Raw genomic sequence first — 52,780 nt, 5'->3', positions numbered from 1 at the left:
CTGGCTAGAGTCAGATTCGAATTTCCTGTCCTGCCCGCCCCATCAAGTCTAAACATACAAGCGAATTCATTCGCGAGCCGGCGGTATGGGCGAAAGAAATGCGTCGGATGTACTGACGTCTCGCGAATGAATTCGCTTCCACAGTTTTTGCGCACGGCCTGAAACAGGCGCTCGCATTACAGCGGGGTCAAACACTCCGGCGCATTGAGTTTCGGATCATTGACCATGTTCGCCAACGGCCGCTCGCGCAACTGCATTTGTGGTGCGGCGAGCAGCGCTTGCAGGGTGATCATGGGCATTTCGGGATCAAGCCACGCAGCTTGCCCTTCAGCATCGAGAATCAGCGGCCTGCGCTGATTCATTGCCGCCTGTGTCACCACCGCCACGCTCAGCCAGTCATGGCCGTCCACCGGATACGCCTCCCAGATCGCCGCAAAAAACAGCGCCGAGCCCTCCCCCGGTGTCAGCCAGAATGGCCGTTTGCGCACGGTTCCGCGCCATTCATAAAAGCCGTTGGCTGGCAGCAGGCAGCGCCGCTCGCGGAACGCCTGACGAAACATCGGCTGCTCGGCCAGGGTCTCTGCCCGCGCGTGAGCGGGGGTTTTTGACATGTCCGTCAGCCACGGCGGCGTCAGCCCCCAACGCGCCCGCGCGAGCGTCCGCCCGCCTTGCTCGTCCGGCGCTGCGCGCACCATCAGCACGGAGTCGGCCGGGGAAATGTTCCATTGCGCCTGCTGGTCCGCCGGAAACCCGGGCAAGGCCGCGAAAGCGGGCGTCCAACGAAACAGCGCATAACGTCCACACATGGGCTCAGGGCAACTCTTCTGTAAAGCGATTCAAATGACGCCGTGCCCGTTCAGCACAACAGCACGTCGGGGTAGCTGTCAGGCTCATCACCCGCCAGCGGAAAGGCGGCATTGTACTCAGTGATCAACTGTCGCGCCCGTTCCGCCTGCTCGTCCTCCACCGCGAGCCCCAACAAGCCGAACACCGGCAACTCGCCTATCCCGCCCAACAAATGACGCCCGGTGATGTGCGATTCGATGCCTTCACTGGCGAGCATCGACTGCAGCAACTCGCCCTCCATCATGTTTTCCGGCTCGTAGATTTTGCGCATCATTCGTTCTCGGCACGGACCTCAAGGTCCCATTGCTCACCGTCGGCTTCGAGATGAAACTCGATAGGCCGACAGCAAACGTGGCAATCCTCGATGAAGTTGTGATCGCCTTCAGACAGGTCCAGGACAGTCTCTCCCGGCTCGCCGCAATAAGGGCACTCATAAGGGGCCGCAGGTTGTATTTCGTGCATCACAGTCTCCGAGAGCAGTTTTGCGTATAATCGCCGACTTGTTTGCAGGTCGAGCTTTATTTCTCGACATCCGGGCGTCACGCCGGACTCGACCTACCTTTACCCTAGCCGTTTCCAACAAGAGAGCATGATGGGCGAATTCGATGCCATCCGACCGTACGACGACACCGAGGTAAAAGCCGTACTCAACCGCCTGCTGGGTGACAAGGCGTTCCTCGCGATCCTCACGCATTTCCGTTTTCCGCGTCTGGCCGGTTCACTCGGCTGGATCCTGCAGCCTGCCATCGCGCGCAAGCTGCGCCGCCAGTTCGCCGGTATCGAATCGGTGGCGGCGTTGCAGGACAAGGTCGAACATTACGTCGACCACACGATCGAGCGCGCCACCGATGGTGTGACCTACACCGGCGTCGAGCAGTTCAAGTCCGGCGTGGCCTACCTGTTTCTGGCCAACCACCGCGACATCGTGATGGACCCGGCCTTCGTCAACTACGCCGTGTACCACGCAGGCCTGCCAACGCCGCGCATTGCCATTGGCGACAACCTGCTGCAAAAACCTTTCGTCAGCGACCTGATGCGCCTGAACAAGAGCTTCATCGTTCATCGCTCGATCACCGGTCGTCGGGAAAAGATGGCGGCGTATCAGCTGCTGTCGGCGTACATCAATCATTCGATCCGCAATGACTGCGCCTCGATCTGGATCGCCCAGGCCGAAGGTCGTGCCAAAGACGGCGACGATCGCACCGAGTCGGCGATCCTCAAGATGTTCCACATGAGCCGCAAGGACGAGCCGTTCGGTGAAGTCATTCAGTCGCTGAACCTGACCCCGGTGTCGATCAGCTATGAATATGACCCCTGCGATCACGCCAAAGCCCGCGAGCTTTACATCCGCGCCACCACCGGCAGCTACACCAAGGCGCCGGGCGAAGATGATGTCAGCATCGCGCTGGGCATCACCGGGTATAAAGGTCGCGTGCACGTCAACTTTGCGCCGCCGATCACCGAGGTGTTCGAGGACACCAAGCAGCTGGCTGTCGAAATGGACAAGCAGATTCTCGGTGGCTATCGCTTGTTCCCGGTGCATTACCTGGCCTACGCGCAATGGGCCGACGCCGACCCGAGCCTGAACGTGCCGAGCGCTGCCCAGGTGTTTCCGGCGGACGAGCTTGAGCGCGCGCAAGAGGAATGGCAGCGTCGTCTGGACGGCTGCCCTGCTGAGCACCGGCCTTATCTGGTGCTGCAGTACGCGACGCCGGTACGCAATCAGTATCGGGTCAACGCGGGCTTGCCGCTGTAATCTGAAACACGCTTGCCCACAGTCATTTATGCCAAACCTGAGTCGGCAGCAGCCATCAGATCTTGGTACTCACCCACGACAACATCAGCGCAAACGCCAGACATCCGGCCCCGATCCGGTAGCTCTGGCGGATCATGCGCAAGGTCGGCACGTCCATCAAGTGCATCGGCTCGTCGATTGGCGCCTGTTCGGTGAGGTTGTTCAGATGCATGGTTTCGCGCTGTTCACGGCTGCGCGTGGTGTGCAGCAGCCATATGCCGGGGCCTGCGGCCAGCAACGCGAACAAATTGATGACCATCCCGGGGGAATGCTGGATGAGCGACATGGGGCCTCGATGGCGCCAAACCAGAGGGCGCCGCAGATTCGGTTGGATCTGCCGACTACGGTATCGCCAGCGACCTTAACGTCACCTGAACCGGTCCAGTGTGTCGCCCCTCGAACGCCCCGTGCACAATCCGCGGGAGCGAAGGCATGCATCCAACCATGAAAAAGCCCCGGCATCTCGCGATACCGGGGCTTTTTTCGTGACGCCCGTGCCGATTACTGGTTCAGGCTCTGACCAATCGTCTGATCCTGGAACAGGCGGGTCAATGCATCGCTGAGCACATCACCGATCAGCTTGGTGTTGGTCTCTTCGTTCGGCGCCATGCCGAAACGCTGATCCAGAGAGGCTGCATAGCGACCGCTGTAGCTGCGACCGTTGTTCTGCACGTCAGCGCGCAAGGTCGAGCTGATGTTGGCTTCGGTCACATACAAGCCTTCTTTTGGCGACTGGTACTTGAGGTCCGCCAGGGTGATGGTCAGCTGAGGACCGTTGCCACCTTGAACCGGGGTAAAGCCCAGCAGGCGCACGGCCGCTTCGGCCTGAGCCTGCAGTTGCGGCACAAGCTGCTGGCCGTTAACGGTGATGGAACTGGTTTCAGGGTACAGACCGCCACGGGTGCCGAGGGTCTGCGACTGACGGCCGTCGACCACGCGAACCACGACCTGCTGACCATGCCCGACAGGAGCCAGCTGGCTGTTGAGCTTGGGTTGCGGGTTAAGTGACTGCGGGCTATGGGCGCAACCCACCAGCGTCAGACTGCCGACGGCAAGCAAACCGAACAAAACGCGACGCAACATGCTCATCTCTCCATGGGCCAAGGCACAAATTGTGCCGCAGTATAACGACCTCCCGAGGCCGCTCACTAGCGTAAAGATCAGACAAAGTGCCACTTTGGCGGTTCCCCGCCTCCCCCGCTGTCCATACGCACCGCTTCGCCCCTAGACATCAACGAGCAACATCAGCGTCACGTCGATGTCATCGGCACACGACATACTTTTCACAACCAACCAACAAGGCGTCCTGATATGGACTTTCTCTTGTCGCTGCTCTCGCCCAAAAGCCGCTATCGCCACTACGCCCGCCTGGACCAGCACGGCATCTGCCTGTCGTTCAAGCACTGCGCGCGGCCGCCACAAGGCCACGGGTGGGTGGAAATCTGTGAACCCAAGTTCTGCTGGCTGCAACGTCCGTTGCCAACCTGCGCCCGTGTCACGCCGCGCGCACGTGCGATTACCGCCCGACAATTGCTCAGCATCTGACCGAGCGGCGAATAAAAGTCATTTTTACTGGATCAATTCTTCGCGTTTCATCGCTATAATCTCCCCCCGATTATAAGGACGTCTCCTGATCGGGCCTCGCAGCATCGCTGATCCACGAAATCAGCACCTCCGTATCGCCCACAGAGAGCCTTCCACCCAGACATGTGCAGCCAGCGTGCAGCCCTGCCGACGGGAAAGCTCGATCGAGTCGAACCTTTCCCGTCGACCAGTGCCCACACTGTGTATGAACCTGATCTGCAGGCTCTGCCATCGCGCAGGCCTTTTTTGAGGTTCGCGTCTCCAAAAGAGCGTGAAAAAAACGGGTTTTCACAACTTCACAAGAGTGTGGCGAGCAAATGAACAGTTACGCGTTTGTAAATGCACCATTAGCGTCTGACCCAGCCCCTTTGCACAGGACTGACTGCCCCGCAGTCTCCACAACCGGAGCCTGAAGCGTTCACGACTGATTGCTTGCATGACCGGACGTCTTGACGATAGTCGAATGGCTGTTCGGGCCGAAAAATGCGTTCATGCTCCTACAAAAGCATCAACCAGGCCCTACCAGTAGCGTCCGCTGAAGATGCAAAAAACTGCGAAGAATCGGACATGGAATTCCCGGCCGACCGGCATGAGGCACTGCGCGAAAACGCGCCGCCCGCCCTCGGCAACTGACCACGGGACCCATGCCGTCAATTTGGTGCTGCAGATTTTGGAGACGCGTTAATGGCGCATAACGAAGCAGTCGATGTAGTACTGGTCGGGGCCGGCATCATGAGTGCCACCCTCGCGGTACTGCTCAAGGAACTCGACCCGGCCCTCAAGATCGAGGTGGTCGAACTGATGGATTCAGGTGCCGCGGAGAGTTCCAACCCTTGGAACAATGCCGGTACAGGCCACGCAGGCCTGTGCGAGCTGAACTACACGCCGCAGGCGGCCGACGGCTCGATAGACACCAAAAAAGCAATTCAAATCAACACGCAATTCGAAGTGTCCAAGCAGTTCTGGGCCTATCTGGCGCGCAAAGGCACCTTCGGTTCTTCCCGCTCGTTCATCACGCCGGTTCCGCACCTGAGCTACGTGGAAGGCGAGAAAGGCGTGGACTTCCTGAAAAAACGCTACGAGGCGCTGCACAAGCATCACGCGTTTTCTTCCATGGAATACACCGAAGACAAGGCCAAGCTGGCCGAGTGGATGCCGCTGATGATGCCTGGCCGCCCTGCCGACCAGAAAATCGCGGCCACCCGGGTCATGCATGGCACCGACGTCAACTTCGGCAACCTGACCAACCAACTGCTCAAGCACCTGTCCAGCGCGCCCGATGCGCAGGTCAAGTACTGCAAGCGCGTCACCGGTCTTGCCCGCAAAGGCGACGGCTGGAGCGTGACCATCAAGGACGTCAACAGCGGTGGCACCCGTGAAATCGACGCCAAGTTCGTGTTCCTGGGCGCGGGCGGCGCGGCATTGCCGTTGCTGCAGATGTCCGGCATCGAAGAAGGCAAGGGTTTCGGCGGCTTCCCGGTGAGCGGCCAATGGCTGCGTTGCGACAACCCGGAAGTGGTCAAGCGCCACCAGGCCAAGGTTTACAGCCAGGCCGCAGTGGGTTCGCCACCGATGTCGGTGCCGCACCTGGACACCCGCGTCGTCGACGGCAAGACGTCCCTTCTGTTCGGCCCTTACGCCGGCTTCACCACCAAGTTCCTCAAGCACGGTTCGCTCATGGACCTGCCGCTTTCGATCCGCGCCGCCAACATCGCCCCGATGCTGGCCGTGGCCCGCGACAACATGGACCTGACCAAATACCTGATCAGCGAAGTGCGGCAGTCGATGGAACAGCGTCTGGATGCCCTGCGTCGCTTCTACCCGGAAGCAAAAGCCGAAGACTGGCGCCTGGAAGTGGCCGGTCAGCGGGTGCAGATCATCAAGAAAGACCCGAAGAAAGGCGGCGTTCTGCAATTCGGTACCGAACTGGTTTCGGCCAAGGACGGTACCCTGGCAGCGCTGCTGGGTGCGTCGCCAGGCGCCTCGGTAACGGTGTCGATCATGCTCGACCTGATCGAACGCTGCTTCCCCGACAAAGCCAGAACCGAATGGGCCGCCAAGCTCAACGAAATCTTCCCGGCTCGCGAAAAAGCCTTGGAGACCGACGCGCAGCTGTATCAACGCGTCAGTGCCCAGAGCGATGAGAGCCTGGACCTGGTTTCCAGCAGCCCGGCGGCAAGCTTCGCTTGATTCAGGGCTTGCCCTGAATCAGTGAGATCACTGAAGGCCCCGCCCACGCAGCGGGGCTTTCAGTTTTGGCGTCATGCGCCCTGCACGACACTCATATCACTTCATCGAGAACCTGACGCTGTAGCTTCTCAGCGACTCGGTACCTGCGGTGACCATCGCATTGCACTGCGCAACCGCCGTACCAACGGAATTTCCGGTGGCACTCTTGACGATGTTCGGCTTTATACCGAACCAGCTGAATTTCATTTCGTGGTCCATTATGAATTCGCAGACTTTCCCGTCGTCGCTGGCATAGCGAAAAGTCGCGGAATCATTGCGAGGGTTGTTCAACGTCACATTGAATCGACGCCCGACATCTTCAGCCCTCAACATGTACCCATCCCGTGTTGCCGAGTCCCGGATCCAGCTGGCGTGGGTCATGCTCAGGTTCTGATGCCCGTCGTTCCAGACTTCGACGACGACTTCCATGGTCTTGGCATACGCCGCGTGAACCGCAGGCAGAGTGGTAATTGCAGCCAGCGCCAGACAGCCGCCGATGACACGTGTGATTGCATTCATTTTGAATTCCTTTTCGGTTAAAGCGCCGAGCTTGATGCTCCGCAGCCCATGTGTCTCATGACACGAGCCCAGTATGAAGCGCTAGCTTTTTCGGAAAAGGAGCAAAGACGGAATCAAACTGTAGGAACTGGCGTCGCAGGTTGTAGCGCGCTGATACACATCAGTGACACAGACCGCAGCCCGGCGCGTGCCCGGCCGCGATGACGACGGGCGCCAGAGCGGCGCCCCCCTGACGGATCTGGCGGATCAGCCCCGCGCTTTCTCGATCAATTCGATGTAATCAGCGGCGTTGCGCTGATCCTTGATCAGAGCGACGAAGTCATTGCCGTGCTCATCCTTACCATCGACGTCGTAGCCCGCTTCCTTGAAGAAGCCCAGAAAACGCTCGAAATCGTCGATACGCAGGCCACGGTACGCCTTGATCAGCTTGTGCAGCGACGGCGAAGTGGCGTCGGCTGGCTCGAAGTCCAAGAACAATTTGATCTGGGCGTCGCCGATTTCATCGCCAATCACCTGCTTCTTATCTTTACGCATTGCTGACTCCAACTGACTTGCGGGACATTTCACGGGCGGGCAGTTTACCCCCCGCCCGGTCGCGGGCTCAACGCGCGCGTACGCTGCCGGTGTGCAGGTCGGCCCAGACGTGTCCGTTGGCGTAGCTGAGGAACTGGCAGTAGACCTTTTCATTGCGCAGCAGATCGACCAGCACGCGATACTGGCTGGCCGGGTAATACAGTGTCAGGGTGCGGCTGGACGCGTCGTAGGCGGGTTTTTTCAGGCTTTTGCTTTCGCCGTCGAAGTGGATCAGCACCTCGGCAATGGTCGCGCCCTTGTTCATCGGCTTGCCCTTGAGGCGCAGGCTCAACGGCGATGTGACCGGAATGGGCTGCTGATTGGACTGACGCTGGCTGCCGACAACGATGGAATAATCGGTGATTTGCAGCAATTGCTGCTGCTCGGGCTCGCCCTCGCGCACCGACAATTCGTCGGGCGGCAGGTATTGGGCGTGCATGGGTTCGGCAAGGGCGGGGAGTGGCAGGGTCAACAGCAACATCAACGCAGCTTGACTACGAAACGATAACGTCATGGGTGCCTCCCGAAAAAAAGTGGGAGGCACTCTAGCATGCACACGGGGGCTATCGGCTGAACTGCGCGCGCATCCAGGCCTGATATTCGGCCACACCCGCTTCACCCTCACGGGGTGCCCAACTGGCCAGCTCGCCACCACTGATTGCCCGATAAGGCCCGGCCTTGCACTCGAACATCATCGTGTCGGGCGCCAACACCACAAGCCCGTGGAACACGCCAGGGGGCAGATCGACGCCGATGCACTCGCCCCCCGCTTCGAGGACGCGCGTTTCCAGCAACTCGCCTTCATCGCCAAACACCAACAGCCCCAACTTACCCTTGAGCACCAGCAGGGCCTCGGCCTTGTCGGCACTCAAATGACGGTGAGGCGCAATGTAGGTATCAGGCTGCAGCCCCACCATCATGCGATGGCAGGGCTCTTCCATCTCGTGGAAATTGTGATGAGCCCGCCCGCGCGGACTGTCAGCGGCTTTAACGGCGAGGCTTTCGAACAGGGATTGGTCCATGTAGCGCGGGCGATTCATGGTCACATGCCCTTGACGGCGTAGATGCCGGCAGCGTTGCGCCAGTAACCCTTGTAGTCCATGCCGTAACCGAAGATGTAGCGGTCGATGCACGGCAGGCCGACGAAATCGGCTTTCAGGTCAGGGCGCGCCTTGCGGTTGTGATCCTTGTCGATCAGCACGGCGGTGTGCACGGCGCTGGCACCGGCGTGTTTGCAGAAGTCGATGATCGCGCCCAGGGTGTGACCTTCGTCGAGGATGTCGTCGATGATCAGCACGTCGCGGTCGATAAAGGAGACCTCAGGCTTGGCCTTCCAGAACAGCTCGCCGCCGCTGGTTTCGTTGCGGTAGCGGGTGGCGTGCAGGTAGGACGCTTCCAGCGGGAAGTTCAGGTGTGTCAGTAGCTTGCCAGCGAAGATCAGACCGCCGTTCATCACGCAGAACACGACCGGGTTGCGGTCGGCCAGCACGCTGTTGATTTGCTCACCGACACGGGCGATGGACGCCTCCACTTCATCGTTGGTGTACAGGCAGTCAGCCTCGCGCATGACTTGACGGATATGCTCGAGATCAGCGGACATGGTGCTCTCCAAAGGGGGCTGGGCAAGGAAAAGCGGGCAAAGGTACGCATCCGTCATCGTCAGAGCAAGTGTTTCTGGACTAACGTAGAACAGGCGTCCCATTAATGTAAGAACAGTGAACCTAACCGGTAGGACAAGTTACAGCTGAATAGATTAATCTAAGCCGTTTTTTTTGCCCGCCCGCTGGAGCCTTCTCTTTATGTCCATTCGTGAGATCCGCCATCCGCTGATCCGTCACAAGCTCGGCCTTATGCGCCGTGCCGATATCAGCACCAAGAACTTTCGTGAACTGGCTCAGGAAGTCGGCGCGCTGCTGACCTACGAAGCGACCAAGGACCTGCCGCTGGAAACCTATGATATCCAAGGCTGGGCCGGGACCGTTCAGGTCGAGAAGATCGCAGGCAAGAAGATTACCGTGGTGCCGATCCTGCGCGCCGGCATCGGCATGCTCGAAGGCGTGCTCAGTCTGATTCCGGGCGCCAAGGTCAGTGCCGTGGGCGTTGCGCGCAACGAAGAAACCCTCGAAGCGCACACCTATCTGGAAAAGCTCGCACCGGAAATCGACCAGCGTCTGGCGCTGATCATCGACCCGATGCTGGCCACCGGCGGCTCGATGGTCGCCACCATAGACCTGCTGAAAAAAGCCGGTTGCCGCGACATCCGCGCCATGGTCCTGGTCGCCGCGCCGGAAGGCATCGCCATCGTCGAGAAGGCTCACCCGGACGTGCAGCTGTACACCGCCTCCATCGACCAGCGCCTGAACGAACACGGTTACATCATTCCGGGCCTGGGCGATGCCGGTGACAAGATTTTCGGTACCAAGCAAAAGGACGCCTGATGAAACAGGATGAGTTCAACGATCCACTGTGGCGCACCGTACTCTCGGGCGCTCAAATGCTGTTCGTGGCCTTCGGCGCCTTGGTGCTGATGCCATTGATCACCGGGCTCGATCCCAACGTCGCGCTGTTCACCGCAGGCCTGGGCACCTTGTGCTTTCAGCTGGTGACAGGCCGTCAGGTGCCGGTTTTTCTGGCGTCCAGCTTCGCATTCATCACCCCGATCATCCTCGCCAAGGGCCAGTTCGGCCTGGCAGCGACCATGGGCGGCGTGATGGCAGCAGGCTTCGTCTACACCTTCCTCGGCCTTGCGGTGAAAATCAAAGGCACTGGTTTCATCGACCGTCTGCTGCCTCCGGTGGTGATTGGCCCGGTGATCATTTCCATCGGCCTTGCGATGGCACCCATTGCCGCCAACATGGCCATGGGCCGGACCGGCGACGGCGCTGCTGAGCTGATTGCGTATCACACCGCCATCGTGATTTCGATGGCCGCGCTGCTGACAACGCTGATCGTGGCGGTGTTCGGCAAAGGCATCTTCCGCCTGGTGCCGATCATCTCCGGCGTGCTGGTGGGCTTTGCCCTGTCGTTCTATTTCGGCGTGGTCGATGTGGCGAAGATCGCCGCAGCGCCATGGCTGGACATCCCGCATTTCACTGCACCCGAGTTCAACTGGCAGGCGATTCTGTTCATCGTGCCTGTGGCGCTGGCCCCGGCCATCGAGCACATCGGCGGCGTGATCGCGGTCGGCAGCGTGACCGGTCGCGACTACCTGAAGAAGCCCGGCCTGCACCGCACCCTGCTTGGCGACGGCATCGCGACCACCGTCGCTGGCGCTTTCGGCGGCCCTCCCAACACCACCTACGCCGAAGTGACGGGCGCGGTGATGCTGACCAAGAACTACAACCCGAAAATCATGACCTGGGCGGCGATCTTCGCCATCGCCCTGGCGTTCATCGGCAAGTTCGGCGCGCTGCTGCAAAGTATTCCGGTGCCAGTGATGGGCGGGATTCTGTGCCTGCTGTTCGGCTCGATCGCCGCGGTGGGCATGAACACCCTGATCCGGCACAAGGTCGACCTCGCCGAAGCGCGCAATCTGGTGATCGTTTCCGTGACCCTGGTGTTCGGCATCGGCGGCGTGCTGATCGGCACCGGCAACGGCCCCGATGATTTCGGCATGAAAGGCATTGCGCTGTGCGCGGTGACGGCGATCCTGCTGAACCTGATCCTGCCGGGCAATGACAGCTGGAAGAACAAGCATCTGGATGATCAGTTGCCGTAATGCCAAACCCGTATGAGTGAGCTTGCTCGCGATGAGGGACTTCAGTCACTATTGCAGTGTCCGACCTGACGTCATCGCGAGCAAGCTCACTCCTACCGTACCCAGAGGGTTCGACGGCCCTTTCGTGAGCAAGCTCACTCCCACGATTCAGATGGGTGTGATCGATCACACCATCGCTGGCGCACGCTCGCACAGAGTATTCAACGCCTTCGCCCAATGCGGATCGTCATTGAGGCAAGGGATCAGCACCAGCTCCTCGCCCCCCGCTTCCTTGAACTGCTCGGCGCCGCGATCGCCGATCTCTTCAAGCGTTTCGATGCAGTCCGCGACAAAGGCCGGGCACATGACCAAGAGTTTCTTCACGCCCTGTTCCGCCAGCTCGGCCAGATGCGCTTCGGTGTACGGCTCGATCCATTTGGCACGCCCGAGCCGGGACTGAAACGACACAGACCATTTGCCGTCCGGGATGCCCATGAGCTTGGCGAACTCGGCCGATGAGCGCATGCACTGCGCCCGGTAACAGACGGCCAGCACTTCAGGCGATGCCGTTTCGCAGCAGTTGCCATTCTTGAAGCAGTGGTTCCCGGTGGGGTCGAGCTTGTTGATGTGCCGCTCGGGCAAACCGTGAAAGCTCAGCAGCAGGTGATCGTAATCCTGCTCCAGATGCGGCTTGACGCTCTGCACCAGCGCATCGAGGTACTCGGGCTGGTTGAAGAACGGCGGCAGCAGCGCCAGCTCGAAACTCAGCTTTTTTTCGCGTATCACGCGCCTGGCTTCTTCGACGACCGTGGTCACGGTGCTGTCTGCAAACTGCGGGTACAACGGCGCCAGCGTAACTTTTTTGATGCCTTGCGCTGCCAGACGGGTCAGCACCGTTTCAATCGACGGCTCGCCGTAACGCATCGCCAGCTCGACCGGGCCTTGTGTCCATTCCTTGGTCATGGCCTGTTGCAAACGCTTGCTCAACACCACCAGCGGCGAGCCTTCGTCCCACCAGATCGAGGCATAGGCGTGGGCCGATTGCTCCGGGCGTTTGATCAGGATCAGCGACACCAGCAGACGGCGCACCGGCCACGGCAAATCAATAACGTAAGGGTCCATCAAAAACTGGTTGAGGTAGCGACGAACATCCGCAACTTCGGTGGAGGCTGGCGAACCGAGGTTTACCAGCAGCAACGCGTGATCGGTCATGCAACACCTTGATGTCAGTGGCGGCCTGTGATGTTTCCCAGCGCCGCGTGCAGATCGGTGAATCGAAAAGTGAATCCGGCGTCCAGCAACCGGGTCGGGCGGGCGCGCTGACCGCCCAGCAACAGAATAGACAGCTCGCCCATCAAAAGGCGCAACGCGAAGGCGGGCATGGGCATGAACGCCGGGCGATGAAGGATCGAGCCAAGGGTCTTGGCGAAGTCGCGATTGCGTACCGGTGAGGGCGCGCAGGTATTATAGGGACCCTCGGCGTCTTCCCGGTTTAACAGAAAATCAATCGCGGCGATTTGGTCTTCGATATGAACCCAGGGCATCCACTGGCGTCCGTTACCGATCGGCCCGCCCACGCCCAATTTGAAAGGCGGCAACAGGCGCTGCATCATCCCGCCCTCGGCGGCGAGCACCAGGCCGGTTCGCAGCAGCACGACACGTATGCCGAGCGCCTGAGCCCGCTGCGCGGTTTCTTCCCAGGCGATGCACAGGCGGCTGGCAAAATCTTCGCTGACCGGCTGGGAGGTCTCGTCGAGTTCACGCTCACCGCCATCGCCGTACCAGCCGACTGCCGAGCCTGAGATCAGCACGGATGGCTTTTGATCGCGCCGCTCGAGCCAGGTGATCAGTTGTTCGGTGAGGGTGATGCGGCTGTCCCAGAGCAGCATTTTGCGCTTGCGGGTCCAGGGGCGGTCAGCGATGGGGGCGCCGGCCAGATTGATCACGGCATCCACCTGCTGGGTGCCGAGATCGTCGGGGTGGGCCACGCCGCGAACACCAGCGCCGCATAAACGCGATACTTCATCAGGCTTGCGGCTCAGGACGGTCAGTCGATGACCCTGATCAAGCCAGTGTCGGCAAAGGCGGCGACCTATCAAGCCTGTACCGCCGGTCAGCAAGATGTGCATGTCGGTCTTCCTCACGTGGCGTTCATCGCAATTCAGTAGTCTATTTCTTCACAAACAATGTGCTTGTGAACGAAGCGAATAGTGCAACCTTAGGCCACGCTATAGAGAACAGCCCGAGCGCTGCGCGTTCGACTCATCCGTTCGAACAGTTGAACGATTCGGGTGAAACGTCAGACTCAAGCATGATCGCCTGAGCGGTCCGCGTCCTGAACGTCGAAGGACGATAAGTTATACCGAAAAACAGCATTGTACAGGTTTTGACGACGGCGTAGTCTGTGCAGACAAGGTAACGAGGCCCCTATGACTGTACCCATCGCAATCATTGGTACCGGTATCGCCGGACTCTCTGCTGCCCGCGCACTGCAAGCTGCCGGGCACAGCATTCACCTTTTCGACAAGAGCCTTGGCAGTGGCGGACGCATGTCAAGCAAGCGCAGCGATGCCGGTGCGCTGGACATGGGCGCGCAGTATTTCACCGCCCGCGATCGCCGCTTCGCCAACGTGGTCCAGCAGTGGCAGGCCGAAGGTCATGTCGCCGAGTGGAAACCGCTGCTCTATAACTTTCATGGCGGACAGCTGAGTCTGTCGCCGGACGAGCAAGTGCGCTGGGTCGGCAAGCCGCGCATGAGCGCGATCACCCGCGCCATGCTCGGCGACATGCCGGTCACGTTCTCCTGCCGCATCACCGAAGTCTTCCGAGGCGAAGAACACTGGAACCTGCTCGACGCCGATGGCCGCAGTCACGGGCCGTTCAGCCAGGTGGTGATCGCTATTCCCGCGCCCCAGGCAACCACCCTGCTGGCCGACGCGCCGAAGCTCGCCAGCGTCGTGGCCGGGGTGAAAATGGAGCCCACCTGGGCGGTCGCTCTCGCGTTCGACACCCCGCTGGACACCCCAATGGAGGGTTGCTTCGTACAGGACAGCCCCATCGACTGGCTGGCGCGAAACCGCAGAAAACCGGGGCGTGACAGTAAAATGGACACCTGGATTCTGCACGCGACCAGCCCCTGGAGCCGTCAGCATCTGGACATGCCCAAAGAGCAGGTCATCGACCATCTGCACGGCGCGTTCGCCGAACTGATCAACTGCGCAATGCCTGCTCCGGCCTTCACCCTGGCCCATCGCTGGCTGTACGCCCGCCCGGCAGGTGGACGTGAAGTCGGCGCGTTGTCCGATCCGGATCTGGGTCTGTACGTGTGTGGCGACTGGTGCCTGTCCGGGCGCGTCGAAGGCGCCTGGCTCAGCGGTCAGGAGGCAGCGCGTCGCCTGCTCGAACACCTCAAGTGAATCGCCTGACCCCGCGCAAACTGCTGCTGTCTAAATGGACAGCAGCCCATCCCCAGCATCGTGAAAAACACTTTCTGGTGACCGAATTCTTCTGCGATGAAGAAGGCACCGCGCTTGAGATCGAGCTGCAGGCGGTGCTGACCAAACGCAGCGAGCGCATGGCCTGGCAGGTATTGCGGGATGAGCAGAGTTGGTTGATGGGCTGGAAATAGAACCGCCTCCTGTAGCCCACTCCGGTCGAAATCTTGTACAAACCGTTTGACTTGTACAACCCAAAACCTAAGATGTACACAGGCTGTACAACCCATAAGGGGTGTACAAGAAGTTCGCCGAGGTTTTGTCATGCCCACGCCGCCGGAACTGTCACCGGATCGCACCCCGCAATCAAGTCCCAAACCCAAATTGGGCGTCAGCGCCTGCCTGATGGGTGTCGAAGTCAGGTACAACGGCGGGCACAAGGAATCTCACCTGCTGACCCGCGCGCTCAATGAACATTTCGATTTTGTCCCCGCGTGCCCCGAAGTGGCTATCGGCATGGGCATCCCCCGCGAAGCGATTCGCCTGGTGGGCGATCCCGAGCACCCTCAAGCCGTAGGCACTGTTCATCACGACCTCAACGTCACCCGCCCGCTGGCCGAATACGGCGAGCACATGGCCCGGGAAATGGACGACATCTGCGGTTACATCTTCATGCAGAAATCCCCGTCCTGCGGCCTGGAACGGGTCAAGGTCTATCGTGACAACGGCGCGCCGTTCGACGGCGGCGGACGCGGTATATATGCGCAATCGTTCTGCGCGCAGCACCCCGACCTGCCGGTCGAAGAAGACGGTCGCCTCAATGATCCGGTTCTGCGAGAGAACTTCATCACCCGCGTATTCGCCTACGCCGCCTGGCAGCAACTGCTCAAGGAGGGCATCACCCGTCGCGCGCTGACTGAATTCCACTCGCGCTACAAATACCAACTGATGGCCAATGATCCGGTGGGATACAAGGGATTGGGCGGCATGCTCGGCAAGATGGGCCGCAATGACCCCACCGAGGTTGCTGCGCAGTATTTCAGCGCCCTGATGAATGCCCTGAAGAAACCGGCCACCCGACGCACCCACACCAATGTCCTGCAACACATCTGCGGTTATCTGCGCGAGACCATCAGTACGTCGGACAAACAGGAAATTCAGGGCTTGATCAGTCAATACCGCCAAGGCATCGTGCCGCTGGTGGTTCCACTGACCCTGCTCAAACATCACTTTCGCCAACATCCGGATCCGTACATCGCTATTCAGGTGTATCTGCAGCCGCACCCGGAAAACCTAAGCCTGCGTAATGCCATCTGACCTATGAAAGACCTCAAGCACCAAGCACTGGATGATGATCCACAGGCCTACGCCGACGCCCTTGAAGAGGGCTGGCTGCCGATCCGTGAGATCGCCCGCCTGACCGGCGTCAACGCCGTTACCCTGCGCGCCTGGGAGCGACGCTACGGGCTGATCGTGCCCCATCGCACGCCCAAGGGCCATCGCCTGTACAGCACCGCTCATGTCGACCGGGTGCTGGCCATTCTGACCTGGCTCAACCGCGGGGTGTCGGTCAGCCAGGTCAAACAACTGCTCGACAATCAGCAAACGCCTGCGCCCAGCGTCGAGAGCGACTGGGACCCGTTGCGCCAGAACCTGCTGGATGCGATCACCACGCTGTCCGAACGGCGTCTGGACGACACCCTCAATCAGGCCATGTCGCTCTATCCGCCGCGCACCCTGTGCGAACAATTGCTGCTGCCACTGCTGACCGCCCTTGAACAACGCTGGCAGGGTCAGTTCGGCGCGCAGCTGGAGCGGGTGTTTTTCTACTCCTGGCTGCGCAGCAAATTCGGCGCGCGGCTGTATCACAACAACCGTCAGGTCAGCGGCGCTCCCTTGTTGCTGATCAATCAGTCCGACGCGCCGATGGAGCCACACCTGTGGCTGACGGCCTGGCTGGTGAGCAGCGCCGATTGCCCGGTGGAGGTTTTCGACTGGCCGCTGCCGGCAGGCGAGCTCAACCTGGCCTGTGAATACCTCAAGCCTCGCGCGGTGCTGCTGTATTCCAGCAAGTCACTGAACGTGAGCCAGTTGCCGCGCCTGCTGAACAACATCGACTGCCCGAAACTGATCATCGGACCGACCGTACGCATCCATTGGGCCGAGCTTTCCGTATCCGTCAGTGAGATCCCCGGCCTGACCCTCGCCGAAGACCCCCTGACCGCCCAGACCGCCCTGCAGCGCCTGGACCTTATCTAAGGAACGATCATGCAACTGATGTGGCTGCGCACCGACTTGCGCGTACACGACAACACGGCTCTGAGCGCTGCGATGAAGCAGGGCCCGACGGTGGCTGTGTACATGATCAGCCCTGCGCAGTGGCGCAGCCATGACGATGCGCCGAGCAAGGTCGACTTCTGGCTGCGCAATCTCCAAGCGTTGAAGGCCGAACTCAAGGCGCTGAACGTGCCGCTGTTGATCGTTCACGCCAACACTTGGGACAGCGCGCCCAAAGCGCTGCTGGAGTTGTGTCAGGCGCACAAGGTCGAGCATGTTCACGTCAACGAAGAGTACGGCGTCAACGAAGACAACCGTGACAAGGCCGTCGCGGCCTTGCTGGACAAACACGACATCGGCTTCACTCGCCATTTTGATCAGTTGTTCTTCACGCCGGGCAGCGTGCTGACCAAGAGCGGCGGTTATTTCAAGGTCTATACCCAGTTCCGCAAGGTCTGCTACGCACGGCTGCATTACTCGGTGCCCTCTGTCATCCGGCCGCCGAGCCAGCAAGCCCCCGTGCACATCAAAAGCGACGAGGTGCCGACCAGCGTGCAGGGTTTCGCGACGCCGTCCGAGGCGCTGCGCAAGCTATGGCCTGCGGGTGAGGATGAGGCGCGCAAGCGTCTGGAGCACTTCACCGATGATCAGGTGCACTACTACAACGACGAGCGCGACTTCCCGGCCAAGCCCGGCACCAGCCAGCTCTCGGCGTATCTGGCCGCCGGCGTGGTTTCCCCGCGACAGTGTCTGCACGCGGCCCTGCGCAGCAACAACGGCGAGTTCGAGACCGGCAACGTCGGCTCGGTGACCTGGATCAACGAGCTATTGTGGCGTGAGTTCTATAAACACGTGCTGGTGGGCTTCCCTCGCGTGTCGCGTCATCGCGCCTTCCGCCCGGAAACCGAAGCGCTGAGATGGCGTAATGCGCCCAAAGATCTGGAAGCCTGGCAGCAGGGCCGCACCGGCTTGCCGATCGTCGACGCGGCCATGCGTCAATTGCTGGAAACCGGGTGGATGCACAACCGTCTGCGGATGATCGTGGCGATGTTTTTGACCAAGAATTTGCTGATCGACTGGCGTGAGGGTGAGCGTTTTTTCATGCAGCACCTGATCGACGGCGATCTGGCGGCGAATAACGGCGGCTGGCAGTGGAGCTCGTCCACCGGCACCGACGCCTCGCCTTATTTCCGAATTTTCAATCCGCTGAACCAGTCCGAGCGTTTCGACCCCGAAGGCCTCTTCATCAAAAAGTGGGTGCCGGAGCTGGCCAATCTGAACAAGCGCGATGTGCACGACCCGTCATCACTGGGCGGTCTCTTCGGGATCGAGGGTTATCCCGCGCCCATCGTGGACTTGAAAGCCAGTCGCGAGCGCGCCCTGACTGCGTTCAAGTCCCTCCCCCACCGGCAAGCAGAGACTCAGGATCATGAGTGAATTCCTGCGCGATCATGCCCGGCGCTTCGCCGAACTCGACAAGGACAACCTGCACTTGCTCGGCGAGCTGTACAGCGATGACATCGCCTTCACCGACCCGCTGCACGAGGTGCACGGCCTCAGCAACTTGCGCAAGTACTTCGCCGAGCTGTACGCCAACGTGCGCCATCTGCAGTTCGAGTTTCATGCCTTCGATCAGGTTCGCGAGGGCAAAGGCTATCTGCGCTGGACCATGACCTACCGTCACCCACGCCTGAACCAGGGCGAGCAGATTGCCGTGCAGGGCTGCTCGCACCTTCTATGGACCGACAACAAAGTGTTTCAGCATCGGGACTTCTTCGACGCCGGGGCACTGCTGTATGAGCACCTGCCCGTGATGGGCAGGATGATCGGCTGGCTGAAGAGGCGACTGGCCTGAAACGACGCATTGGGTCGGCGCCCGGTTTCTGCCAGAACGTTTCGACGCTATCGTTTCGACCTGAAAGATTCGCCATGAGGGTTTCAGTGTGAGGGTCGCGGCGTAACGCCACGCCCGTCAGCCCATCTCCCTGCCGCCGCCGCACTGCTTTACACTGCCGCTCATGACCGCCATCCCTGTGCTCCAACTTCCTATCGCGCCCGCCGAACCTGCCATCACCTGTTCAACCTGCGCTGCCTGCTGCTGCCAACTGGAAGTGATGCTGATCACCGACACCGGCGTGCCCGAGCGTTTCATTGACACCGACGACTGGGGTGGCGAAGTGATGCTGCGCCTGGACGACGGCTGGTGCGCGGCGCTGGATCGCGACACGATGATGTGCACGATCTACGACAAGAGACCGTTGATCTGCAGGGAATTCGAGATGGGTGCGCCCGAATGCATTACCGAGCGGGAAGGGATTGCGACGGCGTATCTTTAAGAAGCCACACCTTTATGTAGACACAACAGGCCAATGTGGGAGCGAATCGCTCGCGGTTGGCACGTACATTCGACACCTTTGTATCGACTGTACGGACGTATCGCGAATGAATTTGCTCCCACAGGGGTTGCAACAGAGACTGTGTCAGAACGGCATCGTGTAATGAATCGCGTAGCTTTCAATACCGTCATTGGAGGTGGTCATGCCGCCGTTGGAGTAGTGAGTGGCGCGCAGGCCAACTTCATGCCCACCGGCAAAACGCAAACCAAAGCCCAGGCGGTCTTCAAACTGGAACGCGCTGCCCAGTTTGTTGCCTTCCACTTCCGTACGTTGGAAGACTGCTGCGCCGATACCGGCTTCAATGTAAGGCTTGACGCTGTCACCGGCGAATTCATAAACGAATACCGGAGAGAACGACAGGCTGTTATTGCTGGCGCTCTTGTCACCTTCCCAGTAGGTGTAGGCGCCACTCCAGTAGCCGGTCAGACGACCGACGCTGGTTTGCCACCAGCTTTTATCCCAATCAAATTGCGCGCCCAGACGATAGGTCATCGTCGATTCGCCGGTGTGCCCCACCGAGAACTCGACCCCATCGGCCTGTGCAATCGCACTTTGCCCCGACAACGCGGCCGCAATCGCAGCCAAACAAAACAGTCGCTTCATCTGAAACATCCTATTTTCGAATGCAGTTAGAAATTCTTTGTATCAACAGACGAGCTATAGAAGTCTTCGGACGAATGAAAGTTCATCCAAAAACAGCGCTCTTCACAGTTTTTTCACAAAGCGAAGCTTCGCACACTGTAAGAATTTTTCCAAAGTATAGGTAGGACGTTTCTGAAATTGTCCGGATCGCCGCTTGTCCAGAACTGCGCTGGTTGCGCTCGGCCGCCTGCCAGCAGCTCACGCTGACCGAGCAAACGCTGCAATTGGCGCGCAACCGCAGCCCCGGTGTCGATCAGGGCGATGGACGCCGGGATCATGTCCCGCAGCAGGGGTTTGAGGAAGGGATAGTGGGTGCAGCCCAGGATGATGGTGTCGCAGCCCGCCGCCAATAGCGGCTCGACGTAGCGTTGCAGCAACTGGCGAATGACAGGGCTGACCAGATCGCCGGTTTCAATCAATTCAACCAGCCCCGGGCAAGGCTGAGTGATGACCTGAACATCGGTGGCGAAGCGATCGAGCAACGCCGCAAATTTCGCGCTCTGCAGCGTACCGGTGGTGGCCAGCACCCCGACAACGCCGCTTTTGGTCGCTGCCGCCGCAGGCTTCACGGCGGGTTCCATGCCCACCAGCGGCCAGTCGGGATAACGTTCGCGCAGATCGGCCACGCCTGCAACAGTGGCGGTGTTGCAGGCGATCACCAAGGCCTTGGCGCCCTGATCGCGAAAGAATTCGGCAATGGTCACGCAGCGCTGGCGAATGAAGTCCGAGGTCTTTTCGCCATAGGGAATATGCCCGCAGTCCGCGACATAGAGCAGGGATTCGTTGGGCAGCAACTGATGAATCTCGCCCAGCACCGACAACCCGCCGACACCCGAATCAAACACGCCCACCGGCGCGTCACTGTCTCTAGCCATGCTCGACCGTTCTATTGATGGACCGCGCCGCAGACGCTGCAGCCCGGATCACGTTTGACTTTCAGCTCGCGAAATCGGCTGCCCAAGGCATCGATCAGCAGCAGTCGACCCACCATCGGCTCGCCGAACCCGGCCAGCAGTTTCAAGGCTTCCAGCGCCTGAAGGCTGCCCACCAGCCCCACCAGCGGGCCGATGACGCCCGCTTCGCTGCAGGTCAGCTCGCTTTCGCTGCCATGGCCATAAAGACAGTGGTAGCACGGGCTTTCGGCGCGACGGGGGTCGAACACCGACAACTGGCCTTCCAGACGAATCGCCGCGCCGCTGACCAGTGGTTTACCCACCTTAACGCAGGCCGCATTGACCGCTTCGCGGGTGGTGAAGTTATCCGAGCAATCGAGCACCAGGTCTACAGCCTCGACGGCGGCTGCGAGGGAATCCTCGTCCAGTGCGGCACGATGAGGGACCAGCTTGATTTCAGGGTTGATCGCCGTCAGCCGGGTGATCGCCGAATCGACCTTGCTCACGCCAACGCTGTGGCTGTCGTGAATGATCTGGCGTTGCAGGTTGGTCAGATCGACGGTGTCGAAGTCTGCCAAGTGCAACTCGCCAACGCCGGCTGCCGCCAGGTACAACGCCACCGGCGAGCCCAGCCCGCCCATCCCGATGATCAAGGCGCGGCTTTGTTTGAGGCGCAGCTGGCCGTCGATGTCGACCTGCTGCAAGAGAATCTGCCGACTGTAGCGCAGCAGTTCTTCGTCGGTCAGCACGGCACGCGCCCGAAGGTAATACGCTCGTGGTCACCCAGGTCGCGGCGGGTCTGGATCTGTTCGAAGCCCTGCTGGTTGAGCAGATCACGCACCGCCGCACCCTGATCGTAGCCGTGTTCCAGCAGCAGCCAGCCGCCCGGCTCCAGATGTGCAGGCGCCTGGGAAACGATCAGACGCAGGTCGTCCAGACCGTCCTTGCCGGATGTCAGCGCACTGCTGGGCTCGAAGCGCACATCGCCTTGAACCAGATGCGGATCGCTGTCAGCAATATAAGGCGGGTTGCTCAGGATCAGGTCGAAACGCTGACCTTCCACGGCGCTGAACCAGTGGCTGTGCAGCACGCGGGCGTTATCCAGGTGCAGGCGCTGACGATTGCGCTCAGCCAGGGCAACCGCCTCCTCGACACGATCCACCGCCGTGACCGTCCACTGCGCGCGATCCTTGGCCAGCGACAGCGCAATCGCGCCGGTGCCGGTGCCCAGGTCAAGCAATCGATGAGGAATCGGCCCCGGCAGCAACTCCAAGGCGGTTTCCACCAGCATTTCGGTTTCCGGACGCGGGATCAGCGTGTGGGTCGCGACTTCCAGGTCGATGTTCCAGAAGCCCTGCTGCCCGAGGATGTAAGCCACCGGCTCACCGGTACGCCGACGCTGCAAATAGCCGTCGAACGCCTGAGCGGCTTCGGTGCTGACGATACGCTCGGGCCAGGTGTGCAAAAAGCTGCGGGGCTTGCCCAGGGCAGCGGCCAACAGCAGTTCGGCATCCAGACGCGCTGTCGGAGAATCCGGCAGTTCGGCGCTTCTTAACAAGCTGGCGATAATGGTCATTTACTCACCCAGTGCCGCAAGTTGATCTGCCTGATACTCGGCAAGCAACGGTTCTATCACTGCATCGACCCCACCCGCCAAAACTTCATCCAGCGAATAAAGCGTCAGATTCACGCGGTGGTCCGTCACTCGCCCTTGAGGAAAGTTGTAGGTGCGGATGCGTTCGGAGCGATCCCCCGAACCCACCAGCAATTTACGTTCGCTGGCGATCGCGTTGGCGGCCGCAGCGGTTTGCTGATCGTTGAGCTTGGCCGCAAGCCACGCCATGGCACGGGCGCGGTTCTTGTGCTGGGAACGTTCTTCCTGGCACTCAACGACGGTCCCGGTTGGCAAGTGCGTGATACGAATTGCCGAGTCGGTGGTGTTGACGTGCTGACCACCGGCGCCCGATGAGCGGAAGGTGTCTACGCGCAAATCCGCCGGGTTGATCTCGATCGCCTGCTTCTCGTCCGGCTCAGGCAACACCGCGACTGTGCAGGCCGAGGTGTGAATGCGCCCCTGGGATTCGGTCTCGGGCACTCGCTGCACGCGGTGCGCACCCGACTCGAATTTCAGTTTGCCGTAGACGTTCTCGCCTTCGACGCGAGCGATCACTTCCTTGAAGCCGCCGTGCTCGCCTTCGTTTTCCGAGAGGATTTCCACGCGCCAGCCACGCCGCTCGGCATAGCGCGAATACATACGGAACAGATCGCCGGAGAAAATCGCCGCTTCGTCGCCGCCCGTGCCTGCGCGAATCTCGAGAAACACGTTACGGCCGTCGTTGGGGTCCTTGGGCAGCAGCATCTTCTGCAGATCGCCTTCCAGCACCGCCAGACGTTCCTTGGCTTCGCGCGCTTCCTCGACAGCCATTTCACGCATGTCAGGATCGCTGTCCTTGAGCAGCGCCTGGGCGCTTTCCAGGTCACCTTGCACGTTGAGCAGGCGCTTGTAGACCTGGATAACGGGCTCGACCTCCGCGTACTCCCGGGAGTAGGCGCGGAACTGGGTCTGATCGGAAATGACTTCGGCGTCGCCAAGCAGCGCGGTCAATTCCTCGAAACGGTCGCTAAGCACGTCCAGCTTATTGAGCAGTGAAGCTTTCATTGCGGGGGTTTATCCGTGGAGCCCTCATCGAGGGCAAAGAGTTCCTGGGCCATGGCCAGCGCATCGACGCGGCCTTCGGCGGACAGCTTTTTCAATTGCACGCTTGGCGCATGCATCAATTTATTGGTGAGGCCACGTGCCAGCGCCATCAGTACATCTTCGGCGTTACTGCCGTTGGCGAGCATGCGTTGAGCCTTTTGCAGCTCTTCATCGCGCAGGCGTTCGCTTTGCTGCCGATAGGCCTTGAGTACGTCCACCGCCGCCAGTTCGCGCAGGCGCGACATGAAATCGTCGACGCCCAGACTGACCAGCTCTTCGGCCGCCTGAGCCGCGCCCTGACGACTCTTGAGGTTTTCCGCGACGACCTCGTGCAGGTCGTCAACGGTATAAAGGTAAACGTCGTCCAGCTCGCCAACTTCCGGCTCGATATCGCGCGGGACGGCGATGTCGACCATGAAAATCGGCTTGTGCTTGCGCAGTTTCAGCGCGCTTTCCACCGCGCCCTTGCCCAGAATCGGCAACTGGCTGGCCGTGGAACTGATGACGATGTCGCTGTTGACCAGTTCGGCCGGGATATCGGCCAGCAACACCGCGTGGGCGCCGAACTCTTCGGCCAGGATGCTTGCCCGCTCCAGCGTGCGGTTGGCAACCACGATACGCTTGACGCCCAGATCGTGCAGGTGTCGGGCGACCAGCGTGATGGTCTCGCCCGCGCCGATCAGCAGGGCCTGACTGCGCTGCAGGTCGCTGAAGATCTGCTTGGCCAGGCTGACGGCGGCAAACGCGACGGACACCGGGTTTTCGCCAATGGCCGTGTCGGTACGCACCTGCTTTGCGGCGCTGAAGGTCGCCTGAAACAGACGCCCAAGTAATGGGCCGATGGTTCCGGCTTCCCGGGCCACGGCATAGGCGGATTTCATCTGACCGAGAATCTGCGGCTCGCCCAATACCAGCGAATCGAGCCCCGAGGCCACGCGCATCATGTGGCGCACGGCGGCGTCTTCCTCGTGCACGTACGCACTGGCGCGCAGTTCATCAATGTTGAGGTGGTGATAGTCGGCCAACCACGCCAGCACGACGTCAGCGGTCAGCGAGTCCTGCTCTATATAAAGCTCGCTGCGATTGCACGTCGAGAGAATCGCGGCCTCGCGGCTCTGGGTCAGGCGGCACAGCTGCTGCAATGCCTCGACCAGCTGCTCAGGCGTAAATGCCACGCGCTCGCGGACATCCACGGATGCAGTCTTATGGTTGATACCCAGAGCAAGAAAGGCCATTCAAGGTCGCTGATGGTGACGTGAAGCCGGCAATTGTCCTACTTCAATAGATTCAGAACAACCACCGTAATACATTCAGAACGACCATGACCGTCTATTGTCCCTATAGAGTTCCGCCTTGCAGCGAGGCGTCTGCGACAAATTGTCCATGCAAAGGCTGTAAATGGCGGGTCTGTAGATTTCCGTCGGGCTGTGGGTTTGCTCCCTGCCTTGTGTCATGATGCTTTCAAACCGCAGGTAAGCCGCCCTCTCTTCTCTATGAATAAATCCTCCGCGCTGTTCCTTGCCCTTGTCGCCCTTGGTGGCTGTCAGTCCACGGCCTCCGTTTCCACGGAGCCTGCTGCTCCCGCGAAAGAAGCGGCGCCCGCCCCTGAAGCAAAGCCGCAGGTCTACGGATCGTTTACCCAGGAAACTGTCGTCAGCCTGCTGACCGCCGAGCTTGCCGGGCAGCGCAACCGTTTCGACATTGCGCTGGACAACTACGTGACCCAGGCGATCCAGACACAGGACCCGGGGATCTCCGAGCGCGCTTTCCGCATCGCCGAGTACCTGGGCGCCGATCAGGCTGCGCTGGATACCTCGATGCTCTGGGCCAAAAATGACCCGGCCAACCTCGAAGCGCAGCGCGCTGCAGCCATTCAACTGGCCCGCGCCGGTCGCTACGACGACTCCATGCGTTATATGGAGAAGGTGCTGCAAGGCCAAGGCGACACCCATTTTGACTTCCTTGCGCTGTCGGCAGCAGAAACCGACTCCAATACACGCAAGGGCCTGCTCGCCAGCTTTGATCGCTTGCTCGCCAAATACCCGAAAAACGGTCAGCTGATTTTTGGCAAGGCCCTGTTGCTGCAACAGGAAGGCGACAGCGCCGCCTCGCTCAAGCTGCTCGAAGACAACCCGCCGGGCGAGGGCGAAGTCGCGCCGATCCTGCTGCGCGCACGCCTGCTGCAAAGCATGAACCGTGGCAAGGAAGCGTTGCCGCTGCTGGAAAAAAGCATCAAAAAATACCCGGACGACAAACGTCTGCGCCTGACTTACGCACGCATGCTGGTTGAACAGAATCGCATGGAAGACGCCAAGGTGCAGTTCGCAAGCCTCGTCCAGCAATATCCGGATGACGACGAACTGCGTTACTCGCTGGCGCTGGTGTGCCTGGAAAACAAGGCATGGGACGAAGCTCAGGGCTATCTGGAAGACCTCATCGCCCGTGGCAGCCACGTCGATTCCGCCCATGTGAACCTGGGTCGAATTTACGAAGAGCGCAACGATCCCCAGAACGCCCTCGGCGAATACGCTCAGGTCGGCCCCGGTAACGACTATTTGCCCGCGCAACTGCGTCAGGCCGACATCCTGATGAGCAACGGCAGCACTGCCGAGGCCTCCAAACGCTTGGCCCAGGCTCGCGCCGATCAGCCGGACTACACGATCCAGCTGTACCTCATCGAAGCCGAGACCCTGACCAACAACAACCAGAGCGATCGTGGCTGGCAGGTGCTGACTCAGGCGCTCAAGCAGTATCCGGACGATCTGAACCTGCTCTACACCCGCGCGATGCTGGCTGAAAAGCGTGATGACCTGAAGCAAATGGAGACTGACCTGCGGGCCATCCTCAAACGCGAGCCGGACAACGCCATGGCCCTGAACGCCTTGGGCTACACGCTTTCCGACCGCACCACGCGCTATGCCGAAGCGAAGGCGCTGATCGAGCGCGCTCACCAGCTCAATCCGGATGACCCGGCGGTGCTCGACAGCCTGGGCTGGGTCAACTATCGCCTGGGCAATCTCGACGAAGCCGAGCGCCTGCTGCGTGAGGCACTGGAGCGCTTCCCTGACCACGAAGTCGCCGCGCACCTTGGCGAAGTGCTCTGGGCCAAAGGCCAGCAACGCGAAGCCCGTAAAGTGTGGGGCAAGGCCCTCGAACAGCAACCTGACAGCCCGGTCCTGCGCAGCACCCTCAAGCGCCTTACCGGCTCCGAGACTCTCTGATTTATGTTATTGCGCCACATACTCGCTTTCAGCTTCATCGCCCTGCTCGCCGGTTGCGCCGGCATCACCTCCCATGAGGCCGTTCAGGGCAAGGGCGACGCCAACAAATGGCAAGCCAACAAACAGCAGCTGGCCAGCCTCGACGGCTGGGAAATCAACGGCAAGGTCGGCATTCGCGCGCCCAAGGACTCCGGCAGCGGCACCTTGTACTGGCTGCAACGCCAAGACTACTACGACATTCGCCTGTCCGGCCCTCTGGGTCGGGGCGCTGCCCGTTTGACTGGCCGCCCTGGCGCGGTGTCGCTGGAAGTCGCCAATCAGGGCCGTTTCGACGCGCCCGACCCGGAAACCCTGCTCAAGGATCAACTGGGCTGGCGACTGCCGGTTTCCCATCTGGTCTGGTGGGTCCGCGGTCTGCCCGCTCCTGACAGCAAAAGCAGCCTGACCCTGGATGGCGACAGTCGCCTGTCCAATCTGGAGCAGGACGGCTGGCAGATCGAATACCTGAGCTACGCCGAACAAAACGGCTACTGGCTGCCTGAGCGGATGAAGCTGCACGGCCAGGATCTGGACGTCACGCTGGCCATCAAGGACTGGCAACCTCGCAAGCTGGGGCAATGATCATGTCGCAGCCCCAACATGACGCTCAACGCCTGACCCTGCCCGCTCCTGCCAAACTGAACCTGATGCTGCACATTCTGGGTCGTCGCCCTGACGGCTATCACGAACTGCAAACGATCTTTCAGTTCCTCGATTACGGCGATGAACTCAGTTTCGCGCTTCGCGAGGACGGAGAAGTGCGCCTGCAAACGGAAATTGCCGACGTTCCTCACGACAGTAATCTGATTGTCAAAGCCGCTCGGGCACTGAAAGAGCAATCCGGCTGTGAACTGGGCGTCGATATCTGGCTGAAGAAAGTGCTGCCCATGGGCGGCGGAATCGGCGGCGGAAGCTCCGATGCCGCAACGACCTTGCTCGGCCTCAATCATCTTTGGCAACTGGGCTGGGATGAAGATCGCCTGGCCGCGCTGGGGCTCAAGCTCGGGGCTGACGTCCCGGTTTTCGTGCGTGGACACGCTGCTTTTGCCGAGGGTGTAGGCGAAATACTCACCCCTGTAGACCCCGAAGAACCGTGGTATGTCGTGCTTGTGCCGCAAGTCTCTGTAAGTACAGCAGAAATTTTTTCAGATCCACTGTTGACACGCGACACGCCTCCCATTAAAGTGCGCCCCGTTCCCAAGGGAAACAGTCGAAATGACTGCTTACCGGTGGTAGCGAGGCGTTATCCAGATGTACGTAACGCTTTGAATTTGCTAGGTAAATTTACCGAAGCAAAACTCACCGGAACTGGAAGTTGTGTGTTTGGGGCCTTCCCAAACAAAGCTGAAGCTGATAAAGTCTCGGCCCTTCTTACAGAGACCCTTACAGGGTTTGTAGCAAAAGGCAGCAATGTTTCGATGTTGCACAGCAAGTTACAGACACTGCTCTAAGAGAACCGAATGCCAGGCATTCGTTGCAACAGATACAGGGGCGTCGCCAAGCGGTAAGGCAGCAGGTTTTGATCCTGCCATGCGTTGGTTCGAATCCAGCCGCCCCTGCCATTTTCCTATAGTCATCCAGGCATACCCTAAGCCTCCAGGTACTGCGCGTGTCCAAGATGATGGTCTTTACGGGGAACGCCAACCCCGATCTGGCTCGGCGTGTCGTACGTCAGCTGCACATCCCTCTCGGTGACATCTCTGTCGGCAAGTTTTCCGACGGCGAAATTACCGCTGAGATCAATGAAAACGTTCGCGGTAAAGACGTTTTCATTATTCAGCCGACCTGCGCTCCGACCAACGATAACCTGATGGAACTCGTCGTGATGGCTGATGCCTTCCGTCGCTCCTCGGCTACTCGTATCACCGCTGTTATCCCTTATTTTGGTTATGCCCGTCAGGACCGCCGCCCGCGTTCCGCTCGCGTGGCGATCAGCGCCAAAGTGGTTGCGGACATGCTCACCGTCGTCGGTATCGACCGAGTGCTGACCGTTGACCTGCACGCTGACCAGATTCAAGGCTTCTTCGATATTCCGGTAGATAACATCTACGGCTCCCCGGTTCTGGTGGATGACATCGAAGACCAACGCTTCGAGAACCTGATGATCGTTTCCCCGGATATCGGCGGCGTCGTGCGTGCACGTGCAGTTGCCAAATCCCTGGGCGTGGATCTCGGGATCATCGACAAGCGCCGTGAGAAGGCCAATCACTCCGAGGTGATGCACATCATCGGCGACGTCGAAGGTCGTACCTGCATCCTGGTCGACGACATGGTCGATACCGCCGGCACCCTGTGCCACGCGGCCAAGGCCCTCAAAGAACATGGCGCTGCCAAGGTCTTTGCCTACTGCACACACCCTGTGCTGTCGGGTCGCGCGATCGAGAACATCGAAAATTCCGTGCTGGACGAGCTGGTGGTCACTAACACCATCCCGCTGTCCGCTGCAGCACAAGCCTGTGACCGTATCCGCCAACTGGATATCGCACCGGTAGTCGCTGAAGCGATGCGTCGCATCAGCAACGAAGAATCGATCAGCGCGATGTTCCGTTAAGGGCCCTGCCCTTCAGAACTTCCGTTGACGTAAAGCGCCCCGCCCCAACAGTCTCTGTTGGGGCGGGGCTTTTTTGCCCATATCGGGTTTGGCGCTGGTCGCAAACGCCGCCCGAACATGGCTATTTTGGAGATACAAAATGACTGATTTCACTCTGAACGCCCAAGCGCGTACTGACCTGGGGAAAGGTGCGAGCCGCCGCCTGCGTCACGCCGCCAGCATCCCTGCCGTTGTTTACGGTGGCGAAAAACCTGCTGAATCCCTGACCATCGTGGCCAAGGAAATCGCCAAGCTGTTCGAAAACGAAGCTGCCTTCAGCCACGTTATCGAGCTGAACGTTGACGGCAAAAAGCAAAACGTCATCGTCAAGGCCATGCAGCGTCACCCTGCCAAGCAGTTCATCATGCACGCTGACTTCATCCGCGTTGTCGCTGGCCAGAAACTCACCGCCAAGGTTCCGGTTCACTTCATCAACGAAGAAGCTCCGATCAAGAAAGGCGGCGAAGTTTCCCACGTAGAAAACGACATCGAAGTTTCCTGCGAAGCCAAAGACCTGCCTGAATTCATCGAAGTCGACCTGGCCAAAGCTGAAATCGGCACCATCATTCACCTGTCGGACCTGAAAGCGCCGAAAGGCGTTGAATTCGTGGCCCTGGCTCACGGTGATGACAAGGCAGTTGCCAACGTTCACGCGCCACGCGTTTCCGCTGAAGCCGCTGACGAAGCTGAAGGCGCCGCTGAGTAATTCATTACTCGCACGCCGGTTGAATGAATGACGATACCCTGTATCGTCATTCGCAACCCAAGGAAGAGCCCCTGACGTGACCGCCATCCAACTGATCGTCGGCCTGGGAAACCCCGGCCCCGAATACGAACAGACCCGGCATAACGCAGGGGCTCTTTTCGTTGAACGCATCGCCAGCGCCCAGCGCGTCAATCTGACCGCTGACCGCAAATATTTCGGCCTGACGGCTAAATTCAGTCATCAGGGTCAGGACGTTCGTCTGCTGATCCCCACCACCTACATGAATCGCAGCGGCCAGTCCGTCGCGGCATTGGCGGGTTTCTTCCGGATTCCTCCTGCGGCCATTCTGGTGGCCCACGACGAACTCGACCTGCCTCCGGGTGTCGCCAAGCTCAAACTGGGCGGCGGACACGGTGGGCATAACGGCCTGCGCGACATCATCGCGCAGCTCGGCAACCAGAACGGCTTCCATCGCCTGCGGCTCGGTATCGGGCATCCAGGCGACGCCAAATTGGTCTCCAACTTCGTACTGGGTCGTGCGCCACGCGCCGAACAGGAGAAGCTGGACGCCAGCATCGACTTTGCCCTCGGCGTGCTGCCGGATGTCCTCGCAGGCGACTTCGCCAAGGCGATGCGCGTCTTGCACAGCCAGAAGGCCTGACATCACTCGAGGGGAAACACCATGGGATTCAATTGCGGCATCGTCGGCCTGCCCAACGTCGGCAAGTCCACCCTGTTCAACGCCCTGACCAAATCCGGTATCGCGGCAGAGAACTTTCCCTTCTGCACCATCGAGCCGAACAGCGGCATCGTGCCGATGCCCGACCCACGCCTGCAGGCGCTGGCCGACATCGTCAACCCAAAGCGCATCCTGCCGACCACGATGGAATTCGTCGACATTGCGGGCCTGGTCGCCGGCGCTTCCAAAGGTGAAGGTCTGGGCAACAAATTCCTGGCCAACATCCGCGAAACCGATGCCATCGCCCACGTGGTCCGCTGCTTCGAAGACGAGAACGTGATTCACGTCTCCAACAGCGTCGACCCGAAACGCGACATCGAAATCATCGATCTGGAACTGATCTTCGCCGACCTCGACAGCTGCGAGAAGCAATTGCAGAAAGTCACCCGCAACGCCAAGGGCGGTGACAAGGACGCAGTCGTCCAAAAAGGCCTACTGGAACAACTCATCGCCCACTTCACCGACGGCAAGCCTGCGCGCAGCCTGATGAAGAACATGAGTGCCGATGAGAAAGCGGTGATCAAAGGCTTCCACCTGCTGACCACCAAGCCGGTCATGTACATCGCCAACGTCGCCGAAGACGGTTTCGAGAATAACCCGCACCTGGACGTGGTTCGCGCCATCGCTGAAGAAGAAGGCGCGATGCTGGTGCCGGTCTGCAACAAGATCGAAGCCGAAATCGCTGAACTCGACGACGGGGAAGAGAAGGACATGTTCCTCGAAGCCCTGGGTCTTGAAGAGCCTGGCCTGAACCGCGTGATCCGCGCTGGCTACGAAATGCTGCACCTGCAGACCTACTTCACCGCCGGCGTTGAAGAAGTCCGCGCCTGGACCGTCCGCGTCGGTGCCACCGCACCACAAGCCGCCGGCGTGATCCACACCGACTTCGAAAAAGGCTTCATCCGCGCCGAATGCGTCGCCTACAGCGACTTCATCCAGTACAAGGGCGAAGCCGGTGCCAAGGAAGCAGGCAAATGGCGCCTGGAAGGCAAGGACTACATCGTCAAGGACGGTGACGTGCTGCACTTCCGCTTTAACGTCTGATCAAGCGCCTTTTGAGCGCACGCCAGACGTCTTTTGAAAAGCCCCCTTTCGGGGGCTTTTTTCATGGCTTCAAACAATCGGCTGCGCCGCCCGAAACAGCAACACACGCCCTTCCCGCTTGAGCGTCACATCGCGGAAATGCTCGCGTAAGTGAGCGTCGAAGCCGACTTCGCTGTCCTCGCGATTGCCGAAAATGCCCTTCTTGTTGTACACCGCCATGAGCTTGCGGCCAAAGCCATTGTGTTCTGCCGAGTCCCCCAGAATCGTTGCGCCGAACAAGACGCCGCCAGGCTTCAGGTTGTGTTTCAGGTTGGCGAAGATCGCGGCCTTGGATGCCAGCGGGCCGGGCAGGCAATGCAGCAGGTAGAACAGGGAAATCGAGTCGAAACGCTCATCGCCCGGAATGGGCTGCATGACATCGTGCTGGATCGTGCGGGTGCCGGGGCGATTGATGCGCCGCTTGGCCGCGTCGAGACTGCTGGGGTTGAGGTCGAGCAAGGTGATCTGGGTCTGGGACGACAACTGCGTCTTGGCCAGGTAGTACCCGGTCCCGACACCGATATCCAGGTGACGGGGACGCACGTTGGCGCGAAAGAAGGGCAGCAAGACCGATCGGGTCCGGCAGCGCCACGCGTAACGGTTGGAGATGCCCAGTACCCACGCGTCGTACAGGGCCAGGGTCAGAGGTGAATAAACCGCCGCACCGGCAGCACTGCTATCCGTCATGAAAGAAACCTTGAATGAAGGGGCCAGTCGGCGATAAAACCGATGATCGACCTCTCTCGTCAAGACCTTTTGTCGTTCAAGACCTGTCGTAGCGTCAGCCGCACGAGCGCTACCTTACTCCGCTGCACGGTCATGCAGATACAGCCAGAACAACGGCGGTAACAACGCCAACAGATGCCGCCCCGAGTGTTTACGCACGTTTCGACTCTCGGATTTGATCATCAGCCCAGCTGAAAGCGGGAGGTGTTGTCGCTCAACGCCCGGCTGCCTTTGCTCAAGGTGTCCGCCGCATGGTTCACCGCCCGCGCGCCATCGAGCAGACGCCCGGCCGCCTGATCAACCTGCTGGATATTGCCGCTGACCTCGTCCGCCGTTGCGGCCTGTTCTTCCACCGCCGTGGCAATCTGCGCCAGCGTGTCGGTGACGATCTGCACCGCGCTGGCAATCTCGCCCAACCGCTCGCCCAGGCCCGTCACCGATTGCGCATCGGTAATCGCCTGGCCACATGCCGCTTCCATCAGGCTCACGGCCTGACTCACTGTGGAACGCAGGCTGTCGACGGTCCCGGCGATTTGCGCGGTGGACGCCTGGGTGCGTTGCGACAGGCTGCGCACTTCGTCCGCCACCACAGCAAAGCCACGGCCTTGCTCGCCCGCGCGCGCTGCTTCGATCGCCGCGTTGAGCGCCAGCAGGTTGGTCTGTTCGGCGATGCCACGAATGGTGTCGACCACCGATTGGATCTGCTGGCCTTGCTCGCTGACTTTGCCCAGCGCGTTGGCGGTGTCGGTCAACCGTTGGTTCAGCTGCTGAATGCTCGCCGTGGTGCGTTGGCTGTCGCGGCTGCTGTCTTCAGCGATACGGCGCGTTTGCTGCGCGCTGTCGGAGGCTTCTTCGCAACTTTTGGCAACGCCCAGCGAAGTGGCGGCCAGCTGCGTCGCGGCAGCAGCGATCTGGCTGATCTGCTGCTGTTGATCTTCGACCTCGTTGAGCGTGCTGCCGGATTGCGAATTAAGCGTCAGCACCGCCGATCCGAGCTGTTGGGTCTCGTGATTAACCCCCAAAAGACTGGTGCGCAACTGCACCACTGCAACGTTCAACGCGGTGCTGATCGCCGCCAGTTCATCGCGCCCTTGCACCGCCACTTCAACACACAGATTGCCGTCACGCAGCGACTCGGCCAGGGTCGTGATGCCCTTGGCGCTACGGCGAATCGAGGCCTGCAGACACATAAAGAGATACAGGGCCGCCAGCGCCAGAATGCTGAACACCGCGGCGACCGGGATGAACTGCTTGATCGCGCGGTCGTGGTAGTAGTCCAGGCGGCTGTCCAGCGAGCTCAGGGACTGATTGCGCAGCGCCGCGAGGGCATCGAGGGTGCTGTCGACGCTGCGCTCGAAGGCAACGGTGTCGAGTTTGATCGAGCCGCCGAACACGCCGCCGTCGAGCACCTTCAGTTCGCTGTCCAAACGCTGGAGGCTGTCGTTGTACTGGCGGGTCCAGGGTTCCATACCGGGGTAGGCCTTGGCCTGCAGCGAGGCAGCGGCCTTGAGCAGTTGTTCGCGGGCATCGCCGATACGGCTGCGCAGGTCGCGCATCTGCAGACGACTCTGCAATGAGAACTGACCGGAAGCGACCGACGACTGCCCCACGCTGGCCATCCGACCGATGCGCTCAATCAGATCCGGGGTCTGCTGAGTGGCCATCTGCATCAACAGATAGGTTTCAAGCCACGGATCGAGGATCAGGCCGTTATCCATCGCGATCTGCTCGCGCAGGCTTTGCAGCGCCGTGAGCGCGGAGGTGAAGCGATCGTAACCATCTGGCCACCAGCCGATGGTGCGCAGCGATTCGGAGTCCATGCCCTTGACCGTCGCCTGCAAGGCCTGGAAACGCGCCAGGGTGTCTGGCGTGGCGTTGCGCGCTTTGAGCTCATCGCCCAGCTTGGTCAGCGCCTGGTTCAGCACGGGGCTCGCGGCGTCCAGGGCGGCCATGGCGGCTTTGGCTGCCGGGGTTGGATCGTGAAGGATATCGGCAGCCTTCCAGCGCGCTGCCAGGTTACGTTGCGAGGTCAGTTGAGCGTCCAGCGTGTCCAGCGCCAGCAACTGCCGGGCGCCAGACTGCTCGCCGGAAATGACCGCAAGCTTGCTGCGATAGTCCTGACCGATCATCCACAGGCTGCCGGCCAGCGGCAGGATGAACAGGAAAAAAAGCACCTGAAACTTGCGTGCAAACCCAAAGCGTCCAAGCAGACGGATTCCTGGCGACAAAAGACTTTGCATACCGACGACTCCTCACGGACACCCGCTGACGCAGCTTGTGGCCACGCCAAAGGATGTCTCACATTCTTACCGGCAAAATGCCATGTCTTTGATTCAAAAACGACAACCGCCCGTCCCCTGTGTCGAGGACCGCTGCGGTTCTCAATTGACGTGCTCATCCGAGCAAAGGTGTGCGGGAAGTAGAAGCAAGAATCGGACCGATAGCACCAAGCCATCTAAGCGGGCGCTCGATCGAAAATGGTGCGCACAAACCGCACAAAAGTGGGGCAAAACCACTCAGCTTGCGCAGCGAAACTGTCACCGGAATGACCCACCCGGCTTCCAAGCGGCATGAATGAGGGCCAAAACCCTAACCGATTGATCACACGCATAAATTTTTCAACGAGACGCTTGACACATCCCCCATCTCAGCGAATAATGCGCGCCACTTGGCTACATAGCTCAGTTGGTTAGAGCATAGCATTCATAATGCTGGGGTCCGGGGTTCAAGTCCCTGTGTAGCCACCAAGTACCTCAACAAAGCCCGCCTCGTGCGGGCTTTGTTGTTTCTGGCGGTCCGATTTATCGATTCCAGTTGCCACCGGGCGCCAACATACCCTACTCATCCGCGACATCACTCATCACAGCACTGTCCCTTTTTCGAGGTCGAGTTCATGCGATTCACACTTGCTGCACTGGTTCTGGGTCTTCTGGTTTCTCAAGGCGCGATGGCGGGCAGCGGCACGAATACCGCCTTGGGTGGCGGCTTGGGTGGTGCGCTGGGTAATGTGGTCGGCCAGCAGATGGGCGGCAGCAACGGCGCGGCCATCGGCGCAGGCCTGGCGGGCGCGGCTGGCGGTGCGGTTGCCGCCAAGAAAGGCCACAAGACCCGCGCAGCCTTGGGCGGCGGCCTGGGCGGCGCAGCCGGCTCGGTCATCGGCAACAAGCTGGGCGGCAGCACTGGCGGTACCATCGGCGCAGGTCTGGGTGGCGCTGCGGGTGGTGCTCTGGGCGGTAAATAATTTACCCTCCCTCGCGAAACGCGCCGAGCGTTTCGTGACTCCCCCGTTCAAATGAAGCAATGGATGTTCAATGTCTGATTCACATACCGACGTAGCAGCGCCAGCCCTCTCCGCCAAGCAGGCTTACGAAGACGCCATCAATCTTTCACAGCACGTACCGCAGGCGAAAACCATCAGCGAAATGGTCCTCGATGCCTTCCAGAGCGCTAAGGAAAGCGATCAGATTCGTGAACTGCGCGCCGCCATTCGTCAGGCCCACGACCGTTTCGATGACGATCAGGCCTACGAATTGATGGGTCAGCTCAAGCAACTCAAAGACGCCGAAGCCGCGGACATGGCCGCCCTGGAAGACTTGAGCACTAAATTCCCGATCAGCCGGATTCTGTCCAGCTACAAAGACGACCCAAGCTTCCAGGAGCTGGTCTATAGCTTGGCGCTGAAGGTCCTGAACCAGACGCATCAGGCCGTCAGCAACCCGAGCGGCGGCAAGAGCAAGGCTGCGCGGGTCAAGAAAGAAGCCGAAGTGTTCGTCATCAGCAAGGATGGCGCCAGCGTCACCCTGCCCCTGCGCACCCCACGCTCCAAAGCCAACGCCGACCGTGAAGCCTTCGAGTTTCTTGGCTTCTCGTTCGTGGGCGAAGGCGACGAAGCCGAGTTGCAGAGCGAAGTGTTTGTCGATAAAGACGGCAACGAGCAGCCCGCCACGCGCAAGAATATCGTCGCGGCGATTCAGCAACATACGGCGTTCGAAGGGTTTAATGCGGTTCAGCAGTAAGCTTGAATGCCGTGACATTCCTTTGTAGCAGCACGGCTTGCCGGCGATGGCGGTTTCAAGAACGCCACCGCTGGCAAGCCGTGCCGCTACAGAAAGATAACCTGCAGCTAGCGCTCCAAAACCTTGCCCACCACCTCATCCCCGATCACCAGAAAATGTCCGCCCGCGACGTGGTGCAGCGTGCGCAGCTGATCGTGGCCGTCGAAATGCCAGTGGCCGTCGGAGAACACGCGCTCATCGGCCCATGCGGCGACGACTTCGCCGATGAACAGATCGTACTGATTCTGGTTGTGCGGCTCGGGCATCAGGCGGCATTCAAGCCACGCGGCGCAGCCTTCCAGCAGGGGCGCTCCGACGATGTCGCCGGTGAAGGTTTCAAGGCCATACGCCTTGAACTTGTCCTGCTCGGGCTCCTGGGAGATGTCCAGCCCAGAGGTGGAACCGACCGTTTCGACGATGTCGAGCTGGCTGACGGTGGGCACGTTGATCACGAAGGTGCCCGAGCCTTCAAGCAACTGGCGTGTCCACACGGATTTGTCGAGGACCACGGTGACTTTCGGCGGCTGAAAATCCAGCGGCATGGCCCATGCGGCGGCCATGATGTTGCGCTGGCCGTCATGGGCGGCACTGACCAGCACGGTCGGGCCGTGGTTGAGCAGGCGGTAACATTTGGCGAGCGGCACCGGGCGACGATGAGTGGCGGGCATGAAATCGATCCTGAAAAGAAGAGGCAAGGCTTGAAAATTACAGGGTTTGCCGTCGCAGGAAAACGCCGACATACCCCTCGTCACCAAACTGTCGCAATCCTGAACCGGCGGAAAATAGCCCTTTCCTCTCGCCTGAAAATAGTGATGTAATACTATAACAAAACATTTCAGGCATCTTTTCGTGAAATCCGCTCCTCGACTATCTCCGAATATCGCGACCTCCGCCCTTGCTCAGTCCGCAGGCAAGCGGGTGCTGGTGTCATTGGCTTTGCTAGCGCTGTTGTGGATCGGCATTGCGTGGGCAGTGGCGATTCCATGAGCGCGGCGATCGATCTGCATGACCTGACCGTCACCTACGAGCGCCGCCCGGCGGTACATCACGTCAGCGGGCGATTTGCTGCGGGCAGCCTGACCGCCATTGTCGGCCCCAACGGCGCGGGAAAATCGACCCTGATCAAGGCGATCGCTGGCACCTTGAAACCGGCCGTGGGGCGAGTGGATCGCGGCAATCTGGCGACGCGACACATCGGCTATTTGCCCCAAGCCGCCGAGATCGATCGCAGCTTTCCGTTGAGCGTCGCCGACACCGTGATGATGGGCGCCTGGCGCAGCATCGGCGCGTTTCGTGGCGCCACACGCCACCACGCAGAGCAGGCGCGAGAAGCCTTGCTGGCGGTGGGTCTGGAAGGTTTTGAGGAGCGCAGCATCAGCTCGTTGTCGTCCGGGCAATTCCAGCGCGTGTTGTTCGCTCGCCTCTTGCTGCAAGACGCCTCGGTGATCCTGCTGGACGAGCCCTTCACTGCCATCGACGCCCGCACCACCCGTGACCTGCTCAAGCTGATCAGCAGCTGGCATGGTCAGGGCCGCACCGTCATCGCGGTGCTGCACGACATCGAACAGGTGCGCCAGCACTTTCCCAGCACCTTGCTGCTGGCCCGGGAAACCATCGCCTGGGGCAACACCGCCGACATCCTCCACCCCGACAACCTGCGCCGCGCCAAGAACATGGCCGAGCACTGGAGCCCCGACGCGCAGCCCTGCGACGCCGACGAGGAGGACACGCTATGACCCTCTACACGCTGATGATTCAGCCCTTCGTCGACTTTGGTTTCATGCGTCGCGCGCTGGTCGCGTGCCTGGCCCTGGGCATTGGCTCGGGCCCGGTAGGCGTGCTGCTGATGCTGCGTCGCATGAGCCTGGTGGGCGATGCCATGAGCCACGCCGTCTTGCCGGGGGCGGCGGTGGGCTTTCTGTTTGCGGGTCTGTCGCTGCCCGCCATGGGCTTTGGCGGCTTGATCGCCGGGCTCGCCGTGGCCTTGCTGTCCGGGCTGGTGAGCCGTTTTACCACGCTGAAAGAAGATGCGAGCTTCGCCAGTTTTTATCTGACCTCACTGGCGGCGGGCGTGCTGATCGTGTCGCTGCACGGCTCCAACGTCGACCTGCTGCACGTGCTGTTCGGGACGATTCTGGCCATCGATGATCAGGCGATCTTCATGGTCGGCGCCATCGCTTCTTTCACCCTGATTCTGCTCGCGCTGATTTATCGTCCGCTGATTCTGGAATGCTTCGACCCCGGTTTCCTGCGCGCCGTCGGGGGGCGTGGCTCGCTGTACCACGTGCTGTTTCTGCTGATGGTCGTGCTCAATCTGGTGGCAGGATTCCAGGCCCTCGGCACGCTGATGGCGGTCGGGATGATGATGCTGCCGGCCACTGTCGCACGTTTCTGGTCGAGTTCTCTGACCGGCATGATCGTGATTTCCACTGCGGTTGCGACGCTCTCGGGCTTCGTCGGCCTGATCGTTTCCTACCACGCCAGCGTCGCCTCGGGCCCGGCCATCGTCCTGACCGCCAGCGCGTTCTACCTGTTCTCACTGTTCTTTGGACGCAGCGGGTTCCTGCGCCGACTGTTTCCAAGGGTTCACCTGTCCGGCTGATCGTTCGCTTACCTCAAGGAAAACACCATGAAACGTTTGACGCTTCTGACCGCCGTACTGGCGTTGTCGGGCCTGGCCAACTTCGCCCAGGCAAAAACCCTGGAAACCGTTGCATCGTTCACCGTTATCGCCGACATGGTGCATAACGTCGGTGGCGATCATGTACACGTGAACTCGCTGATCGGCCCCAACGGCGACCCCCACGTCTATGAGCCCACCCCCAACGACGCCCAGGCATTGAAGAAAGCCGACGTGGTTTTCGTCAGCGGCCTGCACCTGGAAGGCTGGCTGGACCGGCTGATCACAGCCTCCGGCTACAAGGGTGAACCGGTGGTGCTGTCCAACGGCATCATGACCCGCAGCATGGAAGAGGATGGCGAGAAGATCACCGATCCACATGCCTGGAACAGTGCGGTCAACGGCGTCGTCTACGTGAGAAATATCATCAAGGCCCTGCAGAAAGCCGACCCCGACAACGCAGCCGATTACAAAGCCAATGGTGAGAAATACATCGCTCAGCTGCAGGACATGGACGCCTACGCCCGCGCCCAGATCAACGCGATCCCCGTCGCACAGCGCAAAGTGCTCACTTCCCACGATGCGTTCGGCTATTTCGGTGATGCCTATGGCGTGACCTTCCTGTCGCCACTGGGCTTTTCCACCGAGACCGAAGCCTCGGCCGCAGACGTGGGCAAGCTGATCAATCAGATCAAACAGGAGCATGTCAGCGCCTATTTCTTCGAAAACTCCGGCGACCCACGCCTGGTACAGCAGATCGCCAAAGCCAGTGGTGCGCATCCGGGGGGCGAGCTGTATGTGGAATCGCTGTCGCCAGCCGATGGTCCTGCAGGGACCTACGTGAAGATGTTTCGCTACAACGTCGACAAGCTGACGGCGGCGATGAAGGGCAAGTAATCGCTCTTTAACGCCAGCCACGGAACTGCGCGGGAGCGAATTCATCCGCAGTGCCGGCGCTGCGTGCCAATGGGCCTGACGAACCGGGGGCGCCAGAGCAGGTCAATCTTGTATGCTGACCCTCATTCGCCAGCCTGCATTGAAAGGACCCTCGATGACCGCCCTCTCCTTCGCGCCGTTTCAGGATCTGGCTGACAAGCTGATCCCCCACACCGTGGCCGAGCGGGCCGACGGCTCTCACGATCTCTCGCACCTGCATCGGGTCTGGAGCAACGTTTGCGCCATCCGCAACAAGGAAGGCGGCGATCATCAACTGCTGCTCGCCGCGACCTTGCTGCACGACTGCGTGGCCGTAGAAAAGAACTCTCCCTTCCGCTCCAGCGCCTCACGCCTGGCCGCCGCAAAGGCTTCGGAGCTGCTGGCCGAAATGGGCTGGGATGAAGAGCGCATCAACGCTGTCGCCCACGCCATCGAATCCCACAGCTACTCGGCGAATATCACGCCCACCACCCTGGAAGCGAAAATCCTTCAGGACGCCGACCGCCTCGACGCCATCGGTATGGTCGGCGTCGCGCGGCTGTTCTACGTCTCCGGGCGCATGGGCAGCCACCTCTACGACCCCGCCGACCCACAATCGCAAAACCGCGCGCTGGACGACAAACGGTACGCGGTCGATCACTTCTCCACCAAAATCTTCACCCTCGCCGAAGGCTTTCAAACGCGCACGGGAAAACAGATGGCCCAAGTCAGGCATGAACGGGCGCAGCGGTTTTTGCGGGAGTTTATGGAGGAGATTGGGGCTGACGCTCATCGTCCTCGTGATTAAACAGAAATCTCTGACGGCGTATGCGTCTTGAGCCAGTCAACCAACGCAGCATTCATGCGTGTTTGCCAGCCAGGGCCTGACGCCTTGAATTGTTGAACCACCTCAGGCTCCAGGCGAATCGTTATCCGTTCGCGCACCACCTGAGATTTCGGTCGACCACGCTTTACCAGCTTCGCGCCGATGTACTCGTCGGCCTGTTCAAAGAAATCTTCCGACAACTCTGGCGCATCGTCTGGATCAACCCAGTCGGTGCCGGTAGAGGTTTTGTTCGCGCTCATTGGCTTTCCTCATGGAAATGATGCGGCGGGCCGCGCCGCGCGGTGTCCAGACGAGAACGACCATACGCTCTGCCAACAGCCCCACAGTGATGAAACGGGTTTCACCGTAGGCTTGCCGCATATCCTCTGCTGTCAAATGCACGCCAGCAAAAACATGTTTCGCATCTGCGAAATCAAGACCGCGCTCGATCAGGGTTTTGTCACGCTTGGCAACGTCGAAGATTATCTGCATGGAATTATTGTATGTACAGAAAATATTCCAACAACCCATAACCCCGTCACAGAGACCAATCCCACAACACCCGCTGAAAATGCCGAATTCGACCCACAACAGCGCAACTCACCACTCGTCGCCAATCTGCCGTCAAACCTCAACAAATCTGAAATATTTCCACTCGATGTCATAAAGACATCACGGAACCTCTCTATAACCAAGTCTCCGGTGTATTCGTCGATGAGATTTGTGTGGTGAAAAGGTCATTGCGTGGGTTCTTCCGTCCTTCGTCCAAGCCTGGTTTTCTGCGGCGTTTGCGCATTGCCCAGCGACTAGTGCTGTGTTTTGGCGTGACGGCGTTGCTGTTGGTGGCGCTGGGCGTTTTCTGCCTGATGCAGATGCAGAGCATCCGCGATCAGGGCGAGGCGGTGGAAAGCGGCGCGATGCCGAGCATGGCCATGGCGGACGCCATCGCGATCGATCTGATCAAACTGCGCGGCGAGAGCGCGCGGCTGATTGCCAACGCGGACGACCCCAGCGCGGTGGTCACCAGCAAGATCAACGTCGAGCAGCTGAAAAACGAGGTCGAAAAAGGCTTCAGCGATTACCTCGCGCACAGCAAGGACAGCACCGAGCGTGACTCCATCAAGGCTCTGCAAGACGCCTACAGCGCGTTCATGCCGGGGCTGCGCGATGAAATCGGTCTGATCGAACAGAACAAACTCAATGACGCACGCATGCTGCTCAACACCTCGCTGAGCCTGCAAGGCGATTTGATGGACATGCAGGTGCAGCTGCTGCGTGAGCTGAACAAACAGAGCGCGGCCGTGGCAGTCGACGGCGCGGGCAGTCGTTTTCAGCAGACGCGCATCATCGCCGTCAGCGCGATTGCCGTGGCACTGGTGCTGACCCTGCTGCTGGCCTGGCGTTTGAGCGTAAGCATCATTCGGCCGCTGCGTCAGTCGCTGCAGATCGCCAGCACCATCGCTGAAGGTGACCTGAGCCCGCAGCCGATTCCCGAAGGCAAGGACGAAACCGCTCAACTGCTGAAAATGCTTGGGCAGATGCGCGGCAACCTGCACGGCACCATCGATCAGATCTACGCGGCGGCCAGCCAGCTGAGCCAGTCGGTGCAGGAAATGGGCGCGATTGCCGAAGCGAGCGCAAAGAACCTTCAGGCGCAGAACGACGAAATCGAACAGGCCGCTGTAGCCGTTAACCAGATGAGCCAGGCTGCAGTGGAAGTGGCTGACAACGCCAGCAACACCTCGACCGAATCGAAAGCCTCCAATGAGGCCGCTGCCGAAGGCCGCCTGCGCCTGACGGGGACCATCGACTCGATCAAGGAGCTGACCGATAACGTGCTCGACTCCTCGCATCAGGCCGACGGGCTGGCCGAGCGCACCTTGAGCATCAGCAAGATTCTCGAAGTGATCCGCGCCATCGCCAACCAGACCAACCTGCTGGCGCTGAACGCTGCGATCGAAGCAGCGCGGGCAGGCGAAGCCGGACGGGGATTTGCCGTGGTCGCCGACGAAGTGCGTTCACTGGCTCAGCGCACCAGCGCTTCGACGACCGAGATCGAAAGCCTGATCAACGACGTGCAGAAGAGCACCCAGGACACCGCCGAAACCCTGCGCGTCACCGCCGCACAGGCCAGCCAGACGCTGGAACAGGCCGCGGCCACCAGCCAGGCGCTGACAGTCATCATCAGTTCGACCTCGACCATCAGCGACCGCAACATGCTGATCGCCAGCGCGGCCGAACAGCAGGCCCAGGTCGCCAACGAAGTGGACCGCAACCTGAGCAGCATTCGCGATCTGTCGACCCAGTCAGCCTCCGGCGCACAGCAAACGACAGTAGCCAGTAACGCCCTGGCGATGCTGGCGACGGATCTGAATTCGATGGTTCAGCGGTTTGTGTTGTAGCGCGTAAAAAAAGCGGCTTGAACCATTTTCTGCCCATGTCCTTGTGTTTCATTATTGAAACACGCCCACCCAGACGGGCGCCCACGCCAACAAGGACATGAGCATGAACAAAACCGCTGCATTGAGCGCCGCATTCGTCGCCTTTACCCTGAGCCTCCCCGCCCAAGCGGACGTCGAGGTCAAACTGGGCAGCAAGGAACGCGTCACCCGCCTGTTCGCCTACCCCAACAACTGCAACGTCATTTGTTTTCGCAACTGGACGTTGGAGCAAACCGTCGAGCATTACCTGACCCAGAGCGTTCAGCGCGATGGCTACGCCAGTGCCAAGGTCAGTGTGGTCAACGACAACGATCAGTTGCACGCGACAATAAGCGGCGTGCCGGACGGTTACGACAAGCCCCTGACTCAATTGCTGGACGCTGGCGAGCTGGCCTACAACGGGGCGAAAAAACTCAATATCGACGGCAAGTTTGCCTACAACTGGTACCTGTTCCTGCCTCTGGGCATGGCCCTGGAAAACCGCAAGAGCGTCGAACTGCTGCACTTCCCGCCGGATTATTCGCTGACTCAGGCCCAGGACTACCTGCGCTCAGCCACCTCCGACCGCTGGGCCGCGCTGCTCACCGACAACGGCATTCCTGCCGACCAGACGCCTGCCTATCAGACCATCATCGACATCGCACCGATTGCCGCGCCTTCCAATGCAGGCAAGGATCTGGAAGGGGTTTACGGCTACTTCAACGATTACCAGACCACCATGGTCAAGCAGATCAGCCAGAACCAGACCGGCATGTCGCTACCGATGGTCGCGTTTGGCGCGCCAGTGCGTAGCTGGTTGAAGGAGCAATACAAGGTCGAGGTGCCCGTGTTGGGCCTGGCGACGATCAGCCCCACCACTGGGCAGAACGTTTCGGTGATCGGCTCCAACCACCCGAGCTACATCTGGTACGCCGCGGACAAGAGTAACTATGGCGGCGATCAGACCAAGGCCGACGAAGCGGGCCTGAAGGTCATGGGTCAGGATTTGAGCGCGGCGTGCTGGCAGGCGGGCATGGGCCAGAAGCCGGGGGGCGATGCGGCAGCGTTGCTGAAACAATGCACAACCCACTGGCAGGTCACTGACAAGGTCGAGACCTGCAAGCTGTTCTACACCTCGATTCGCAACCTGACGCCTGATCAGGCAGCGGCGAAATGTCGGACAGGGTCGGTGGGAAGGCAGCTCGATCAGCTGCGCAAGCCATTGCCTGAGATGCTGAAAAAGCAGGCCTGACGCCTGTAGGAGCGCGCTGGCCCGGCGATGTCAGTGTCAGCCGACTGACTCACCCAATCTCGGGCAGCGCGCTTCTACAATCGATCCTCAGCCCGAGAGATCACTCGCCCAGCGGACGCAACCGGTACTGCGGCGGCAACTGCTCGAACCCGCTGATCGTCGTGTTCAGGCTCTTCCAACGGCCATCCTTGATGCCGTAGATGCAGCCGTGAATCGACAGCTTCTGCCCACGATGCCAAGCGTTCTGCACGATGCTGGTGTGCCCCACGTTAGCCACCTGCTGAATCACGTTCAGTTCGCACAGACGATCGACCTGCTCTTCCTCGGTCGGCAGCTTGCTCAACAGCTCGCGGTTTTCGTAATACAGGTCGCGAATGGTGCGCAGCCAGCCGTCGATCAGGCCGAACTGGCGATCCTGCATCGAGGCGCGCACGCCGCCACAGCCGTAGTGGCCGGTGACGAGGATGTGTTTGACCTTAAGCACATCGACGGCGTACTGAATCACCGACAGGCAGTTGAGGTCGGTGTGCAGCACGACGTTGGCCACGTTGCGGTGCACGAACAGGTCGCCCGGCAGCATGCCGACGATTTCATTGGCGGGGACACGAGCGTCCGAACAACCGATCCAGAGGTATTCCGGGGTCTGCTGACGGGCCAGTTTGGCAAAGAACTCAGGGTCCTCTTCCTTGATGGCTGCAGCCCAACGTTCGTTGTTATCGATCAGATCTTGTAATTCGTTCATGCGTTGATGCCTCGGAAATGATGCCCAGCTATGACTGGCGATCTGCCCATGGGGTCACGCCATTTTGCGCCTACCGATCGAGAACCGGAGTGAATCTTCATCGCCGCCCCCGGTCCACCCAACAAGACTGCACACAAAGAGGATTTGCCATGAACGATCCACGTCGCCCATTCGGCGCCACCCAACCCGAGCCTATCGATGACAACGAAGACCGCATGGGCTCGATGGAAGAGCTCAACTTCAATGACAATAACGAACCCAGCGGACGTATCGGTGACACCATTCCAGAAGACGAGCTGCAAACCTACCTTCCCGACGAGCGTGTGCGCGAAGCGGGCATGACAGGTGCATCAACCGATGATCACAACCCGACCGACGACGACATGAGCCCGGAAACACTGATCGACGAGGACGGCGCACGCTCAGCCCGAGAAGAGGGCCAAGGCGGGCCCGCGGATTTCGACCTCAGTGTCGTCGATGAAGATGAAATCGGCGCCGGCGGTGGTCTGGATGAAGAGGAAATGGCGATCCTTGATCCGCTGGATGGCAAGCCTGAGATTTAACGTCCTGGTTCAGGCGGTATAAAACCCTGTGGGAGCGAATTCATTCGCGAGACATTGGGACGGGCGGTGTATCTCTATCGCCTGCACCCTTTTTCGCGATGAATTCGCTCTCACAGGTTTAAACATTAATCCGTCAACGTGCAGGCCATGACCAACGCGTCTTCACGCCCGCCAATCGCCGGGTAATAGTCACGACGACGCCCCACTTCATTGAAGCCATACCGCTCATACAACCGATACGCCGACTGATTGCTGGCCCGCAGCTCCAGGAAGCATTCACGGCCATTGAGTTCATAAGCCCGCTTCATCAGCTTGTCGAGCAGCAACAACCCCAGCCCACGCCCCTGGCTCTCCGGTTTGACAGTGATGTTTAGCAAGTGCGCCTCATCGATGATCACGTTGATCACCCCATGCCCCACTTGCTGATTGCCTTCGAACATCAGCCAGATTTCGTAGGATTTGAGCCCGTCCAGAAAGATGCCGCGCGTCCACGGGTGGCTGAACGCTGCGTACTCAATTTTCAGCACCGCATCCAGGTCGGCTTCGGTCATGCGGCGAAACGTTACGGCATCACTCATTCACGGTCTTCCAACGAGCCATCAATTGACGCATGGCCCGCCAAACGTCGGCCTTGCGCTGAGGCTCGTCCATCAGGAGTTCCAGGCCCGGCAGCGCCCAGGCCGAACCCAGGCCTTCGACCTGGAATTCAAGGTTGTAGGATTCGGCGTCAACTTCACCGGCAAAACGTACCGCTGGCAGCCCGATCAGCCACAGGCAGGTACAAGGCTCTTCCTCGACGCGGGCGTAGAGAAAGCCCTGCACGAAGTCCCGCGCAGCTTCCGGGCCCTGATCCATCTGGCCGCGCACCAGCAACGGCCAGCGTACGGGCTCGCCGATGATCTGCGGACTGTCGGGAAGACCCGCGGCGCGCAGCATATCCTTGAGCAACAGATAGGAAGGGTCGCGACTCTGGAAGGGCTCGCCCGTTGCCAGCTCCACCAAAAGCAGGCAGCTGCCGGCCCGCAGCAATTGCAGGGCAAAGCGTGGCGGTGGTACGACGGGAGCTTTGGCTACGACAGGTGCGGCTTCCTCTTCCTTGGCCACCTTGACGACCGGCTTGCCCGCTGAAGACGGACGCGGCACCTCGATCTTCGGCCGCTCGACCGTGCGTGCGACCGGCGCAGGGCTTGCCGTCGCCGCGTTGCTTCTTGCCTGCGCGGGTGCGGCCGGCTGCGGCGCGAACTCGACCTCGTCGTCAAACACCGGCAACGGCGCAAGCAGCTCCGGACGCGAAGGAGCGGCAAAGGGCAGATCGGTGCGCGGCAGCCAGCTGACCACCTGCATGGCGGTCAGATAAGCGCGGCGGCGAGGCTCGTTGAGCAAGGGACAGCCACCTGTGGATAAAGTCAGGAGGGGAATTCTACAGGCCTTCGACGAATCACGCCGCAGTTGATCGACTGAGGGTGAAAACCAACGCCTGCGATGCAGTACAATCGCCGCTTTTATTTGCCAACCAGCGGCCATCCGATGATCGAACCTAAGCGCGTCCTGCGCGCCCTTGCCGAACACTGGGCGCTTCTTGAGCCACTGTGCGAGCACTTCGACCAAGGCACCCTGAGCCTGAGCGAACTGCGCCTGCAACTGGCCGCCCAGCAACTGGAAAGCACGCCCCAGGACATCACCAACCTGCTGGACGTGTGGATTCGTCTCGACATTCTGGTTCCCGTGGCCAAAAGCCCGAACCGTTTCGAGCTGAACGCGCAGATCCACGACTTCCTGTCGTACCTGCGTCGCGAGCATCGCCTGGGCCTGTGCCTAGAAATCGAAGCCTACCTGCGCCATCTGGAGCGCCTGGCCGGTTACATCCAGGAAGCCTTTGAAGCCCGCGATGCCAATGACCTCGCTCGCCAGCTGCGCCTGCTCGACATGCGCGTGCGCGACGTCCTGAAAAAGCTCGCCAATGACGAACAGGCGCTGGTCGCCGTGGCCGAACGCGCTAAGACCCACGACCGGCAAATTCCGCTGCGTCAGCGCTATGCCGAAGTACTGGCGACCTGGGACGAATACGTCGAGCCGATGATCCAGCTGGTCAACGCCGACGGCGCCTTTGAACAGGGCGTGCGCAAGGTCGAGAACGTGCTGCTGCGCATGCTCACCGATCAGCAACGCCTGGGGCATCTGGTCGATGACGACATGCTGCTGCGCACCCACGCGCGGATTCTGGAAATGCAGACCAGCGCGCAACTGACCCTGCGTCATGCCCGCGAACTGCTGCTGCCGCTGCGTGAAGAGGCTCGTCGTCACAATGCCGTGACCCGTGGCGCCGCGCTGGCCCTCTCGGCCATTCGCCGCAAGGGCATCGACGCGGTGCCGCAAGCCGCCATGCCGATGTTCACCCGTCCTCAGAGCACCTTTCTCGGCAGCGCGAACCAGGTCGAAGCCTATGTTTATGCGCTGGCCCGTTTCGAGCCGAAACCGGCGCGCTTCCCCAAGGCCAACATCACCCGCAAGGGCGAGCCGCCTCGGGCGCCGCGCACGGTCAAGGAAATGGTCGAGCGCTGTGAAGAGGCGCTGCCAATGCCGGATCTGATGGTCTGGCTGCTGGAGCAGGAGCCCACTGGTGCCACCGACGAATTGCTGTATTGGTTCTCGCGCCTGTCGCGGGAAAAACGCTTCAAGCGCGAGCGTCTCGAACGCCGCGAATACCTGACCCAGGAGCACCGCGTCAGCCTGCGCTCCTTCGCCCTGCTCTCGAGCAAAGACGCCACCCCAGAGAATTCCGAGGGCACCGCCCATGCATCTTGATCTATCCGAAATGTCCCAGCTCGCGCCGATCTTTCGCGAGCTGTTCAAGGGTTACCACATCAGTCGCCGCGACCCTGAGTTGTACGCTCAGCTATCCAACGCGCAGGACCAATACCGCACGCTGTTCAAGGCGCTGGGTTTCGAACTGGTCTGCGACACCCGGGGCTTCTATTACTTCGTGCCGGAACTGGCCGCCGCGCAGGTCAACAAGACCGCTCAGCGTCTGGCGCTGTTCACCTTCATCCTCGTCGAGCACCTGGCCGACCAGGGTCGCGACCCGGTCGCCGTGCTCGATGGGGGCAGCCTGGGCCGTGATGAACTGCCGTCGCTGTTGGAAAAGTATCGCGACCTGTTCCTGCAGGCCGAAGTGCAAACGGTCGAAGAGCTGGAAGAGAAAATCATGCGCCGCATGACCCAGCTCGGCTTCGCCTCCGAAGAAGTGGGCATCTATCGCTTCCTGCCGCCGATGCATCGTTTCCTCGACGTCTGCCTGTCGGTTCAACAGGACCGCGACCTGGCCGCCAGCCTGCACAGCGACCTGCCGTTGCCGACGCCGGTGCTGATCGACGACGACAGCGACGAGAAACTGTTGCAGACCGACGACCCGCTCGATCTCGCCGAGTTTGACGAAACAGAAGAAACCGAAGAGCAGGCCCTGGCCCGCGCGATCGCCGAAGAACAGGAGCTTGACGCATGAGCCAGGAACGCTACGGCATCCGCCGCTTCGCCCTGCTGAACACCGCCGGTTACAGCCTCGGGCTGTTTCCGCTGGAACATCCGCTGTCGGTCTACGGCGCGAACAACCTGGGCAAGAGCGCCTCGATCAACGCGCTGCAATTCCCGATTCTGGCGCGCATGTCGGACATGTCCTTCGGCAAGTACAGCCTCGATCAGTCGCGCCGCTTCTACTTTGCCTCGGACACCAGCTACATCCTCGTCGAAGTCGCCCTGCCACACGGCCCCCACGTCATCGGCGTGGTCGGGCGCGGTCCGGGTGGTGGCTTCGGTCACCAGTTCTTTGCCTATGCCGGCAAGCTGGACCTGGCCCACTACCAGAAGAACGACACCTGTCTGCGGCAGAAAGAGCTTTTCACCAATCTGGAAAGCCAGGGCCTGAAAGCCTACGAGCTCAAGCCTGATGAACTGCGTCGCTTGCTGGTCGGCGGTCACACGTCGATCCCGCTGGACCTGACGCTGATCCCGCTGCGCTCCACCAGTGAACAAAGCCTGAAGACCTTCCGCGCGTTGTTCATCAACCTGCTGCACATGCGCGAAATCACCGCTGCCAAGCTCAAGCAGCTGTTCCTCGACGCGTTCGAGCACAGCCTGCGCTCCGGTAGCGTGGATTACATCGCGGCGTGCGAAGAAGCCTTCCGCGATGTACGTCGCATGGAACAGGACTACAACGCTCTGGTACTGGCCGGCCCTCTGGTCGAAGCCTTGGCCAACGGCGTGAAGCAACGCGACATTCTGCGCGGCAAGCTGCATCGCCTGTCGCCGCTGCTCGATTCGCTGCTCGGCACCTGGCAGGACTACTCCAACGCGCGCAAGGAAGAGCTGGTCATTCAGGCCGAGCACTATCGTGGCGAGCAGGATGCCCTGCAAAACGATCAACGCGGCGGCACTCAGGAGCTGATGCGTCTGGAGCGTGAAATCAGCAACATCCAGCGCTGGATTGGCGAACTGGCGGTGTTGAAGAATCGGTTCGCGCTGGTGGATGACGTCCGTGTGCTCGAACAGCAACTGCTCGCCGCGAAAGACGCGCACGACGAACTGGCCGGTGCGCTGGCTCAGTCCCGTCAGTTCAGCGCCGAGGATCTGGATGAGCGCCTGCGCGATCTGGAAAAACGCCTGAAGTCGGTCAAGCAGCAACTCGATCATGCAGACAACAACAGTTATGCCCGCCTGCGCGAAGAATTCTCGCAGCCGGACGTCGAGCGCCTGATGCGTCTGTTCAACAGCGCGCTGTTCAGCCTGCCACTGGGCGAGCAAGGCATCGCGCTGGATGACGGCGAGGCGTGGGTCAAATCCCTGGAAGCGATCCTCGATAGCTTCAAGGGCGAGCGTTTCGAAGTGCCGGGCCTGTCGATCAACCTGTCGCACATCGAGCCCCCTGCCCTGCAGGCCTTGGCCGACCGTGCGGCGCTGCGCGATCAGAAAGAGCGTCTGGAAAAAGAACTCAAGCAACTGAAAACCCAGCAGGCCGTCGCCGCAGACCGCGCGGCCAGCAAGACCCAGACCGAGGCGCTGTACCAGCAGGTGCTGGATGCGCAGAAGGCGCTGGAAGACTTCCGCCGTACCCAGACGTTGACCGCCGAGGAAGGCGAGAAACTGGAGCAACTGGCGCAGATGGAAGCGGCGCAGGATGAACTCAAGCGTTCCAGCGATGCCTTCACCGAGCGCGTTCAGCAACTGTCGGCCAAGCTGCAACTGGTCGGTCGCCAGATCGGCGATCTGGAATCCAAGCAGCGCACGCTGGATGACGCGTTGCGTCGTCGTCAATTGCTGCCAGCGAACCTGCCCTTCGGCACGCCGTTCATGGAGCCGGTCGACGACACGCTGGATAACCTGCTGCCGCTGCTTAACGACTATCAGGACAGCTGGCAGGGCTTGCAGCGTTGTGATGGCCAGATCGAAGCGCTATACGCTCAGGTGCGCCTAAAGGGCGTGGCCAAGTTCGACAGCGAAGACGACATGGAGCGCCGTCTGCAGCTGCTGATCAATGCGTACGCACACCGCACCGATGAAGCCCTGACCCTGGGCAAGGCTCGTCGCGCGGCGGTAACGGACATTGCGCGCACATTGCGTAACATCCGCAGCGACTACGACAGCCTTGAGCATCAACTGGCATTGTTCAACCGCGAGATCAACCGTCGCCAGGTCTCCAACCTGGAGAGCTTCCGCATTGTGTTGGCGCCGAACAAGGAAGCGCTCAAACACATCGACCAGATCATCCACAGCGCCGGTCAGTACGAAGAAGGCGAAACGCTGTCGGTGTTCGATCTGAGCCAGAGTGCGGAACAGGACAACAAGAACGAAGAGGCCAAGGAATACTTGGCGCGCCTTGTGGCCGCGAACCACAATCAGCTGGGTCTCAAAGACCTGTTCGAGCTGGCGTTCGAGATCACCAAGGTCAACGGCCAGCCGGTTATCCACACCGATATCGATGGCGCGGCGTCCAACGGCACGACCATGACCATCAAGGCGCTGACCAACATGTACCTGTTGCTGCACTTGATGGACCGTGATCTGGCCGGCCGGGTGCGCCTGCCTTACTACCTCGACGAAGCAGCCGACATCGACGAACGCAACCAGGCAGCATTGCTGGAAACAAGTCTGCAACTGGGCTTTGTACCGATCCTGGCGAGCGTTAAGCCTCAGGTGTCGGCACATGTGGCGATCGATCTTGAAGGTGGTAGCGGTCCTGCGGGTATCTACATCGATGAGGCTGACTGGAAATACATTCAGCGTCGCGATGAAGTAACTAAAGTGAAGGCGGTTGAAGTGGCGCAAGAGGCTGCTGGGTAAGCCTTTCAAGCGGTAACAAAAAGCCCTGCAATAATGCGGGGCTTTTTTGTGGGCGCTATGAATGTCAGGCATAACTCTGTAGCAGCACGGCTTGCCAGCGGTGGCGTCCTTGAAATCGCTACCGCCGGCAGCCGGACTGCTACATGACGACCTCAGCCAACCTGTGGGAGCGAATTCATTCGCGAGACTTCAGTTCAGACTGATTAAGGTGGGTCGCATGCAGCTCCCCATCGCGAATGAATTCGCTCCCACAGGTCGGGGCAGGACAAAGGCCGGAGCTGATAATTTTTTTGGCGCAAAAACAAAACCCCATCTGCGTGAGCAGATGGGGTTCTGGAATTTAATCTTGACGATGACCTACTCTCAC

The 52,780-nt window shown here is 60.3% G+C and carries 57 protein-coding genes, 2 tRNA genes and 1 pseudogene; 34 read left to right on the top strand and 26 right to left on the bottom strand.

The genetic code is table 11. The features are described 5' to 3' along the window. Positions 1-176: 176 nt before the first annotated feature. From AC07V9_RS27170 to AC07V9_RS27160, 3 genes are read right to left on the bottom strand one after another with little or no spacing between them, the layout of a single operon-like run. The gene (locus AC07V9_RS27170; protein WP_495018706.1) at positions 177-806 is read right to left on the bottom strand and encodes an SOS response-associated peptidase; all 630 of its coding nucleotides are present in this window, start codon (positions 804-806) and stop codon (positions 177-179) included. 50 nt (positions 807-856) lie between these two features. After that, entirely contained in the window at positions 857-1,117 is a 261-nt protein-coding gene (locus AC07V9_RS27165) for a putative signal transducing protein (protein WP_495018708.1), read from the bottom strand. Beyond that, positions 1,117-1,308, bottom strand: coding sequence for a CPXCG motif-containing cysteine-rich protein (locus AC07V9_RS27160; protein ID WP_495018705.1), 192 nt, complete (start codon positions 1,306-1,308; stop codon positions 1,117-1,119). The genes AC07V9_RS27165 and AC07V9_RS27160 overlap by 1 nt, the downstream gene beginning before the upstream one ends. 130 nt (positions 1,309-1,438) lie before the next feature. Here AC07V9_RS27160 and AC07V9_RS27155 point away from each other — a divergent pair, with 130 nt between their 5' ends. Continuing rightward, a complete protein-coding gene (locus tag AC07V9_RS27155; protein WP_495018704.1) occupies positions 1,439-2,602 on the top strand; it encodes a 1-acyl-sn-glycerol-3-phosphate acyltransferase in 1,164 nt (387 codons plus the stop codon). A 55-nt stretch (positions 2,603-2,657) separates the two neighbouring features. Here the strand turns inward: AC07V9_RS27155 and AC07V9_RS27150 are convergent, their stop codons facing one another. Together AC07V9_RS27150 and AC07V9_RS27145 are read right to left on the bottom strand one after the other, a co-directional pair. After that, positions 2,658-2,927, bottom strand: a complete 270-nt coding sequence (locus AC07V9_RS27150) for a hypothetical protein (protein ID WP_495018703.1) — start codon at positions 2,925-2,927, stop codon at positions 2,658-2,660. Positions 2,928-3,142: 215 nt separating this feature from the next. Continuing rightward, positions 3,143-3,724 carry a YajG family lipoprotein gene (locus AC07V9_RS27145; RefSeq protein WP_495018702.1) on the bottom strand — a complete coding sequence of 194 codons (582 nt, stop codon included), beginning with the start codon at positions 3,722-3,724 and terminating at the stop codon, positions 3,143-3,145. A gap of 228 nt (positions 3,725-3,952) precedes the next feature. Between AC07V9_RS27145 and AC07V9_RS27140 the strand changes: the two genes are divergently transcribed. Both AC07V9_RS27140 and mqo read left to right on the top strand, forming a co-directional pair. After that, positions 3,953-4,186: a hypothetical protein gene (locus tag AC07V9_RS27140; RefSeq protein WP_495018701.1), complete on the top strand. Its 234-nt coding sequence runs from the start codon at positions 3,953-3,955 to the stop codon at positions 4,184-4,186. Positions 4,187-4,909: 723 nt separating this feature from the next. After that, a complete protein-coding gene (mqo, locus tag AC07V9_RS27135; RefSeq protein WP_495018700.1) occupies positions 4,910-6,415 on the top strand; it encodes a malate dehydrogenase (quinone) in 1,506 nt (501 codons plus the stop codon). 96 nt (positions 6,416-6,511) lie between these two features. Here mqo and AC07V9_RS27130 read toward each other — a convergent pair whose 3' ends face one another. From AC07V9_RS27130 to AC07V9_RS27110, 5 genes are all read right to left on the bottom strand, one after another. Then, positions 6,512-6,973, bottom strand: a complete 462-nt coding sequence (locus AC07V9_RS27130) for a hypothetical protein (RefSeq protein WP_495018699.1) — start codon at positions 6,971-6,973, stop codon at positions 6,512-6,514. Positions 6,974-7,219: 246 nt separating this feature from the next. Beyond that, entirely contained in the window at positions 7,220-7,507 is a 288-nt protein-coding gene (locus AC07V9_RS27125; protein WP_495018698.1) for a PA4642 family protein, read from the bottom strand. A gap of 67 nt (positions 7,508-7,574) precedes the next feature. Next, the gene (locus AC07V9_RS27120) at positions 7,575-8,060 is read right to left on the bottom strand and encodes a hypothetical protein (protein WP_495018697.1); all 486 of its coding nucleotides are present in this window, start codon (positions 8,058-8,060) and stop codon (positions 7,575-7,577) included. Positions 8,061-8,109: 49 nt separating this feature from the next. Next, positions 8,110-8,586 (bottom strand): WbuC family cupin fold metalloprotein, encoded by a 477-nt coding sequence (locus tag AC07V9_RS27115; protein ID WP_495018696.1) that lies wholly within the window; start codon positions 8,584-8,586, stop codon positions 8,110-8,112. A gap of 2 nt (positions 8,587-8,588) precedes the next feature. Further along, the gene (locus AC07V9_RS27110) at positions 8,589-9,146 is read right to left on the bottom strand and encodes a hypoxanthine-guanine phosphoribosyltransferase (RefSeq protein ID WP_296182378.1); all 558 of its coding nucleotides are present in this window, start codon (positions 9,144-9,146) and stop codon (positions 8,589-8,591) included. A 199-nt stretch (positions 9,147-9,345) separates the two neighbouring features. Here AC07V9_RS27110 and upp point away from each other — a divergent pair, with 199 nt between their 5' ends. Beyond that, on the top strand, positions 9,346-9,984 hold the full coding sequence (gene upp, locus AC07V9_RS27105; RefSeq protein WP_495018695.1) for a uracil phosphoribosyltransferase: 639 nt from the start codon (positions 9,346-9,348) through the stop codon (positions 9,982-9,984). Then, on the top strand, positions 9,984-11,264 hold the full coding sequence (locus tag AC07V9_RS27100) for a uracil-xanthine permease family protein (RefSeq protein WP_495018694.1): 1,281 nt from the start codon (positions 9,984-9,986) through the stop codon (positions 11,262-11,264). Before upp ends, AC07V9_RS27100 begins: the two co-directional genes overlap by 1 nt. 165 nt (positions 11,265-11,429) lie before the next feature. On the opposite strand, the gene hemH is transcribed toward AC07V9_RS27100, so the two are convergent. Together hemH and AC07V9_RS27090 are read right to left on the bottom strand one after the other, a co-directional pair. Then, the gene (hemH, locus tag AC07V9_RS27095) at positions 11,430-12,455 is read right to left on the bottom strand and encodes a ferrochelatase (RefSeq protein ID WP_495018693.1); all 1,026 of its coding nucleotides are present in this window, start codon (positions 12,453-12,455) and stop codon (positions 11,430-11,432) included. 14 nt (positions 12,456-12,469) lie between these two features. Then, entirely contained in the window at positions 12,470-13,372 is a 903-nt protein-coding gene (locus tag AC07V9_RS27090) for a TIGR01777 family oxidoreductase (RefSeq protein ID WP_495018692.1), read from the bottom strand. 300 nt (positions 13,373-13,672) lie between these two features. On the opposite strand from AC07V9_RS27090, the gene AC07V9_RS27085 reads away from it, so the two are divergent. The 7 genes from AC07V9_RS27085 (at position 13,673) to AC07V9_RS27055 (ending at position 19,290) form a co-directional block, all read left to right on the top strand. Continuing rightward, on the top strand, positions 13,673-14,659 hold the full coding sequence (locus tag AC07V9_RS27085) for an NAD(P)/FAD-dependent oxidoreductase (RefSeq protein WP_495018691.1): 987 nt from the start codon (positions 13,673-13,675) through the stop codon (positions 14,657-14,659). Then, positions 14,656-14,871, top strand: coding sequence for a TIGR02450 family Trp-rich protein (locus tag AC07V9_RS27080; protein WP_495018690.1), 216 nt, complete (start codon positions 14,656-14,658; stop codon positions 14,869-14,871). Before AC07V9_RS27085 ends, AC07V9_RS27080 begins: the two co-directional genes overlap by 4 nt. Positions 14,872-15,001: 130 nt before the next feature. Beyond that, on the top strand, positions 15,002-15,994 hold the full coding sequence (locus AC07V9_RS27075) for a YbgA family protein (RefSeq protein ID WP_495018689.1): 993 nt from the start codon (positions 15,002-15,004) through the stop codon (positions 15,992-15,994). A 3-nt stretch (positions 15,995-15,997) separates the two neighbouring features. Further along, on the top strand, positions 15,998-16,936 hold the full coding sequence (locus AC07V9_RS27070; RefSeq protein ID WP_495018688.1) for a MerR family transcriptional regulator: 939 nt from the start codon (positions 15,998-16,000) through the stop codon (positions 16,934-16,936). 9 nt (positions 16,937-16,945) lie between these two features. Beyond that, on the top strand, positions 16,946-18,391 hold the full coding sequence (gene phrB / locus AC07V9_RS27065) for a deoxyribodipyrimidine photo-lyase (protein ID WP_495018687.1): 1,446 nt from the start codon (positions 16,946-16,948) through the stop codon (positions 18,389-18,391). Beyond that, positions 18,384-18,809 (top strand): nuclear transport factor 2 family protein, encoded by a 426-nt coding sequence (locus AC07V9_RS27060; protein ID WP_495018686.1) that lies wholly within the window; start codon positions 18,384-18,386, stop codon positions 18,807-18,809. The genes phrB and AC07V9_RS27060 overlap by 8 nt, the downstream gene beginning before the upstream one ends. Before the next feature lie 163 nt (positions 18,810-18,972). Then, positions 18,973-19,290 (top strand): YkgJ family cysteine cluster protein, encoded by a 318-nt coding sequence (locus AC07V9_RS27055; protein ID WP_495018685.1) that lies wholly within the window; start codon positions 18,973-18,975, stop codon positions 19,288-19,290. A 144-nt stretch (positions 19,291-19,434) separates the two neighbouring features. Here the strand turns inward: AC07V9_RS27055 and AC07V9_RS27050 are convergent, their stop codons facing one another. From AC07V9_RS27050 to hemA, 6 genes are all read right to left on the bottom strand, one after another. After that, positions 19,435-19,953: an acyloxyacyl hydrolase gene (locus AC07V9_RS27050; protein WP_495018684.1), complete on the bottom strand. Its 519-nt coding sequence runs from the start codon at positions 19,951-19,953 to the stop codon at positions 19,435-19,437. 113 nt (positions 19,954-20,066) lie between these two features. Further along, complete coding sequence (gene murI, locus AC07V9_RS27045) at positions 20,067-20,867, bottom strand: glutamate racemase (RefSeq protein ID WP_495018683.1); 801 nt, start codon at positions 20,865-20,867, stop codon at positions 20,067-20,069. Positions 20,868-20,878: 11 nt separating this feature from the next. Next, positions 20,879-21,634: a molybdopterin-synthase adenylyltransferase MoeB gene (locus AC07V9_RS27040; protein ID WP_495018682.1), complete on the bottom strand. Its 756-nt coding sequence runs from the start codon at positions 21,632-21,634 to the stop codon at positions 20,879-20,881. Beyond that, entirely contained in the window at positions 21,628-22,461 is an 834-nt protein-coding gene (gene prmC / locus AC07V9_RS27035; protein WP_495018681.1) for a peptide chain release factor N(5)-glutamine methyltransferase, read from the bottom strand. The genes AC07V9_RS27040 and prmC overlap by 7 nt, the downstream gene beginning before the upstream one ends. Then, positions 22,462-23,544 (bottom strand): peptide chain release factor 1, encoded by a 1,083-nt coding sequence (prfA, locus tag AC07V9_RS27030; protein ID WP_495018680.1) that lies wholly within the window; start codon positions 23,542-23,544, stop codon positions 22,462-22,464. Beyond that, positions 23,541-24,818 (bottom strand): glutamyl-tRNA reductase, encoded by a 1,278-nt coding sequence (gene hemA / locus AC07V9_RS27025; RefSeq protein ID WP_495018679.1) that lies wholly within the window; start codon positions 24,816-24,818, stop codon positions 23,541-23,543. Before hemA ends, prfA begins: the two co-directional genes overlap by 4 nt. 258 nt (positions 24,819-25,076) lie before the next feature. Between hemA and AC07V9_RS27020 the strand changes: the two genes are divergently transcribed. The 8 genes from AC07V9_RS27020 to ychF all read left to right on the top strand — a co-directional run bounded on the left by AC07V9_RS27020 (position 25,077) and on the right by ychF (position 31,922). Continuing rightward, positions 25,077-26,804: a tetratricopeptide repeat protein gene (locus AC07V9_RS27020; protein WP_495018678.1), complete on the top strand. Its 1,728-nt coding sequence runs from the start codon at positions 25,077-25,079 to the stop codon at positions 26,802-26,804. Positions 26,805-26,807: 3 nt separating this feature from the next. Next, a complete protein-coding gene (lolB, locus tag AC07V9_RS27015; protein WP_495018677.1) occupies positions 26,808-27,425 on the top strand; it encodes a lipoprotein insertase outer membrane protein LolB in 618 nt (205 codons plus the stop codon). A gap of 2 nt (positions 27,426-27,427) precedes the next feature. Then, positions 27,428-28,294, top strand: coding sequence for a 4-(cytidine 5'-diphospho)-2-C-methyl-D-erythritol kinase (gene ispE / locus AC07V9_RS27010; RefSeq protein WP_495018676.1), 867 nt, complete (start codon positions 27,428-27,430; stop codon positions 28,292-28,294). A 36-nt stretch (positions 28,295-28,330) separates the two neighbouring features. Further along, positions 28,331-28,405: transfer RNA gene (locus AC07V9_RS27005), tRNA-Gln, on the top strand. Between the two features lie 47 nt (positions 28,406-28,452). Further along, positions 28,453-29,394, top strand: a complete 942-nt coding sequence (locus AC07V9_RS27000; protein WP_037018241.1) for a ribose-phosphate pyrophosphokinase — start codon at positions 28,453-28,455, stop codon at positions 29,392-29,394. A gap of 139 nt (positions 29,395-29,533) precedes the next feature. Next, a complete protein-coding gene (locus AC07V9_RS26995) occupies positions 29,534-30,139 on the top strand; it encodes a 50S ribosomal protein L25/general stress protein Ctc (RefSeq protein WP_495018675.1) in 606 nt (201 codons plus the stop codon). A 76-nt stretch (positions 30,140-30,215) separates the two neighbouring features. Beyond that, positions 30,216-30,800: an aminoacyl-tRNA hydrolase gene (pth, locus tag AC07V9_RS26990; protein ID WP_400600295.1), complete on the top strand. Its 585-nt coding sequence runs from the start codon at positions 30,216-30,218 to the stop codon at positions 30,798-30,800. Positions 30,801-30,821: 21 nt separating this feature from the next. Continuing rightward, a complete protein-coding gene (gene ychF, locus AC07V9_RS26985; protein ID WP_495018674.1) occupies positions 30,822-31,922 on the top strand; it encodes a redox-regulated ATPase YchF in 1,101 nt (366 codons plus the stop codon). A 69-nt stretch (positions 31,923-31,991) separates the two neighbouring features. Here the strand turns inward: ychF and AC07V9_RS26980 are convergent, their stop codons facing one another. After that, on the bottom strand, positions 31,992-32,648 hold the full coding sequence (locus AC07V9_RS26980) for a class I SAM-dependent methyltransferase (protein ID WP_495018673.1): 657 nt from the start codon (positions 32,646-32,648) through the stop codon (positions 31,992-31,994). A gap of 221 nt (positions 32,649-32,869) precedes the next feature. Next, positions 32,870-34,927, bottom strand: a complete 2,058-nt coding sequence (locus AC07V9_RS26975) for a methyl-accepting chemotaxis protein (protein WP_495018672.1) — start codon at positions 34,925-34,927, stop codon at positions 32,870-32,872. A 430-nt stretch (positions 34,928-35,357) separates the two neighbouring features. Here AC07V9_RS26975 and AC07V9_RS26970 point away from each other — a divergent pair. From AC07V9_RS26970 to AC07V9_RS26960, 3 genes are all read left to right on the top strand, one after another. Continuing rightward, positions 35,358-35,434: transfer RNA gene (locus tag AC07V9_RS26970), tRNA-Met, on the top strand. Between the two features lie 146 nt (positions 35,435-35,580). Beyond that, a complete protein-coding gene (locus AC07V9_RS26965; RefSeq protein ID WP_495018671.1) occupies positions 35,581-35,928 on the top strand; it encodes a bacteriocin in 348 nt (115 codons plus the stop codon). Positions 35,929-35,998: 70 nt separating this feature from the next. Further along, positions 35,999-36,703 carry a hypothetical protein gene (locus tag AC07V9_RS26960; RefSeq protein ID WP_495018670.1) on the top strand — a complete coding sequence of 235 codons (705 nt, stop codon included), beginning with the start codon at positions 35,999-36,001 and terminating at the stop codon, positions 36,701-36,703. Between the two features lie 107 nt (positions 36,704-36,810). On the opposite strand, the gene AC07V9_RS26955 is transcribed toward AC07V9_RS26960, so the two are convergent. Then, positions 36,811-37,410 carry a flavin reductase family protein gene (locus AC07V9_RS26955; RefSeq protein ID WP_495018669.1) on the bottom strand — a complete coding sequence of 200 codons (600 nt, stop codon included), beginning with the start codon at positions 37,408-37,410 and terminating at the stop codon, positions 36,811-36,813. A gap of 315 nt (positions 37,411-37,725) precedes the next feature. Here AC07V9_RS26955 and aztA point away from each other — a divergent pair, with 315 nt between their 5' ends. The 4 genes from aztA (at position 37,726) to AC07V9_RS26935 (ending at position 41,085) form a co-directional block, all read left to right on the top strand. Further along, entirely contained in the window at positions 37,726-38,478 is a 753-nt protein-coding gene (gene aztA / locus AC07V9_RS26950; RefSeq protein WP_495018668.1) for a zinc ABC transporter ATP-binding protein AztA, read from the top strand. Beyond that, a complete protein-coding gene (locus AC07V9_RS26945; RefSeq protein ID WP_495018667.1) occupies positions 38,475-39,344 on the top strand; it encodes a metal ABC transporter permease in 870 nt (289 codons plus the stop codon). The genes aztA and AC07V9_RS26945 overlap by 4 nt, the downstream gene beginning before the upstream one ends. Positions 39,345-39,371: 27 nt before the next feature. Beyond that, on the top strand, positions 39,372-40,259 hold the full coding sequence (locus tag AC07V9_RS26940; RefSeq protein ID WP_495018666.1) for a metal ABC transporter substrate-binding protein: 888 nt from the start codon (positions 39,372-39,374) through the stop codon (positions 40,257-40,259). Between the two features lie 154 nt (positions 40,260-40,413). After that, positions 40,414-41,085, top strand: coding sequence for an HD domain-containing protein (locus AC07V9_RS26935; protein WP_495018665.1), 672 nt, complete (start codon positions 40,414-40,416; stop codon positions 41,083-41,085). On the opposite strand, the gene AC07V9_RS26930 is transcribed toward AC07V9_RS26935, so the two are convergent. Both AC07V9_RS26930 and AC07V9_RS26925 read right to left on the bottom strand, forming a co-directional pair. After that, complete coding sequence (locus AC07V9_RS26930; RefSeq protein WP_495018664.1) at positions 41,082-41,363, bottom strand: BrnA antitoxin family protein; 282 nt, start codon at positions 41,361-41,363, stop codon at positions 41,082-41,084. The genes AC07V9_RS26935 and AC07V9_RS26930 overlap by 4 nt on opposite strands. Next, the gene (locus tag AC07V9_RS26925) at positions 41,323-41,595 is read right to left on the bottom strand and encodes a BrnT family toxin (protein ID WP_495018663.1); all 273 of its coding nucleotides are present in this window, start codon (positions 41,593-41,595) and stop codon (positions 41,323-41,325) included. Before AC07V9_RS26925 ends, AC07V9_RS26930 begins: the two co-directional genes overlap by 41 nt. Before the next feature lie 233 nt (positions 41,596-41,828). Between AC07V9_RS26925 and AC07V9_RS26920 the strand changes: the two are divergent. The 3 genes and pseudogenes from AC07V9_RS26920 to AC07V9_RS26910 all read left to right on the top strand — a co-directional run. Continuing rightward, positions 41,829-42,647 (top strand): annotated as a pseudogene (locus tag AC07V9_RS26920) (MCP four helix bundle domain-containing protein); the annotation flags it as partial. Then, positions 42,630-43,505 carry a methyl-accepting chemotaxis protein gene (locus tag AC07V9_RS26915; RefSeq protein WP_495018707.1) on the top strand — a complete coding sequence of 292 codons (876 nt, stop codon included), beginning with the start codon at positions 42,630-42,632 and terminating at the stop codon, positions 43,503-43,505. The pseudogene AC07V9_RS26920 and the gene AC07V9_RS26915, both read left to right, overlap by 18 nt. A gap of 103 nt (positions 43,506-43,608) precedes the next feature. Next, the gene (locus AC07V9_RS26910; RefSeq protein ID WP_495018662.1) at positions 43,609-44,775 is read left to right on the top strand and encodes a hypothetical protein; all 1,167 of its coding nucleotides are present in this window, start codon (positions 43,609-43,611) and stop codon (positions 44,773-44,775) included. 100 nt (positions 44,776-44,875) lie between these two features. Here the strand turns inward: AC07V9_RS26910 and can are convergent, their stop codons facing one another. Continuing rightward, a complete protein-coding gene (can, locus tag AC07V9_RS26905) occupies positions 44,876-45,517 on the bottom strand; it encodes a carbonate dehydratase (RefSeq protein ID WP_110949859.1) in 642 nt (213 codons plus the stop codon). A gap of 149 nt (positions 45,518-45,666) precedes the next feature. Here can and AC07V9_RS26900 point away from each other — a divergent pair, with 149 nt between their 5' ends. Then, positions 45,667-46,080 (top strand): serine kinase/phosphatase, encoded by a 414-nt coding sequence (locus AC07V9_RS26900; RefSeq protein WP_495018661.1) that lies wholly within the window; start codon positions 45,667-45,669, stop codon positions 46,078-46,080. Between the two features lie 125 nt (positions 46,081-46,205). Here AC07V9_RS26900 and rimI read toward each other — a convergent pair whose 3' ends face one another. Both rimI and AC07V9_RS26890 read right to left on the bottom strand, forming a co-directional pair. Then, on the bottom strand, positions 46,206-46,658 hold the full coding sequence (gene rimI / locus AC07V9_RS26895) for a ribosomal protein S18-alanine N-acetyltransferase (protein ID WP_495018660.1): 453 nt from the start codon (positions 46,656-46,658) through the stop codon (positions 46,206-46,208). Further along, a complete protein-coding gene (locus tag AC07V9_RS26890; RefSeq protein ID WP_495018659.1) occupies positions 46,651-47,463 on the bottom strand; it encodes an energy transducer TonB in 813 nt (270 codons plus the stop codon). Before AC07V9_RS26890 ends, rimI begins: the two co-directional genes overlap by 8 nt. Before the next feature lie 144 nt (positions 47,464-47,607). On the opposite strand from AC07V9_RS26890, the gene mksB reads away from it, so the two are divergent. Genes mksB through mksF form a run of 3 tightly spaced genes read left to right on the top strand, consistent with a single transcriptional unit; the run spans position 47,608 to position 52,413 of the window. Beyond that, a complete protein-coding gene (mksB, locus tag AC07V9_RS26885; RefSeq protein WP_495018658.1) occupies positions 47,608-48,885 on the top strand; it encodes an Mks condensin complex protein MksB in 1,278 nt (425 codons plus the stop codon). Beyond that, positions 48,875-49,582: an Mks condensin complex protein MksE gene (gene mksE / locus AC07V9_RS26880; RefSeq protein WP_495018657.1), complete on the top strand. Its 708-nt coding sequence runs from the start codon at positions 48,875-48,877 to the stop codon at positions 49,580-49,582. Before mksB ends, mksE begins: the two co-directional genes overlap by 11 nt. Continuing rightward, the gene (gene mksF / locus AC07V9_RS26875) at positions 49,579-52,413 is read left to right on the top strand and encodes an Mks condensin complex protein MksF (protein ID WP_495018656.1); all 2,835 of its coding nucleotides are present in this window, start codon (positions 49,579-49,581) and stop codon (positions 52,411-52,413) included. Before mksE ends, mksF begins: the two co-directional genes overlap by 4 nt. Positions 52,414-52,780 lie beyond the last annotated feature (367 nt).

Source organism: Pseudomonas sp. GW821-FHT02A11, assembly GCF_059421985.1.
Note: the sequence above shows the minus strand (reverse complement) of the source record. Positions and strands in the feature narration are given on the sequence as shown.

Coding starts and splice junctions, on each gene's coding strand:
- prmC (WP_495018681.1), bottom strand. CDS start 22,461: ATGACCATTATCGCCAGCTTGTTAAGAAGCGCCGAACTGCCGGATTCT.
- AC07V9_RS26965 (WP_495018671.1), top strand. CDS start 35,581: ATGCGATTCACACTTGCTGCACTGGTTCTGGGTCTTCTGGTTTCTCAA.
- ychF (WP_495018674.1), top strand. CDS start 30,822: ATGGGATTCAATTGCGGCATCGTCGGCCTGCCCAACGTCGGCAAGTCC.
- AC07V9_RS27085 (WP_495018691.1), top strand. CDS start 13,673: ATGACTGTACCCATCGCAATCATTGGTACCGGTATCGCCGGACTCTCT.
- AC07V9_RS27125 (WP_495018698.1), bottom strand. CDS start 7,507: ATGCGTAAAGATAAGAAGCAGGTGATTGGCGATGAAATCGGCGACGCC.
- AC07V9_RS27145 (WP_495018702.1), bottom strand. CDS start 3,724: ATGTTGCGTCGCGTTTTGTTCGGTTTGCTTGCCGTCGGCAGTCTGACG.
- mksF (WP_495018656.1), top strand. CDS start 49,579: ATGAGCCAGGAACGCTACGGCATCCGCCGCTTCGCCCTGCTGAACACC.
- AC07V9_RS27070 (WP_495018688.1), top strand. CDS start 15,998: ATGAAAGACCTCAAGCACCAAGCACTGGATGATGATCCACAGGCCTAC.
- AC07V9_RS26900 (WP_495018661.1), top strand. CDS start 45,667: ATGAACGATCCACGTCGCCCATTCGGCGCCACCCAACCCGAGCCTATC.
- AC07V9_RS26915 (WP_495018707.1), top strand. CDS start 42,630: ATGCTTGGGCAGATGCGCGGCAACCTGCACGGCACCATCGATCAGATC.
- murI (WP_495018683.1), bottom strand. CDS start 20,867: ATGGCTAGAGACAGTGACGCGCCGGTGGGCGTGTTTGATTCGGGTGTC.
- AC07V9_RS26945 (WP_495018667.1), top strand. CDS start 38,475: ATGACCCTCTACACGCTGATGATTCAGCCCTTCGTCGACTTTGGTTTC.
- AC07V9_RS26910 (WP_495018662.1), top strand. CDS start 43,609: ATGAACAAAACCGCTGCATTGAGCGCCGCATTCGTCGCCTTTACCCTG.
- AC07V9_RS26940 (WP_495018666.1), top strand. CDS start 39,372: ATGAAACGTTTGACGCTTCTGACCGCCGTACTGGCGTTGTCGGGCCTG.
- rimI (WP_495018660.1), bottom strand. CDS start 46,658: ATGAGTGATGCCGTAACGTTTCGCCGCATGACCGAAGCCGACCTGGAT.
- lolB (WP_495018677.1), top strand. CDS start 26,808: ATGTTATTGCGCCACATACTCGCTTTCAGCTTCATCGCCCTGCTCGCC.
- ispE (WP_495018676.1), top strand. CDS start 27,428: ATGTCGCAGCCCCAACATGACGCTCAACGCCTGACCCTGCCCGCTCCT.
- upp (WP_495018695.1), top strand. CDS start 9,346: ATGTCCATTCGTGAGATCCGCCATCCGCTGATCCGTCACAAGCTCGGC.
- AC07V9_RS27090 (WP_495018692.1), bottom strand. CDS start 13,372: ATGCACATCTTGCTGACCGGCGGTACAGGCTTGATAGGTCGCCGCCTT.
- mksB (WP_495018658.1), top strand. CDS start 47,608: ATGATCGAACCTAAGCGCGTCCTGCGCGCCCTTGCCGAACACTGGGCG.
- AC07V9_RS27050 (WP_495018684.1), bottom strand. CDS start 19,953: ATGAAGCGACTGTTTTGTTTGGCTGCGATTGCGGCCGCGTTGTCGGGG.
- AC07V9_RS27115 (WP_495018696.1), bottom strand. CDS start 8,586: ATGAATCGCCCGCGCTACATGGACCAATCCCTGTTCGAAAGCCTCGCC.
- aztA (WP_495018668.1), top strand. CDS start 37,726: ATGAGCGCGGCGATCGATCTGCATGACCTGACCGTCACCTACGAGCGC.
- AC07V9_RS26935 (WP_495018665.1), top strand. CDS start 40,414: ATGACCGCCCTCTCCTTCGCGCCGTTTCAGGATCTGGCTGACAAGCTG.
- AC07V9_RS27120 (WP_495018697.1), bottom strand. CDS start 8,060: ATGACGTTATCGTTTCGTAGTCAAGCTGCGTTGATGTTGCTGTTGACC.
- mksE (WP_495018657.1), top strand. CDS start 48,875: ATGCATCTTGATCTATCCGAAATGTCCCAGCTCGCGCCGATCTTTCGC.
- phrB (WP_495018687.1), top strand. CDS start 16,946: ATGCAACTGATGTGGCTGCGCACCGACTTGCGCGTACACGACAACACG.
- AC07V9_RS26960 (WP_495018670.1), top strand. CDS start 35,999: ATGTCTGATTCACATACCGACGTAGCAGCGCCAGCCCTCTCCGCCAAG.
- hemA (WP_495018679.1), bottom strand. CDS start 24,818: ATGGCCTTTCTTGCTCTGGGTATCAACCATAAGACTGCATCCGTGGAT.
- prfA (WP_495018680.1), bottom strand. CDS start 23,544: ATGAAAGCTTCACTGCTCAATAAGCTGGACGTGCTTAGCGACCGTTTC.
- AC07V9_RS27140 (WP_495018701.1), top strand. CDS start 3,953: ATGGACTTTCTCTTGTCGCTGCTCTCGCCCAAAAGCCGCTATCGCCAC.
- can (WP_110949859.1), bottom strand. CDS start 45,517: ATGAACGAATTACAAGATCTGATCGATAACAACGAACGTTGGGCTGCA.
- AC07V9_RS26980 (WP_495018673.1), bottom strand. CDS start 32,648: ATGACGGATAGCAGTGCTGCCGGTGCGGCGGTTTATTCACCTCTGACC.
- AC07V9_RS26925 (WP_495018663.1), bottom strand. CDS start 41,595: ATGCAGATAATCTTCGACGTTGCCAAGCGTGACAAAACCCTGATCGAG.
- AC07V9_RS27165 (WP_495018708.1), bottom strand. CDS start 1,117: ATGCGCAAAATCTACGAGCCGGAAAACATGATGGAGGGCGAGTTGCTG.
- AC07V9_RS26955 (WP_495018669.1), bottom strand. CDS start 37,410: ATGCCCGCCACTCATCGTCGCCCGGTGCCGCTCGCCAAATGTTACCGC.
- AC07V9_RS27150 (WP_495018703.1), bottom strand. CDS start 2,927: ATGTCGCTCATCCAGCATTCCCCCGGGATGGTCATCAATTTGTTCGCG.
- AC07V9_RS26975 (WP_495018672.1), bottom strand. CDS start 34,927: ATGCAAAGTCTTTTGTCGCCAGGAATCCGTCTGCTTGGACGCTTTGGG.
- AC07V9_RS27170 (WP_495018706.1), bottom strand. CDS start 806: ATGTGTGGACGTTATGCGCTGTTTCGTTGGACGCCCGCTTTCGCGGCC.
- AC07V9_RS27155 (WP_495018704.1), top strand. CDS start 1,439: ATGGGCGAATTCGATGCCATCCGACCGTACGACGACACCGAGGTAAAA.
- AC07V9_RS27055 (WP_495018685.1), top strand. CDS start 18,973: ATGACCGCCATCCCTGTGCTCCAACTTCCTATCGCGCCCGCCGAACCT.
- AC07V9_RS27160 (WP_495018705.1), bottom strand. CDS start 1,308: ATGCACGAAATACAACCTGCGGCCCCTTATGAGTGCCCTTATTGCGGC.
- mqo (WP_495018700.1), top strand. CDS start 4,910: ATGGCGCATAACGAAGCAGTCGATGTAGTACTGGTCGGGGCCGGCATC.
- AC07V9_RS27130 (WP_495018699.1), bottom strand. CDS start 6,973: ATGAATGCAATCACACGTGTCATCGGCGGCTGTCTGGCGCTGGCTGCA.
- AC07V9_RS27075 (WP_495018689.1), top strand. CDS start 15,002: ATGCCCACGCCGCCGGAACTGTCACCGGATCGCACCCCGCAATCAAGT.
- AC07V9_RS26995 (WP_495018675.1), top strand. CDS start 29,534: ATGACTGATTTCACTCTGAACGCCCAAGCGCGTACTGACCTGGGGAAA.
- AC07V9_RS27110 (WP_296182378.1), bottom strand. CDS start 9,146: ATGTCCGCTGATCTCGAGCATATCCGTCAAGTCATGCGCGAGGCTGAC.
- AC07V9_RS27100 (WP_495018694.1), top strand. CDS start 9,984: ATGAAACAGGATGAGTTCAACGATCCACTGTGGCGCACCGTACTCTCG.
- AC07V9_RS26930 (WP_495018664.1), bottom strand. CDS start 41,363: ATGAGCGCGAACAAAACCTCTACCGGCACCGACTGGGTTGATCCAGAC.
- AC07V9_RS27060 (WP_495018686.1), top strand. CDS start 18,384: ATGAGTGAATTCCTGCGCGATCATGCCCGGCGCTTCGCCGAACTCGAC.
- hemH (WP_495018693.1), bottom strand. CDS start 12,455: ATGACCGATCACGCGTTGCTGCTGGTAAACCTCGGTTCGCCAGCCTCC.
- AC07V9_RS27020 (WP_495018678.1), top strand. CDS start 25,077: ATGAATAAATCCTCCGCGCTGTTCCTTGCCCTTGTCGCCCTTGGTGGC.